Source organism: Enterococcus sp. DIV1411a, from assembly GCF_050531945.1.
Lineage (GTDB): Bacteria > Bacillota > Bacilli > Lactobacillales > Enterococcaceae > Enterococcus_B > Enterococcus_B faecium.
This window is the reverse complement of record NZ_CP172892.1, coordinates 346,029-403,699: the sequence shown is the minus strand read 5'-3', so window position 1 is coordinate 403,699 and position 57,671 is coordinate 346,029. Positions and strand designations below refer to the sequence as shown.

At 38.9% G+C, this 57,671-nt stretch carries 49 protein-coding genes, 1 pseudogene and 1 other annotated feature (2 of these 51 cut by a window edge); of the genes and pseudogenes, 18 read left to right on the top strand and 32 right to left on the bottom strand.

Features of this window, described 5'->3' with window-relative positions:
- Nucleotides 1-526: the 3' portion of a LysR family transcriptional regulator gene (locus IGJ87_RS01935; protein ID WP_002297410.1), read on the top strand. Its footprint begins 356 nt before the window's first position; the window shows 526 of its 882 coding nt (coding positions 357-882); its start codon lies off the left edge, out of view; the stop codon is at nucleotides 524-526.
- 230 nt (nucleotides 527-756) lie between these two features.
- On the opposite strand, the gene IGJ87_RS01930 is transcribed toward IGJ87_RS01935, so the two are convergent.
- Nucleotides 757-1,800, bottom strand: coding sequence for a HAMP domain-containing sensor histidine kinase (locus tag IGJ87_RS01930; protein ID WP_002294614.1), 1,044 nt, complete (start codon nucleotides 1,798-1,800; stop codon nucleotides 757-759).
- A gap of 2 nt (nucleotides 1,801-1,802) precedes the next feature.
- Nucleotides 1,803-2,471, bottom strand: coding sequence for a response regulator transcription factor (locus tag IGJ87_RS01925; RefSeq protein WP_002297412.1), 669 nt, complete (start codon nucleotides 2,469-2,471; stop codon nucleotides 1,803-1,805).
- A gap of 141 nt (nucleotides 2,472-2,612) precedes the next feature.
- Between IGJ87_RS01925 and IGJ87_RS01920 the strand changes: the two genes are divergently transcribed.
- Nucleotides 2,613-4,949: an ATP-binding cassette domain-containing protein gene (locus tag IGJ87_RS01920; RefSeq protein ID WP_002297413.1), complete on the top strand. Its 2,337-nt coding sequence runs from the start codon at nucleotides 2,613-2,615 to the stop codon at nucleotides 4,947-4,949.
- Nucleotides 4,950-5,063: 114 nt separating this feature from the next.
- Here IGJ87_RS01920 and IGJ87_RS01915 read toward each other — a convergent pair whose 3' ends face one another.
- A complete protein-coding gene (locus tag IGJ87_RS01915) occupies nucleotides 5,064-5,375 on the bottom strand; it encodes a hypothetical protein (RefSeq protein WP_113787942.1) in 312 nt (103 codons plus the stop codon).
- Between the two features lie 179 nt (nucleotides 5,376-5,554).
- Here IGJ87_RS01915 and IGJ87_RS01910 point away from each other — a divergent pair, with 179 nt between their 5' ends.
- From IGJ87_RS01910 to IGJ87_RS01900, 3 genes are read left to right on the top strand one after another with little or no spacing between them, the layout of a single operon-like run.
- On the top strand, nucleotides 5,555-7,030 hold the full coding sequence (locus tag IGJ87_RS01910) for a UbiD family decarboxylase (RefSeq protein WP_113787941.1): 1,476 nt from the start codon (nucleotides 5,555-5,557) through the stop codon (nucleotides 7,028-7,030).
- Nucleotides 7,031-7,076: 46 nt separating this feature from the next.
- Complete coding sequence (locus tag IGJ87_RS01905) at nucleotides 7,077-7,661, top strand: UbiX family flavin prenyltransferase (RefSeq protein WP_002297414.1); 585 nt, start codon at nucleotides 7,077-7,079, stop codon at nucleotides 7,659-7,661.
- Nucleotide 7,662: 1 nt separating this feature from the next.
- A complete protein-coding gene (locus IGJ87_RS01900; RefSeq protein ID WP_002286333.1) occupies nucleotides 7,663-8,082 on the top strand; it encodes a hypothetical protein in 420 nt (139 codons plus the stop codon).
- Between the two features lie 280 nt (nucleotides 8,083-8,362).
- On the opposite strand, the gene IGJ87_RS01895 is transcribed toward IGJ87_RS01900, so the two are convergent.
- From IGJ87_RS01895 to IGJ87_RS01885, 3 genes are all read right to left on the bottom strand, one after another.
- Nucleotides 8,363-8,647: a DUF1905 domain-containing protein gene (locus tag IGJ87_RS01895; RefSeq protein ID WP_113787940.1), complete on the bottom strand. Its 285-nt coding sequence runs from the start codon at nucleotides 8,645-8,647 to the stop codon at nucleotides 8,363-8,365.
- 351 nt (nucleotides 8,648-8,998) lie between these two features.
- A complete protein-coding gene (locus tag IGJ87_RS01890) occupies nucleotides 8,999-9,709 on the bottom strand; it encodes a DUF4811 domain-containing protein (protein WP_002286342.1) in 711 nt (236 codons plus the stop codon).
- On the bottom strand, nucleotides 9,706-11,178 hold the full coding sequence (locus IGJ87_RS01885; protein ID WP_002293204.1) for an MDR family MFS transporter: 1,473 nt from the start codon (nucleotides 11,176-11,178) through the stop codon (nucleotides 9,706-9,708). Before IGJ87_RS01885 ends, IGJ87_RS01890 begins: the two co-directional genes overlap by 4 nt.
- 137 nt (nucleotides 11,179-11,315) lie before the next feature.
- Between IGJ87_RS01885 and IGJ87_RS01880 the strand changes: the two genes are divergently transcribed.
- Complete coding sequence (locus tag IGJ87_RS01880) at nucleotides 11,316-11,789, top strand: MerR family transcriptional regulator (protein WP_002286344.1); 474 nt, start codon at nucleotides 11,316-11,318, stop codon at nucleotides 11,787-11,789.
- A 152-nt stretch (nucleotides 11,790-11,941) separates the two neighbouring features.
- Here IGJ87_RS01880 and IGJ87_RS01875 read toward each other — a convergent pair whose 3' ends face one another.
- Nucleotides 11,942-12,493: a PadR family transcriptional regulator gene (locus IGJ87_RS01875; protein ID WP_002286354.1), complete on the bottom strand. Its 552-nt coding sequence runs from the start codon at nucleotides 12,491-12,493 to the stop codon at nucleotides 11,942-11,944.
- A gap of 104 nt (nucleotides 12,494-12,597) precedes the next feature.
- Between IGJ87_RS01875 and IGJ87_RS01870 the strand changes: the two genes are divergently transcribed.
- Nucleotides 12,598-13,128, top strand: a complete 531-nt coding sequence (locus IGJ87_RS01870; protein WP_113787939.1) for a phenolic acid decarboxylase — start codon at nucleotides 12,598-12,600, stop codon at nucleotides 13,126-13,128.
- A 607-nt stretch (nucleotides 13,129-13,735) separates the two neighbouring features.
- Here IGJ87_RS01870 and IGJ87_RS01865 read toward each other — a convergent pair.
- Together IGJ87_RS01865 and IGJ87_RS01860 are read right to left on the bottom strand one after the other, a co-directional pair.
- Entirely contained in the window at nucleotides 13,736-14,179 is a 444-nt protein-coding gene (locus IGJ87_RS01865; RefSeq protein ID WP_002286361.1) for a GNAT family N-acetyltransferase, read from the bottom strand.
- A 15-nt stretch (nucleotides 14,180-14,194) separates the two neighbouring features.
- On the bottom strand, nucleotides 14,195-15,355 hold the full coding sequence (locus IGJ87_RS01860; protein WP_002286364.1) for a class C sortase: 1,161 nt from the start codon (nucleotides 15,353-15,355) through the stop codon (nucleotides 14,195-14,197).
- A gap of 506 nt (nucleotides 15,356-15,861) precedes the next feature.
- Between IGJ87_RS01860 and IGJ87_RS01855 the strand changes: the two genes are divergently transcribed.
- Complete coding sequence (locus IGJ87_RS01855) at nucleotides 15,862-17,562, top strand: hypothetical protein (protein WP_139424967.1); 1,701 nt, start codon at nucleotides 15,862-15,864, stop codon at nucleotides 17,560-17,562.
- A gap of 102 nt (nucleotides 17,563-17,664) precedes the next feature.
- Here the strand turns inward: IGJ87_RS01855 and IGJ87_RS01850 are convergent, their stop codons facing one another.
- The gene (locus tag IGJ87_RS01850; protein ID WP_113787937.1) at nucleotides 17,665-18,498 is read right to left on the bottom strand and encodes an endonuclease/exonuclease/phosphatase family protein; all 834 of its coding nucleotides are present in this window, start codon (nucleotides 18,496-18,498) and stop codon (nucleotides 17,665-17,667) included.
- A 303-nt stretch (nucleotides 18,499-18,801) separates the two neighbouring features.
- Nucleotides 18,802-20,967, bottom strand: a complete 2,166-nt coding sequence (locus IGJ87_RS01845; RefSeq protein ID WP_002286368.1) for a PTS transporter subunit IIBC — start codon at nucleotides 20,965-20,967, stop codon at nucleotides 18,802-18,804.
- 259 nt (nucleotides 20,968-21,226) lie between these two features.
- Here IGJ87_RS01845 and IGJ87_RS01840 point away from each other — a divergent pair, with 259 nt between their 5' ends.
- The 4 genes from IGJ87_RS01840 to IGJ87_RS01825 are packed head-to-tail and all read left to right on the top strand — an operon-like array spanning nucleotide 21,227 to nucleotide 26,220.
- Nucleotides 21,227-23,521 carry a glycoside hydrolase family 65 protein gene (locus tag IGJ87_RS01840; protein ID WP_002286373.1) on the top strand — a complete coding sequence of 765 codons (2,295 nt, stop codon included), beginning with the start codon at nucleotides 21,227-21,229 and terminating at the stop codon, nucleotides 23,519-23,521.
- Nucleotides 23,514-24,179, top strand: coding sequence for a beta-phosphoglucomutase (gene pgmB, locus IGJ87_RS01835; RefSeq protein WP_002286375.1), 666 nt, complete (start codon nucleotides 23,514-23,516; stop codon nucleotides 24,177-24,179). Before IGJ87_RS01840 ends, pgmB begins: the two co-directional genes overlap by 8 nt.
- Nucleotides 24,172-25,179, top strand: coding sequence for an aldose epimerase family protein (locus IGJ87_RS01830; protein ID WP_002294627.1), 1,008 nt, complete (start codon nucleotides 24,172-24,174; stop codon nucleotides 25,177-25,179). Before pgmB ends, IGJ87_RS01830 begins: the two co-directional genes overlap by 8 nt.
- 21 nt (nucleotides 25,180-25,200) lie before the next feature.
- On the top strand, nucleotides 25,201-26,220 hold the full coding sequence (locus IGJ87_RS01825; protein WP_002294628.1) for a LacI family DNA-binding transcriptional regulator: 1,020 nt from the start codon (nucleotides 25,201-25,203) through the stop codon (nucleotides 26,218-26,220).
- A 280-nt stretch (nucleotides 26,221-26,500) separates the two neighbouring features.
- Here IGJ87_RS01825 and nhaC read toward each other — a convergent pair whose 3' ends face one another.
- From nhaC to tyrS, 4 genes are all read right to left on the bottom strand, one after another.
- Nucleotides 26,501-27,868, bottom strand: coding sequence for a Na+/H+ antiporter NhaC (gene nhaC / locus IGJ87_RS01820; RefSeq protein ID WP_002286385.1), 1,368 nt, complete (start codon nucleotides 27,866-27,868; stop codon nucleotides 26,501-26,503).
- 108 nt (nucleotides 27,869-27,976) lie between these two features.
- Nucleotides 27,977-29,374: a tyrosine-tyramine antiporter gene (gene tyrP, locus IGJ87_RS01815; protein ID WP_430610070.1), complete on the bottom strand. Its 1,398-nt coding sequence runs from the start codon at nucleotides 29,372-29,374 to the stop codon at nucleotides 27,977-27,979.
- Nucleotides 29,375-29,640: 266 nt separating this feature from the next.
- The gene (gene tdc / locus IGJ87_RS01810) at nucleotides 29,641-31,518 is read right to left on the bottom strand and encodes a tyrosine decarboxylase (protein WP_002286400.1); all 1,878 of its coding nucleotides are present in this window, start codon (nucleotides 31,516-31,518) and stop codon (nucleotides 29,641-29,643) included.
- A gap of 291 nt (nucleotides 31,519-31,809) precedes the next feature.
- Nucleotides 31,810-33,066 (bottom strand): tyrosine--tRNA ligase, encoded by a 1,257-nt coding sequence (gene tyrS, locus IGJ87_RS01805; RefSeq protein WP_002297419.1) that lies wholly within the window; start codon nucleotides 33,064-33,066, stop codon nucleotides 31,810-31,812.
- A 111-nt stretch (nucleotides 33,067-33,177) separates the two neighbouring features.
- Nucleotides 33,178-33,383, bottom strand: a binding site (T-box leader).
- A gap of 262 nt (nucleotides 33,384-33,645) precedes the next feature.
- Between tyrS and IGJ87_RS01800 the strand changes: the two genes are divergently transcribed.
- Nucleotides 33,646-34,947, top strand: a complete 1,302-nt coding sequence (locus tag IGJ87_RS01800) for a polysaccharide deacetylase family protein (RefSeq protein WP_002296829.1) — start codon at nucleotides 33,646-33,648, stop codon at nucleotides 34,945-34,947.
- A 68-nt stretch (nucleotides 34,948-35,015) separates the two neighbouring features.
- Here IGJ87_RS01800 and IGJ87_RS01795 read toward each other — a convergent pair whose 3' ends face one another.
- A complete protein-coding gene (locus tag IGJ87_RS01795; RefSeq protein ID WP_002294634.1) occupies nucleotides 35,016-35,615 on the bottom strand; it encodes a TetR/AcrR family transcriptional regulator in 600 nt (199 codons plus the stop codon).
- A gap of 253 nt (nucleotides 35,616-35,868) precedes the next feature.
- On the opposite strand from IGJ87_RS01795, the gene IGJ87_RS01790 reads away from it, so the two are divergent.
- Nucleotides 35,869-36,750 (top strand): ABC transporter ATP-binding protein, encoded by an 882-nt coding sequence (locus IGJ87_RS01790; protein ID WP_002294635.1) that lies wholly within the window; start codon nucleotides 35,869-35,871, stop codon nucleotides 36,748-36,750.
- A 12-nt stretch (nucleotides 36,751-36,762) separates the two neighbouring features.
- A complete protein-coding gene (locus tag IGJ87_RS01785) occupies nucleotides 36,763-38,373 on the top strand; it encodes an ABC transporter permease (protein ID WP_002331316.1) in 1,611 nt (536 codons plus the stop codon).
- A gap of 76 nt (nucleotides 38,374-38,449) precedes the next feature.
- Here IGJ87_RS01785 and IGJ87_RS01780 read toward each other — a convergent pair whose 3' ends face one another.
- The 5 genes from IGJ87_RS01780 to dhaM form a co-directional block, all read right to left on the bottom strand.
- Nucleotides 38,450-39,109 (bottom strand): Crp/Fnr family transcriptional regulator, encoded by a 660-nt coding sequence (locus IGJ87_RS01780; protein ID WP_002289290.1) that lies wholly within the window; start codon nucleotides 39,107-39,109, stop codon nucleotides 38,450-38,452.
- Between the two features lie 282 nt (nucleotides 39,110-39,391).
- Nucleotides 39,392-40,057 carry a glucose-6-phosphate 1-dehydrogenase family protein gene (locus IGJ87_RS01775; protein ID WP_002289292.1) on the bottom strand — a complete coding sequence of 222 codons (666 nt, stop codon included), beginning with the start codon at nucleotides 40,055-40,057 and terminating at the stop codon, nucleotides 39,392-39,394.
- A gap of 146 nt (nucleotides 40,058-40,203) precedes the next feature.
- Nucleotides 40,204-40,809, bottom strand: coding sequence for a dihydroxyacetone kinase subunit DhaL (gene dhaL / locus IGJ87_RS01770; protein ID WP_002317529.1), 606 nt, complete (start codon nucleotides 40,807-40,809; stop codon nucleotides 40,204-40,206).
- Nucleotides 40,810-40,836: 27 nt separating this feature from the next.
- Nucleotides 40,837-41,847: a dihydroxyacetone kinase subunit DhaK gene (gene dhaK, locus IGJ87_RS01765; protein WP_002328292.1), complete on the bottom strand. Its 1,011-nt coding sequence runs from the start codon at nucleotides 41,845-41,847 to the stop codon at nucleotides 40,837-40,839.
- Nucleotides 41,822-42,217, bottom strand: a complete 396-nt coding sequence (dhaM, locus tag IGJ87_RS01760) for a dihydroxyacetone kinase phosphoryl donor subunit DhaM (RefSeq protein WP_002317527.1) — start codon at nucleotides 42,215-42,217, stop codon at nucleotides 41,822-41,824. Before dhaM ends, dhaK begins: the two co-directional genes overlap by 26 nt.
- A gap of 153 nt (nucleotides 42,218-42,370) precedes the next feature.
- Here dhaM and IGJ87_RS01755 point away from each other — a divergent pair, with 153 nt between their 5' ends.
- On the top strand, nucleotides 42,371-42,691 hold the full coding sequence (locus IGJ87_RS01755) for a heavy metal-binding domain-containing protein (RefSeq protein ID WP_002289297.1): 321 nt from the start codon (nucleotides 42,371-42,373) through the stop codon (nucleotides 42,689-42,691).
- A gap of 111 nt (nucleotides 42,692-42,802) precedes the next feature.
- On the opposite strand, the gene IGJ87_RS01750 is transcribed toward IGJ87_RS01755, so the two are convergent.
- The 5 genes and pseudogenes from IGJ87_RS01750 to IGJ87_RS01730 all read right to left on the bottom strand — a co-directional run bounded on the left by IGJ87_RS01750 (nucleotide 42,803) and on the right by IGJ87_RS01730 (nucleotide 48,382).
- Nucleotides 42,803-43,660, bottom strand: coding sequence for an LPXTG cell wall anchor domain-containing protein (locus IGJ87_RS01750; RefSeq protein WP_317911163.1), 858 nt, complete (start codon nucleotides 43,658-43,660; stop codon nucleotides 42,803-42,805).
- 107 nt (nucleotides 43,661-43,767) lie between these two features.
- Nucleotides 43,768-44,232, bottom strand: a pseudogene (locus IGJ87_RS01745) (glycosyl transferase); the annotation flags it as partial.
- Complete coding sequence (locus IGJ87_RS01740) at nucleotides 44,187-46,328, bottom strand: HelD family protein (RefSeq protein WP_002391084.1); 2,142 nt, start codon at nucleotides 46,326-46,328, stop codon at nucleotides 44,187-44,189. The pseudogene IGJ87_RS01745 and the gene IGJ87_RS01740, both read right to left, overlap by 46 nt.
- An 82-nt stretch (nucleotides 46,329-46,410) precedes the next feature.
- Complete coding sequence (locus IGJ87_RS01735) at nucleotides 46,411-48,066, bottom strand: FAD-dependent oxidoreductase (protein ID WP_104775319.1); 1,656 nt, start codon at nucleotides 48,064-48,066, stop codon at nucleotides 46,411-46,413.
- A 1-nt stretch (nucleotide 48,067) separates the two neighbouring features.
- Complete coding sequence (locus IGJ87_RS01730) at nucleotides 48,068-48,382, bottom strand: rhodanese-like domain-containing protein (protein WP_002328738.1); 315 nt, start codon at nucleotides 48,380-48,382, stop codon at nucleotides 48,068-48,070.
- A gap of 169 nt (nucleotides 48,383-48,551) precedes the next feature.
- Between IGJ87_RS01730 and IGJ87_RS01725 the strand changes: the two genes are divergently transcribed.
- Together IGJ87_RS01725 and IGJ87_RS01720 are read left to right on the top strand one after the other, a co-directional pair.
- Nucleotides 48,552-48,812 (top strand): metal-sensitive transcriptional regulator, encoded by a 261-nt coding sequence (locus IGJ87_RS01725; RefSeq protein ID WP_002294653.1) that lies wholly within the window; start codon nucleotides 48,552-48,554, stop codon nucleotides 48,810-48,812.
- 13 nt (nucleotides 48,813-48,825) lie between these two features.
- On the top strand, nucleotides 48,826-49,140 hold the full coding sequence (locus IGJ87_RS01720) for a DsrE family protein (protein ID WP_002321527.1): 315 nt from the start codon (nucleotides 48,826-48,828) through the stop codon (nucleotides 49,138-49,140).
- Between the two features lie 650 nt (nucleotides 49,141-49,790).
- On the opposite strand, the gene IGJ87_RS01715 is transcribed toward IGJ87_RS01720, so the two are convergent.
- The 6 genes from IGJ87_RS01715 to IGJ87_RS01690 form a co-directional block, all read right to left on the bottom strand.
- Nucleotides 49,791-50,345 carry a CDP-alcohol phosphatidyltransferase family protein gene (locus tag IGJ87_RS01715; RefSeq protein ID WP_038811352.1) on the bottom strand — a complete coding sequence of 185 codons (555 nt, stop codon included), beginning with the start codon at nucleotides 50,343-50,345 and terminating at the stop codon, nucleotides 49,791-49,793.
- A gap of 125 nt (nucleotides 50,346-50,470) precedes the next feature.
- A complete protein-coding gene (locus IGJ87_RS01710; RefSeq protein WP_002328736.1) occupies nucleotides 50,471-52,399 on the bottom strand; it encodes an endonuclease MutS2 in 1,929 nt (642 codons plus the stop codon).
- Nucleotides 52,400-52,704: 305 nt separating this feature from the next.
- Nucleotides 52,705-53,421, bottom strand: a complete 717-nt coding sequence (locus tag IGJ87_RS01705) for an MIP/aquaporin family protein (protein WP_002292560.1) — start codon at nucleotides 53,419-53,421, stop codon at nucleotides 52,705-52,707.
- A complete protein-coding gene (gene glpO / locus IGJ87_RS01700; RefSeq protein ID WP_002317521.1) occupies nucleotides 53,422-55,245 on the bottom strand; it encodes a type 1 glycerol-3-phosphate oxidase in 1,824 nt (607 codons plus the stop codon).
- 13 nt (nucleotides 55,246-55,258) lie between these two features.
- Nucleotides 55,259-56,755 carry a glycerol kinase GlpK gene (glpK, locus tag IGJ87_RS01695; protein ID WP_002294668.1) on the bottom strand — a complete coding sequence of 499 codons (1,497 nt, stop codon included), beginning with the start codon at nucleotides 56,753-56,755 and terminating at the stop codon, nucleotides 55,259-55,261.
- Between the two features lie 135 nt (nucleotides 56,756-56,890).
- A protein-coding gene (locus IGJ87_RS01690; RefSeq protein ID WP_002327498.1) for a helix-turn-helix domain-containing protein crosses the window boundary here: on the bottom strand, nucleotides 56,891-57,671 show its 3' portion. 680 nt of this gene lie beyond the right edge of the window; the window shows 781 of its 1,461 coding nt (coding positions 681-1,461); the start codon falls outside the window, past its right edge; its stop codon occupies nucleotides 56,891-56,893.

The window sequence follows — 57,671 nt, the reverse complement described above, 5'->3', positions numbered from 1 at the left end:
ATTTACGGTCCAGTTGAAAGAAGTGGAAAGTATCGAACTGACTTATGACGATACAAATGAACATAGTGATACGATCCACTTTGCCAGAAGCTTTCAGGCCCCACCAAGTTCGATTGAGTGGTTGCCTACTGAAACAGACGATTTTGTAGCAGTTCTACCTAAAAATCATCCTTTAGCTAGTAAAAAGAAATTGGATCTAAGCGAACTGAAAAAGGAGAATTTTTTGGTTCTTGGCCCTACTACGAACTTGTATCAACCTGTGCTGGACTTGTGTCGCGAAGCTGGATTTGAACCGAGAATCTCTTATAAAGGATCAAGGATCGACTTGATCATCAATATGATTGCAAATGACATGGGGATTGCTATTGTTATGGAAAAAACAGTCAAAAATCTGTTAAAAGAAAATACTGTGATCCTCCCCATCTCTCCAACAAAAGAAAGTTATCTCGCATTTACGCGTAAAATCGGTGAACATTCTTTGGCTTCAGACACATTTTGGGAGTATTTGAGGCAAGAAGAGAACTAAGCCCTTCATTTTCTATCTATCCATCAAAAAAGAGAGCGACTCATGACTTTCGCTCTCTTTCTTGCATCATGTCCTTGTTTCAATAACACCTCTAACATTTCTCGTAGTTCAATAGGAAAGCAGCGATTTTTATGCCAAAAGAACCGTAAGAACATTTCCCTAATCACAAAAAAACGACTAAAAACCCCTAAAAACCTTCAATAGAATTTTTAGGGGTTTTATTCTTTTTTCTATTGTTTACTTAACCGTATCATTGCTGTCGTTCCTACTCCTTCGATACTACTATAATCAATACGTCCATCATGCAGTTCTAGAATTTTTTTAACCAGTGAAAGTCCTAGCCCATTCCCAGAAATTTGACGACTTGTATCTCCTTGATAAAATTTTTCAAACATTCGATCTCTGGTCTCTTCATTCATTCCTACACCTGAATCGGTCACTTCCAGTACAATCTCTGTGGCTGTCTCAAATAGTTTGATATGAATCTGTCCATTGATTTGATTGTACTTTATGGCGTTATCCATGATATTCAACCACACTTGGTACAAAAACTCTTCATTGCCTGTGTAATTTACTGCAGCAAGTTCGATATCCAATTCTAGCTGTTCTTTCTCCCATTTAGGCTGCAAAAAAACGATTACTTCTCGAATTTGTTCATCTAATCGGTACTCTTTCTTTTCCAGTTGGATACGCTGGTTTTCCAGTTTGTTCAATTTTAAGATGTTCTCTGTTAATTGTGAAAGCTGCGTGATACTTTCGATAATCCGATATAAAAATATTTGGCGTTCTTCGTCAGAGAGATTTGGGGCTTGTAACAATTGTACATATCCTTGGATCGTTGCTAATGGTGTTTTGAATTCATGGGATACACTGGACACAAAATCATTCCTCAATGTTTCGATACTATTGAGTTCTTGGACCATAACATTGAAATCTTTATACAGTTGCTGTACTTCTGCTACTTTCTGCTGTTCATCCATTCGAATCGAAAAATCTCCCGTTGCTACCAGACTCATATTTGTCCCTAGCGCACTGATTGGATGCAGGATACGCCGCCCAACAAAAATCGATATTCCTGTACCCACGACCATACTGAACCCCGCAAAGACGAATAACGGGTATAACGTTGGTTTTCCAGCCGATTCAGCAGGCGAGATAGAATGTCGAGACAATAAGAAAATAAAACCAAGAAAACACAGCAGTGTTACTAAGATCGAAATAAATACGATACTAGCAAAATAGATCCATAATTGTGAAAATAGCTTCTTTTTCATCTTTAAATAACCGCCTTATAGCCTAGTCCCCGTACTGTGATGATTTGAAAATCTTCTGTCTTTTCAAAACGGGTCCTTAAACGTTTGATATGTACATCGATCGTTCGTTCTTCTGTATTCGTGTCTAATCCCCAAATATCGTCCATCAACTGCTGGCGAGTGAAAATCTTGTTTGGATAAGACAGTAATTTATACAGAAGCAGAAATTCTTTTTGAGGCAGAATAAAAGAATGCTGATTTTGTACCACAGTATAAGTATCCAGCTCTAATTTTGTTTGCCCAATCGTCAAGATACTGCTGTAATTGATTTTTGAACGTCGAAGCAATGCTTCCACACGCAGGATCATTTCATTGACATCGATGGGTTTTGTCATATAATCATCTGCACCTAATTTGAACCCACGTTTCTTGTCCTCGAAATCAGCCTTTGCTGTAATCATCAGAACTGGCATGTCGAATCTGGCGTTACGTAATGATCCTACCAAGTCATAGCCATCCATTTCAGGCATCATGACATCTGTAATGATCAATTCTATATGTGTCGCTTCTAGTTTTTTCAGCGCATCCTCTCCATTCAGTGCGGTGATGACTGAAAAGCCCGCTCGTTCCAACACAGAACGGTAAAGCAACTGTAATTGCGGATCATCTTCTACTACTAAAATACGATTCATTGATCTCCCTCTGTTTTTTGAAAAATTTCTAGATTTTTTCTTGTAGTTCATCTTCAGTTAACATTTATTTCGTATACTACGATCATTGTTCTGATATACTTATTAGTATACCGAATATTTCAATACGGGAGAAGGGTGATTATGCTTCAATTAAAAGATATAAAAAAATATTATAAAGTCGGCGAAACCACCACCAAAGCATTGGATGGTGTGTCTGTCGCTTTCAGACAAAAAGAATTCGTAGCAATTTTAGGTCCTAGTGGTTCTGGTAAAACGACTATGCTGAATGTGATTGGTGGACTAGATAATTATGATTCCGGTGATATGGTAATCAACGGAAAGTCTACTAAAGACTTTAAGGACAGTGACTGGGATGCCTACCGAAACAACTCTATCGGTTTCATTTTTCAAAGTTACAACTTGATTGGTCATCTAGGCATTATTGAAAACGTTGAACTTGGGATGACATTAAGTGGTGTTTCTAAAGACGAAAAACGAAAACGGGCAGAAGATGCATTGCACCGGGTCGGCTTGACAGATCATATGCATAAAAAGCCAAATCAGTTATCTGGTGGACAAATGCAGCGAGTGGCCATCGCTCGAGCACTAGCCAATGACCCAGATATCCTTTTGTGCGATGAACCAACCGGAGCGTTAGATACAGAAACAAGTATCCAGATCATGGAATTGATCCAAGAGTTATCGAAAGAAAAATTAGTGATCATGGTCACACATAATCCTGAATTGGCCCATCAATACGCAGATCGGATCATTGAATTTTCTGATGGTAAGATCTTAACAGATTCCCATCCTCACATCGAACGACCAAAAGATGATCAATTTAACTTACGCAGAACAAAGATGAGTTTTTGGACAGCGTTGAAGCTTTCCTTCAACAATATCCGAACAAAAAAAGGACGTACTTTCTTGACCTCCTTTGCTTCCAGTATTGGGATCATCGGAATCGCGATCGTTCTGTCCCTTTCTTCTGGATTTCAAAAACAAATCGATAACACGCAAGCTGAAACGATGGCGAAATTTCCGATTACTATTTCTAAGGTAACGACTAACCAGACTCGTGACGATGCCGGATTGGGTGCAAGCAAAGCGGATTATCCAGACAGCAAAACGATTACTGCAAAAGTCAGCGAAGAAGATAAAGCACAGCACACGAATAAGATTGATCAAACATACGTCGATTACGTAACAGACATCGATCCTAACTTAAGTAATAATATCGGATTTACCCGTACTACAGGAATCAATCTTTTACGTGATGTAAATGGCAAAGTACAGCCTGTCAGCTTCTCGAATCAAAATCCTGATACGGAATCTCTTTCTTTATCTAGTACGATGTCAGCAATGACAGGTGTGGGAGTGTCAAGTTTCCCTACACAGCTTGACACTAGCAAAGAAAACTTTTTAAAAGACAATTATTCTTTACTTGCCGGAAGTTATCCAGCCTCAGCAACAGATGTCGTGCTGATCGTAGACGGCAATAATAATACTAATATCAACGCATTGAAGAATCTTGGATTTGATGTGAAAGAAGACGAAAAACTTGATTTTGATGATATCGTTGGTACAACATTCAAATTAGTAAACAACAATACTTACTATACAAAACTTCCAACTGGGAATTTTATCCCTAATACAGATTATGATGCGATGTATCAGAATGCTTCTGATGAATTGAAGATCTCGGGGATCCTACGCGTGAAATCTTCTTCTACAATGAATCTCTTATCTCCAGGAATCGCTTATAGCGATCAATTAACGACTCAAATCGTCAACGAAAACAAAGAATCAGAAATCGTCAAAGCTCAAAGAGACAGTGATGTAAATGTCTTAACTACTGAAAAAGTTGACGAAAATGCCAAACAAACATTGCTTAGTTATTTAGGTGGAGACAGCTTGCCTTCAAGTATCATGATTTATCCGAACAATTTTGAAGACAAAGAAAAGATCTTGGATTATCTAGATGATTACAATAAAGGCAAATCAGATGAAGATAAAATCATTTATACTGATTTAGCTGGAACGATGACTGAACTGACTGGCGGATTGATGGATGCTATCACTTATGTCCTTATTGCTTTTGCAGGGATCTCTTTAGTAACAAGTATGATCATGATCAGTATCATTACTTATACATCTGTGATTGAACGGACAAAAGAAATCGGTGTACTAAAAGCTTTAGGTGCACGTAAAAAAGACATCACTCGCGTATTTGACGCAGAAACGTGTATTTTAGGTATTTCTTCTGGGATATTAGGTGTGTTTATTGCATGGCTAGCTACGTTCCCTATCAATAGCATCTTATACAACATGACGGATCTAAAAAATGTTGCTCAACTAAATCCTGTCCATGCGATTATTCTAGTGATCGTCTCTACTATATTGACGATGCTTGGCGGTCATCTTCCTGCACGAATGGCAGCGAAAAAAGACGCCGCTATCGCTTTGCGTGCAGAATAAGGTTGTGACAACCACATTTAGATTTGAGTCATAAGAGCGCTGAAATAGTAGAAAACAGCAAGAAACGAGGAAGTAATATGTTCCTTGTTTCGCGCTGTTTTTTTTAATTATTTTTTATAATTCTGGTATACTTTTCTTTCCTTTGTACCACAACTCTTCTGGCGTATACCTGTCTTTTCCATTTATGAATACTGTTCCATCTGCTTCAATCGTTACTTCAGTCCCAATCCACATATTACGAGAAAGTGCGAGAAGATTTTTTCTTTTTCCTCTTCCTTTTTTTCCAAATTGCAAGGCATCGGTTATCTCTTCTGTCCAATGAGATTTCACGTATTTTACTTCTCCGTTTTCAAATGTAACTTTCAAAATATTCGCTATATTTTCCACTTTTACTGCTTTAGAAAATGACTCCTCCATTTTTTTCACTTTCCTTCCTCCAACACTAAGTATGCGCTTTCTTTTAGTGATAAGTATATCATAGTTTATTCTATTATCAAAAAACGCATCCATTCCGTTGTAGAATACTTTACCGAACAAGTTGAATTGTTTTCCTCTTTTTCACCTTTTACTATAGATAGGTAAAGACAACTAAGGAGGAATCTCTCATGACAGATCAACCGTATGATTTAAGAAAAGTCATCGAAGAACTAAAAACACTTCCAGGTCAATATCACGAAACAGATATTGAAATCGATCCTGAAGCAGAATTATCTGGTGTTTACCGTTATATCGGTGCTGGCGGTACAGTAAAACGTCCGACTCAAGAAGGACCAGCTATGACTTTCAACAATATCAAAGGTTTCCCCGGCACACGTGTGAACATCGGAACAATGGCTAGTCGTAAACGTGTAGGTGAAATTTTGCACCATGATTATCGAACACTTGGTCGTTTCTTGAAAGACGCTGTAGAAAATCCAATCAAACCTGTGAAAGTAGACAAAGCAGACGCTCCAGCACAAGAAGTCGTTCATCTAGCTACCGATGCAGACTTCGATATTCGCAACATTTTGCCTGCACCTACAAATACTCCTGAAGATGCTGGTCCATACATCACAATGGGTGTAGTCTTAGGATCAGATCCAGAAAAAACAATGAGCGATGTAACGATCCATCGTATGGTTCTAGAAGATAAAGATACGATCGGTATGTACATCATGCCTGGCGGACGCCACATTGGTCACTTCCAAAAACAATTCGAAGTCTTGAATAAACCAATGCCTATCACTATCAATATTGGTTTAGATCCAGCAATTGCCATTGGCACGACTTTCGAACCACCTACCACTCCACTTGGCTACAATGAACTATGGTGTGCAGGAGCTTTGCGTAACGAACCTATTCAAATCGTTGATGGTATAGCAGTCGATGAAGTGGGTATTGCTCGTGCTGAATTCATCATTGAAGCAGAAATCATGCCAAATGAAACAATGCAAGAAGATATCAACACGAACTCAGGAAAAGCAATGCCAGAATTTCCTGGCTATACTGGGGATGCTAATCCAGCTGTACAAGTAGTGAAAGTCAAAGCAGTTACTCACCGAAAAGACAATCCAATCATGCAAACAACGATTGGTCCCAGTGAAGAACACGTATCTATGGCCGGTATTCCTACAGAAGCAAGTATTCTTGCCTTGGTCGATAAAGCTATTCCAGGAAAAGTAGTAAATGTCTACAATCCTCCTGCAGGTGGTGGTAAATTGATGACCATCATGCAAATCCGTAAAGAAAACGAAGCGGATGAAGGTATTCAGCGTCAAGCAGCTATTCTTGCTTTATCAGCCTTCAAAGAATTGAAGACAGTCATTTTAGTCGATGAAGATGTTGATATTTTCGACATGAACGATGTAGTTTGGACTTTCAACACTCGTTTCCAAGGAGATAAAGATATCATCGTGATCCCAGGAATGAGGAACCATCCATTGGACCCATCAGAATTACCAGAATATAATCCTGGCTCTATTCGTTTCCGTGGGATGAGTGCAAAAACTATCTTTGACGGTACAGTTCCTTTCGATATGAAAGAACATTTTGTACGTGCAAAATTCCAAGAAGTAGAAGATTGGGAAAAATATTTGAAATAATGAATGATCTGCAACTGTTTTGACATCATAAAAAGGAGTGCGGAAAATGGAACAATTGGCACAACGGAAGAAAAAAATCGTGATTGGTGTAAGTGGCGCTTCAGGCACCATTTATGCCATCAACCTAGTGAAGAAACTAAAAGAATATCCGATGATAGAAACACACGGAATCATCAGTCCATGGGCAAAACAGAACTTAAAGCTGGAATCCGACTTATCACTAACTGAATTCGAAAGCCTGTTTGATTACCATTATTCAAACAAAGATTTAGGTGCTGCTGTCGCCAGCGGATCATTTTTGACCGATGGAATGATCATCGTACCGGCAAGTATGAAAACAGTCGCAGGTATCTCTGTTGGTTTAGGCGACAACCTGATTGCACGTGCTGCTGATGTAACAATGAAGGAGCAACGAAAGTTAGTCATTGTTCCTCGTGAAACGCCATTAAATGCCATTCACTTGGAAAACTTGACTAAATTAGCACGACTAGGTGTGCAAATCATACCACCAATTCCTGCTTTTTATAATCAGCCTCAAACGATCCAAGATCTTGTTAATCACCATACAATGAAACTTTTGGATCAATTTGGAATTGTAAATGAGCATTCAAAACGTTGGCAGGGTGATTAATATGGAAAAAGAAACGATAGTTGAAGTAACCAAACTAGGTTTCACGATCCAAGCTGCTGTTAAAGTAATCGGTAAAGACTTATTGATCACTTTAACAGGCGGAGATACACCACATATCGGAACAGTCACTACATTTTCTCGTGATACAGAGATGCAAACTGTACGTTTCCCTAGCCACGATGGTCGGTTCCATAAAGACGATGTCTTAGCCGAAAAAATAGCTGTGATCATCAAAACTGCCGTTCCGGGAAGTTGTACGATCACTTCCGGTATCCATGTTGACCATATCTCCAATGCACAAATCAACGCCTCTTTTCCGATGTCAGAAGAGTTAGGTTACAAGATTTTAGATTGGTTGGAAAAAATAGATTTCCATATCAAAGAACCAGTTTATTATAAAGATGGTGAAAAACCATTATGAAAGAAGAGGTTGTGAAATCAGCGTTATGACCTGAGTATGAGAGAAAAAAATGGAAAAATAGCTTCTCATATTTTGCCGTTTTTGAGCTAATACCGAGGGACAGCTGATTGAACGCCGTTTATCAAGAGGTTGTGATAAAGCCGCTTCGTTTCGAGTAGTAAGAAAAATTTTGTAAACATGGGTTTCCACATTTTTGCATAAATTTGACTTACTACCGAGAAACTGGCTTTTGAACACCGTTTATCAAGAGGTTGTGACACGTCTTTTGTCACAACCTCTTTTATTTTTGCTTCACTGTAACTGCTACAATATCACCGATTTCTTTTCCGATGTTTTTACGAATATCTTTTCGTAGTCCAAGGATGTAGCAGACTGAACCATCTGGATCTTTCACGCCCATATTCACGATACTGCCTTCATACGGCACATTGTCAAAAGTTGCTTGGACTTTAACTCTTCCAGCACCGAATTCTTTTCTTATATCATACGGAAAAATAATATATGCCCCGCCCTTGCCGACTTCGGAAGCATAGATTTTTGATTCAAAAGAATAAATTTCCCTCATTTTATTTCTCCTATTTTTTACATCTAGTATAGCATAGCAAAAAAAAGAAGGAACTGTGACAAAAGTCTTGTCGCAGTTCCTTTTTTCGAATAAACGGTGTTCTCCTGCCAACTCCTCGGTCACAAGTCACAATAGTCAACAAACATGAGAAGCTGTTTTTTGAAATTGCTCCTTGTGACTCAGAGTTAAACGGCAGGCTCACAACCTCTTCCTTAAACGGTGTTCAAAAGCTTGCATCTACGGCACTAAGCCCAATCAGATGAAAAATATGGAGTGCTATTTTTATCTGATTGTTCTTACTGCTTGATGCAGAGCAGCTTTTTCACAACCTCCTACATGGTGTTCAAAATATTATTCGCCTTTTGCTTCTTTCACTAATTTTGCGAATGCTTGTTGTTGGAATTCAGCAGCTAAGGCTTTCGTACGTTGTTCTTGCTCTGCTTTGCTCATTTTTGGATTTTCAGTCATTGCTTTTACCATACCGTCTTGAACATAAGCTTTTGCTTCACTTTCCATCGTACTTTGCTGTTTCTTCACTAATTCAGCTAACTTGGCTGCTTGGTCCGTACTTAATTCTACCCATGTCTCTGGGATTTTGAATGTATTCACTCGGCTGTCATATTCGTGATTGTTATCAGCAATATTGAACCAGAATTTATACATGTCGTTTTTGTATTCCCAATAAGTAGTTTTCGTCACTTTTTCAGCATCGCCGTCTGTCTTTTCTACTTTATTTGTTTCGTTATCCGTACCAGTTGCTTTTGGTTTTTCTTGTTTTTCATTTGTTCGGTAAAGATACACTTTTTCTTTTCCATTCCCTAAAGCTTTATACAAAAGCATATCTGCTCCTTGGGAATCAGCACTGGAAACAATTTTTTCTGTTTTTGTTTCCGTTACTTTTTCCATTCCAAAGTGATTGGACAAATTAGCGACGATCAAACTTAGTGAAGCGACGAAGATTAGTCCGAAAATCAAAGATAAAAAGGTTTGCCATGTTTTTTTAGCGAACACGTTCGTTAAAGCAAAAGCAAGCAAGCTGACAATCAAAACTCCAATAATCATGCATTATCCCCCGCTTTCGTTAGAACAGGTTCTTTTTTCTTCAATAAAAAGGCAATAATAAAGCCAAGGATCCCAAAGATGATCGCTACGATAAACGCGGCATGGTAACCTGACAGTGTGGCATTGATTGCCTGATCTTTATAAGCTAATGGTGTATTATCCAATACAGATTTGCTTGGGATATTTGCTTTTGTCACATTCGTCAACACACTGATCAAAATAGCTGTACCAATCGAGCTTGCGATTTGACGGAATGTATTATTTACCGCTGTCCCGTGACTGATCAAGTTATTTGGCAATGCATTCATACCAGAAGTCGTTACCGGCATCATGACCATGGAGATCCCAAACATACGGATCGCATAAAGGATCACGATATATAAAACTGGAGTCGTTTTTGTCAAGAAAGCAAATGGTGCAGTTGCCGCTGTCAAAATGAACATCCCTGTGATGGCTAAACGTTTCGCGCCATATTTATCGAAAATCGCACCCGTAACAGGCATCATAGCCCCCATGATCAATGCACCCGGCAACAACATCAAGCCAGAATGGAATGCTGATTCTCCACGAATATTTTGAATATACAATGGTACGACCATTTCTGCCCCTACCATCGCCATATTTGTTACACCAGCTAAAACAGCGGCAATCGTGAATGTAGATGATTTGAATACGCGAAGTTCCAAGAATGGATGTTCCAAATGTAATTGACGCCATGAGAACAAGGCGATGAAAATCACACCAACAACTAAGAAACCAATTACTTTCAAGCTTCCCCAGCCGTCATCTCCTACACTAGAAAATCCGTAAAGTAAACTACCGAATCCAATCGTTGATAAAATAGCGGATAAAATATCAATGCTAGGATTTGACAATGGAATAACACTTTTCATTAGGAAGAATGCTAAAACCAAGACAAGAACAACGATTGGCAGTACCATACCAAACAAGTCACGCCAATGGTAGTTATCAATGATATAACCAGATAATGTAGGGCCTAAAGCAGGAGCAAGTCCAATAACGATCCCTGACATCCCCATTGCTGATCCTCTTTTTTCTGGCGGGAAAATAGATAGCATGATATTTTGCAATAATGGCATCGATACTCCCACACCGCAAGCTTGGATCAAGCGACCGATTAGTAATGTACTAAAATTAGGTGCTGTAAAGCAAGTAATTGTTCCGATCAAAAAGATCGTCATGGCAGAAAGATATAAATTTCTTGAACTGAATTTATTGATCAGCCATGCTGTTATTGGGATCATGATCCCGTTGACTAGCAAGAAACCAGTCGTTAACCATTGCACATCAGACGCTGAAATATCGAAAGCTTTCATCAATGTAGGAAAAGCTGTCGTCAATAAGGTCTGATTCAAAACGGTACAAAATGTACCAATTAATAAGACAACAACTAAAAGTGTCCGATTATATGGTTTTCCGTAAATATCTACGGGTTGGTTGTTACTCATATTTCTCCTTCTTTCTGAATTTTTTCTGAAACTACTAGAATACTTTAGTCCTAAATTCGCTATTTGTCAACCTACTTGACACATAAGTTAATACGGATATAATTAAGGGAAGCAAGAGGACAAAAGGAGTGACAAAAATGGTTGGGGCTTCCCTTAAACGTTTGTTGGAAAATGATCAATTGGTTGTTGGCATCAGTGAATTAAGTGATATCGTAGGTGTGTCTCCACGTCAATTAAGGTATTGGGAACAAAAGGGATTCATTCGTTCGATCGAAGCTGATGCGAATTGTCCTAGAAAATATCGTTTACCTACAGTCATAAAAGTAGAACTGATCAAAAAATATTTAGATGACGGATTTACTTTGTCAAAAGCTGCAGAAAAGGCAGAAATCCGCCAAAAGAAAATGCACCATGTCCGTAAAGTTTTTTCAAAAGCAATCAAAGATATCGAATTGATCGACGAACGCTATACGATTTTACAAATCGGTAACTTCAAAGAAGAGAATGCTAAGATGTACATCATTCATGACAACGAGACAGACGAATTAACTTACAAGCTCCTTCCTGTCGATGAAAAAGCTGACTACGAACAGTTGTTAAAAGAACTCTAAACGCCACTAATCTCCTAAGTACCAAGCTTTTTAATAAGTAGATGCTACATAAATACTTGAAAAAAGGCCTGTTTGAACATAAGAATATCCGAACGGTGATCTGCGTTTCTTTCATATAGAAAGGAATTCTCCATCACTGTTCGGATATTTTTTTATTTTTTTCGGTTACTTTCTTCTAATACATCTGTTAGCCAATTTGCATATTCTGTTTCCCGATTGATCGCATGCGCTAAAATCAGGTAGTGTCCGTAATTTTCATGTTTTTCTTTTTCAGTAGGAAAGATCGTTTTTTTTCGCTCTAATAGATGAAGTCGTTTTTCTTCATGAAGGTCACGCTGCTGCTGAATAATTTCTACTAATGCCGGATCATTCACGTCTTTGACGAAATACAATTTCAGAACAAATTCGTCTCGATTAACCGGTAGTTCATTGGTGGGTGTATGAATCCACTCTGCCAATTGTTCCTTCCCTTCTTCTGTTAATTCATAAACTTTCTTTTCCAATTTTTCACCTGTGATCTCTACTTGATGCTGAATGATTCCTTGCTCTTCCATTTTTGCAAGTTCAGGATAAATCTGACTATGTTTTGCTTGCCAAAATTCTCCTATTTCATTTTTGAACGATTGATTCAATTCATATCCTGTCATCTTCTTCTTACTTAATAACCCTAACAAAATATATCGAAGTGTATTTTTTCTTGCCATCAGTTTTCCCTCCTTGACAAATCTTTAAATCCATTCTATCATAAATGAGTAATCGAAAACATGTAGTTTATTACATGTTTTAATTTACAAGGAGATGCTTAAACATGAAAGAATTTAAAGAATTGGAAGATTTTATTGGAACTCACTTTATCTATACGTATGACAATGGTTGGGAACATGAATGGTATGCCAAAAATGACCATACTGTTGATTACCGTATCCATGGCGGAATGGTCAAAGGCCGTTGGGTAAAAGACCAAGAAGCTGATATCGTTAAATTGACGGAGGGCGTATTCAAAATCACTTGGACAGAGCCAACAGGGACAGACGTGGCATTGGACTTTATGCCAAATGAAAAGAAACTTCACGGAATGATCTTTTTCCCTAAATGGGTTGAAGAACATCCAGAAATCACTGTTACTTTCCAAAACGAACATATCGCAGAAATGGAAGCAGCTCGTGAAAAATATGAAACTTATCCAAAATTACTTGTTCCTGAATTTGCTACGATCACTTATATGGGTGATGCAGGTATAGACAATGAAGATGTTATTAGCGAAGAACCATACGATGGAATGCCAGATGATATCCGTAGCGGAAAATACTTCGATGAAAATTATAAACGAGTAAAATAAGGTTGTGAAAGAGAGGTTGTGAAATCAGCGTTCTGACCTGAGTATTAGAGAAAGAAACGGAAAAATAGTTCCTCATGTTTTGCCGTTTTTTGAGCTAATACCGAGGGTCAGCTGATTGAACACCGTTTATCAAGAGGTTGTGAAATCAGCGTTATGCTTTGAGTAATAAGAACGCTAGTTAGAAAATAGCTTTTCATATTTTCTAGGCTAGTGGGCTTATTACCGAGAAGCAGCCGTTTGAACACCGTTTATCAAGAGGTTGTGAAATCAGCGTTTTGACCTGAGTATTAGAGAAACAAATGGAAAAATAGTTCCTCATGTTTTACCGTTTGTTGAGCTAATACCGAGGGGTCAGCTGATTGAACACCGTTTAGTGGAGAGGTTGTGAAAAAGCTGTTCTGCATCAAGTAATAAGAACAGCCAAATAAAAATAGCTCCTCATATTTTTTGTTTGGTTGGGCTTATTACCGCAGATGCAAGCTTTTGAACACTGTTTATCAAAGATTGTAACAACTGCATATTCACACAGTTAAATTAGTGACTTCAAAATGAAATAATGCTCCCAGCAAAAAATTAGGCTGGGAGCATTATTTCGTTATTCTGTTCATCAAAAATCAGCGTTTTGATTCCATTTCATCACAAGTTCCTCCTCATTTACTGCTTCATCTTTTTGCTGTGTTTGAATTGTAAAACCTTGTGAAAGATAGAAATGAATAGCTGATTGATTTTTTTGATAGACTGTCAAAGTCAGTGTTTTATTGGTTTCTTTTATTTTTTTCATTAGTTGCGTACCGATTCTTTGTTGCCGGTATTCCCTTTTCACAAAGATTCCTGCGATAAACTGATCAATCACCCCAGCAAAACCAATAATTTCTTGATCTATTTCTGCTAAGTAAATCACTGCATCTGGTAAAGCTTTCCTAACAGATTCTACTTGATTCTCCCAATAAGTTGATGGAATGAATTCATGAGAATCCAAGTTAGCATGCAGCCAAATCGATAGAACAGATTCCAGTTCTTTGGCAGACAATTTTGTTGTTGTGCGGATCATTTTTTCTCTCCTTACTTATTCATTGATTTTAAAATAAAAACCATTTTTTTGAAGCTCTTTTACAAGTTTTCGCCCCTCAAAAAAGTATATTTTCTCTTGTTTTACTTTTCTAATACCAAAAGAAACAGCAACTTTAGGATCATCAGCTGAAACGATTCGATAAGTTCCACCAGGCAATTGATCCAGCTTGACTTTCCCATGATGGTCGCTTTGTACTGAAAACGGCACACCATTTCTAGTAAGTGTTTTTTTCTTATGTTTCAAAATGAATGAACTACCATTTACCGGTTTCCCTGACGAATCACTAATAATAAATGAAAAATCAAGCACTTTTTTACTTAATCTATACTGATAGATTAGTCGTCCGATAAACACTAACAGTATGACTACAGCTATTATCGTTCCTGCAAGAATAAACCATTGCCGCATGGTTCTTTCCTGATTTCCTTTTCCTTCTTCTTTTTTTACCGATTCGTTATAAGGAATCCGATGTCCTGTCACTAGCAAACGATGCGTGTTGATCATATACGGCGTACATGTAAGCAAGGTAACTAAGTCTTCTCCTTCTGAAATCGTTAGAACAGACGTGTCATCTGGCAGTACCACTTGTATATTTTTAACTTGATAAGCCAATTTCTCCCCCAAAACAGTCAAAATAAACGTGTCTCCGTTTTCTAAACGATCTAATTCGGTAAATAACCGTCGATTAGGTAAACCGCTGTGAGCAGAGATCACTGAATGCGTCGAATTTCCACCAAGCGGGAAAGAGGTTCCTTGCAAGACGCCTGCTCCATTTTCAAGGATCCTACCATTGAGCCGATCATAAAGTGAAATATTTAATTGGATCTTAGGTATATTGATACTTCCGATCAGCCATTCCTCTAATTGGCTGGATGTTGTACTTTCATTTCTGTTCTTTTCATTGAAAGGATCAGTACCAGGATTGAATCCTTGGTCAGTTAATCGTTGGTTTTTCTCCTCCATTTTCTTTCGCTGCACTTCAATTTCAGCTGCGGTCCGTTTTTGTACTTGTTCGATACGTTTTTGATCAATAAAACTATTTAAAGAATCCACATAAAATGGATATAAAGCGATCAGTAACCCTACGACGATACATATTAATAAAAACAAACGAAACAAAAGTCGACGAGACTGTTTTTGCTTACTCTGCTTCACATGTGTCCTCCCTTGCAAGTTTTTTTGTTCTTTCTTTTATTATATGGGTTCAGGAAAAAAATAGAAAATGAAAGCCGATGAGGTTGTGAAAAAGCTGTCCTGCATCAAGTAATAAGTACAGCCCCAAAAAATAGCTACTCATATTTTTTGTTGGGTTGGGCTTATTACCGCAGATGCAAGCTTTTGAACACCGTTTAAGGAAGAGGTTGTGAAAACTGCGTTATGCTTTGAGTAATAAGAGCGCTAGTCAGAAAATAGCTTCTCATATTTTCTAGGCTAGTGAGCTTATTACCGAGAAGCAGCTGATTGAACACCGTTTACCGAGAGGTCATGAAAAAGCTACTTTGTTTCGAGTATTAAGAAAAATTCTGTTTCAAAACAAGGAGATGCAACAAAACTTATGTCGCATCCTCTCTCCTTAGAACTTTCACTTATGTTTTTCTTGTAAAATTCATAAATATTTTCATGAATTTTCTAATTTCTTGCCTACCTCTCGCATAGGATATATGATGAATTTATCTAAAGTTTGCAAAGGAGTTCGACAATTGAAAAAATATGGCCCATTTTTAGCAATTTTTTTCATTGCTTTGGCATTTCTCATGCCGCATTTATTCACACATAAACTAATTTTGGGTGCTGATGCCCCATTCCATTACAATCGGTTCTATGATGCCGCGCAACAAATTAAATATGGGGATTTCCATTATTTTCCTTCCCTTTATGGATTCCAGCAAAGTGGCAGGATCGTGAATGCCGTTTACGGCCCATTTTTCGCTTATTTACAAGGATTGATCGTGTTGCTTGCAGGTAGCTGGTTTCATTATCAGATTCTTTCAAATTTCATTCTTTATCTTATTTCAGGATTTTCTATGCTGATTTTACTGAGATATGTCAATGTTCGAAATTGGGTAAGTGTACCAGTAGCCGTTTTATTCATGAGTACGTATTCTATTCAATACTGGTCTATCAACCAAGGATTCACTAGCTGGGGGACTTGTTTTTATCCTTTATGTATGATCCCTATTGCTGATTTCGTCCTTCATAAAAAGTTCCCTGTTATCAAAGTCGCTGTCTCAGTGGGACTTATGACACAGATCCATTTACTGTCTTCGATCATGTTAGCTTTGATGTATATCCCTTTTTATCTTTATTACTTTTTTAACCAGACTGAAAAAGGAAAAGCACTGCTTCAACTGATTAAGTCGGTCTTGCTTTATTTTGTTCTGACAGCAAATATTTGGGCAGGATTAGCTATTGTTTACAGTGAGAATAAGATTCTTCCTCCCTTTGTTAACAGAGAAATGAGTCAAAAGGCGATAGATCTGGATGGCAGTTATTGGCTCCATTACCCTAAGGCCTTTCCTATATTGATATTATCAGGTTTTTTGCTTTTTATTTTCTTTCAACAAAAGAACACCTTATTCCAAAAAATCGTGTTGTACACAAGTCTTGTTTTCTTTTTTCTTTCTACTAGCTTGATTCCATGGACGACATTGATCGAAAAAAATGTGCCTTTTATTAGTTTGATCCAGTTTCCATTTCGATTTTTCGTGCCATTTACGCTATTGCTTCTACTTTACCTTGCCCTTTCACTGAACCAGTGGTCTGAACAAAAGTGGTTTCGTCTTTTAAGTATATTTGGCATTCTTATTTTTTCAGCACAGACGATCCAGAACTTATACCAGCATCTGGAAAAGTGGGAAAATGAAACATTTGTCAGTCGACATACTTATCTATTCGATACGCCGGAAGAAGCAAGGAAAACATTCTTCAGCAAAGATATGTCTACCAGCTTGTTCGTTTTCCAAAAAACCACACCTGACTATCTGCCAATCTATAAGGAGACAAAAGACAATAAATACGACCGGTATAACGAAGAAATACTAGAAAACGAAACAACTTTTATAAAAACACATCCAGGCGGTCTTCTGACAATCAAGTGGAAAAACACTGGGGACAAAACTGTTCATATCCCTGTTATCGTCTACGATCGGACTGTGCTACAGCAAAATGGAAAAACATTGACTGATTATGAAGTAACAGATATCGGGACCCCAATCGTGAAGCAGCAAAAAGGAATCAACGAGCTCACGCTTCATTATCAAACGCCAATCTATTTCTATTTCATTCTTTCTCTTACTTTGATTGGTTGGTTTACCTTGCTATGTTTATTTATTTATCATAGATACAAGCATTTACGTGCTTAGGCAAAAGGGATAAATGCATCCGATCAAAAAAACTCTCCAAACGGTATAATCGTTTGGAGAGTTTTATTTTAATCAGTTTTTTTATGTTATATGTTATATTTTTTATTCGTTCACATCTAATTCGATTTCCACCCCGTAGTGATCACTGATGATTGGACTATCGATCCCATCAAAAATCCGTTGATATTTTTTAACCTGCATTCCTTCAGGGACGAAAATAAAATCTATACGCAATTTTTCTGTATTTTGTTCCCAACCATCGATTTTCTTTTCCACAGTAGCTGCTTTTCCTTTTTCATTCGCGACAACATACGAATCTTGAAGAAGAAGGCAACTTTCTCTTACAGTATAATAACCTTGAGAGTCTACTGGATTATTGAAATCACCTAGGAAAAAAAGTGGTACGCGAGTTTCCAAAAAGTAGTTTTCCAAGTTTTTCCACTCAAAATAAAAGCCACTTTTTTTATCTGTCCACCAAGAAAAGTGGCAGCTCGAGACAAAAATGTCCTGATCATCTATCTTTGTTTTCCCAATCAAGATCTTGCGTGTCTGATAATCTTCTTTCTTTTGAGATTGGGAGACGGTAAGGACCTGACTTTCCAATGTTTTTTTCGTAAGCAGTGCATTTCCTTCTTCATATTTATCATAACCGATGTGGCTCATTTCCCAACTCCAAAAATACTCTTTTCCGTGTTCCTTTAAAAGCTGAACTAAACGGTAGGCAAAATTATCTTTACGGATAGGTACTTGATTCTTTACCGGACAGAACTTCATTAGCTTCGCAAGTTCTACTTCTTCAGATTCCAGTAATTGGTTGATTTCTTGTAAAGCAATCACTTCATAATCTTCTAACAGGATCTTATCTGCTAATTCTTGCAATTTTTTCTCTGGTTCTGGCTCAAGCCAGCTATGCGTGTTGAGTGTCATGAATTTCATTGGTTTTCTCCTTGTCTTCATTTCGAAACAAAAGGGTTGTGACAAAATTTTTGTCACAACCTCTCCAGCAAATAGTGTTCTCCTGCTAACTCCTCAGTAATAAGCTCAATGGACCAGGAGCTATTTTTTGTTTGGCTGTTTTTATCACTTGGTGCAGGGCAGCTTTTTCACGACCTCTCCACTAAACAGTATTCAAACTGCTGCTTCTCGGTAATAAGCTCACTAGCCTAGAAAATATGAAAAGCTATTTTCTGACTAGCGCTCTTATTACTCAATGCATAACGCAGTTTTCACAACCTCTCCTTACATTTTAATGGAGCCGATCACTTTACCAGCTGTCACTGTACCTAATTGCTTGATCACTACTTCTTCTACTTTATCGTTTGTAAATACGATCATGATCGTTGGATCTTTTTCTTCGTTTTGGATCACATCAAGATCCATCTCAGCTAATTTCGTTCCTGTTCCTACTTCTTGGCCTTCTTTGACAGCAATCTCAAAAGCTGGCTGATTCATTTGGACTGTATCGATTCCCATATGGATCAAAACTTCGATACCATCTTTCGTTTCCAGCCCAATTGCATGTTTGCTAGGGAAAATACTTGTCACTTTTCCAGCGATCGGCGCAACAACTTCTCTTGATGTTGGAATAACAGCAAAGCCGTCACCCATCATTTTTTGTGAGAATACCGGATCTTTTACTTCAGATAAAGGAATCACTTCTCCAGAAGCTGCGGAAACTAGTTCTTGTTCTATACCTAAGTATTGCTTACTACCTGCTTGTCCATTTCCTGTAGAAACCATTTCTGGCTCTGGAATCTCTGCTCCTGATTGCAGCAGATCTTCGATATCTGATTTCAAGACATCTGCTTTTGGTCCATAAACTGCTTGGACTCCATTGTCTTTGACGATCAATCCCATCGCCCCTGCTCGTTTCCAGGCTTCTTCAGTCCCTACTTTTTCTCGATCATTTACACTTACGCGTAACCGAGTCATACAAGCATCGACATCTTTGATATTTTCTTTTCCTCCCAGCAAATGAATGATCTGGACCACTTGCTGATCTGCTGTTCCTGTTCCGCTGTTAGATACAACGGTTTCTTCACTGTCATTGTCGTAATTTCCGTTACGTCCCGGTGTAGCAAAGTTGAATTTTTTGATCAAGAAATTTGCTAAGAAATACGTAACAACACCAAAAGCGATCACACACAACACGAAGTTGATAAGATCTCCACCTAGACCCGCTTTGATAGCTAACGGTGTCCGAGTCAGCAATTCGATATTCCCAAATGAATGGACCCGCAATGGCAAGATATCTGCCATCGCAAATGCAGCCCCTTGGATCACTGAATAAATGACATATAATGGCACAGCAGCAAACATAAACATGAACTCCAATGGTTCTGTTACACCTGTTAGAAAGACAGCCAACGCTGCTGAAAAATACATTGATTTATATCTTGCTTTCTTATCAGGATCGACATTACGATACATCGCAAAAGCCATTCCCATCAAGATACCTGAAGAACCAATCATTTGTCCTACTTTGAAACGAGCCGGCGTCCAGTTATGCAACACAAACTCATATTGCGACATATCCCCTGCACCTTTAAGATTCACTAAATCAGTGGCCCAAGCCAACCATAACGGATCTTGCCCAAATACTTGTGTTCCCGCCTGTGCGCCTGATAAAATCTCATACGATCCGCCAAGCTGTGTATAGTTGATAGGAATCGTCAGCATATGATGCAATCCAAATGGCAATAGTAAACGTTCTAATGTTCCAAATAAAAACGGTGCTAGAATCGGTGCGCTTTCTTGTGATTCTGCAATCCATAAACCAAAATTATTGATTCCAGCCTGTACGTTTGGCCACACCACAGCAAGAATCAATGCCACGATTGTTGACCATAAGATAACAACAAACGGAACAAAGCGCTTTCCATTGAAAAATGACAAAGCATCCGGCAATTTTCTATAATTATAGTACTTATTATAAGCCATTGCCCCGACAAATCCAGCGATGATCCCTACGAATACTCCCATATTCAAAGCTGGTGCTTCCAATACACTTGTAAAAAATCCTTTAACCATGATCTTCGTACCGAACAGAGTGTGGGTAAATGCATCTTCATTCGCAAGCATGTCACTTGTGACACCAAAGATAGCCCCAGTGATCCGATTGATTAAAATAAATGAGATCCCAGCTGCAAATGCTCCGCCTGCTCTTTCTTTTGCCCAACTTCCTCCTATTGCTAAAGCAAATAAAATATGAAGATTACCAATAATTGCCCAACCAATATTTTCAATTACTCCGCCCGTTGTGACAAGCGGCGTCCAATCAGGATTGATCAAGGGAATTGATTTCCCTATACTGATCATCAACCCAGCTGCCGGCATAACTGCTACCACAACCATTAAAGCCTTTCCAAATTTTTGCCAAAACTCAAAACTAAATATCTTTTTCATTCCGTTTAGCTCCTTTACGCAATCGGTTTCGTTAAACGTATTATAGCGTGCGTTTTCTTTTTTGTAAATGCTTTATTTTTTATTTTTCTGTCTATACCATTCTATAAAACCTATAATACGTGTGTTCCCTTCTATAATTTTCTCCTAAAAATTTATTTTTTTAAGCTTTTTTCTATGAAATATTTTCTTTTGTCTATTGACTTGTGCAATCGGTTGCGTTTATTATGAACGTATAAAACAGCTCATTAGGAGGAGAAAAATGAAACAGATCAAACGACTATTTGCTATTGATCCATGGAAAATCAGCACGACACAATTAGATAAAAAAAATCTTCGACTGCAAGAATCTTTAACAAGTATTGGAAACGGTTATATGGGGATGCGCGGGAACTTTGAAGAAACTTACTCAGGGGACCACCATCAAGGTACTTATTTGGCGGGTGTCTGGTATCCCGATAAGACACGTGTCGGCTGGTGGAAAAATGGTTATCCAGAATACTTTGGAAAAGTGATCAACGCCTTGAACTTTATCGCGATAGATATTTCGATCAACGATCAGCTGATCGACTTGGCTTCTTTGGAACCAGAAGACTTTTACTGGGAATTAGATATGAAAAATGGTGTATTATCTCGTACATTCACAATCACTACTTCTACTAATAAAGTACGCATTTCCTTCGAACGTTTTCTGAGCATTGTCAAAAAAGAATCAGCTTATATCTATTTAACTATAGAAATGCTTGAAGGTAGCGGAACAGTCAAACTCGTATCAAAATTGGATGGAAATGTTCAAAACGAAGACAGCAACTATGATGAACATTTTTGGAATGAGATTGATCGTGGAACTATAGAAGAAATCGGCTATTTGACGACTAAAACTATTCCAAACAACTTTGGGATTGAACAATTTACTGTTACTGCAGCAATGCGCCATTTCGTTAATGGAAAATCAGTCATCCCTGACTATCACGAAGATACTTTAGCATTACATGGTTGCTTGTCTGCAGAATTATCTCAAGGTGAGACATGGTCAGTGGAAAAAGAAATTATCGTTCTTACTAGTAGAGATATTCCAGAAGCGCAGCAAGCAGAAAAAGCTGTCTCAGAATTAACGAACCAGACAAACAATTATATCCAAGCAAAAGAAGAGCAAACAGCGGCTTGGGCAGAACGATGGAAGCTTGCCGATGTGGTCATCGAAGGAGACGAAGAAGCACAACAAGGTATTCGATTCAATTTGTTCCAACTATTCTCTACTTACTACGGCGAAGATGAACGATTGAATATCGGCCCCAAAGGATTCACAGGAGAAAAATACGGCGGAGCCACTTACTGGGATACAGAAGCGTATGCTGTCCCTCTTTATCTTGCTTTAGCCAAACCTGAAGTAACTAAGAATCTGCTGAAATATCGGCATAATCAACTGCCGCAAGCAATCCACAACGCTCAGCAACAAGGATTAAAAGGCGCGCTTTATCCTATGGTCACCTTCACTGGTGTCGAATGCCATAACGAGTGGGAAATCACATTCGAGGAGATTCACCGAAATGGCGCGATTGCCTATGCAATCTACAATTATACGAATTACACCGGCGATACGGAATATTTGAAAAATGAAGGACTGGAAGTTTTAGCAGAAATCGCACGCTTCTGGGCAGACCGTGTCCATTTTTCAAAACGAGCAAATAAATACATGATCCACGGTGTGACCGGCCCAAACGAATATGAGAACAATATCAATAACAATTGGTATACAAATACGATCGCAGCTTGGGTCTTGCGTTACACGCGAGAAAATTATTTAACTTATCAAAAAGAAGCTGCTATCACTATCAGCGAAGAAGAACTAGCCAAATGGAAAGATATCGCAGAGAACATGTACTTCCCAGTTGACGAAGAATTAGGAATCTTTGTCCAGCATGACACATTCTTAGATAAAGATCTCATGCCTGTATCCGATATTCCCACAAGCGATCTTCCTCTGAATCAGCATTGGTCTTGGGACAAAATCCTTAGATCTTGCTTCATCAAGCAGGCAGATGTACTACAGGGGATTTATTTCTTCAATGATACTTTTACAAAAGAAGAAAAGCAAAAAAACTTTGATTTCTATGAACCAATGACTGTCCATGAGTCTTCCCTTTCGCCAAGTATCCATTCGATTTTAGCAGCAGAATTAGGAATGGAAAGCAAAGCTGTAGAAATGTACCAGCGAACAGCTCGCTTGGATTTGGATAATTACAATAACGACACAGAAGACGGCTTGCACATCACTTCCATGACTGGTAGCTGGTTGTCGATTGTCCAAGGATTTGCTCAAATGAAAACTGCCCATGATCAGTTGAGATTCGCACCATTTCTGCCAAAAACTTGGAAAGCTTATTCTTTCCATATCAATTATCGCGGACGTTTATTGTTCATCTCAGTCACAGATGAACAAGTTACTTTCGAGTTATTAGAAGGTTCTCCTCTAGAAATTTACGTCTATGAACAGTCTTATTCTTTAGCGGATCGTCTAGAAATAACGCTAAGAAAGGAGGAAGCAAATGTTTAAAGGGGTATTGTTTGATTTAGACGGTGTCATTACCGATACTGCTGAATTCCATTATCGTGCTTGGCGAAAGCTTGGTCAGGAAATCGGCATTACGATCGACCACACATTCAACGAACAGCTAAAAGGCGTCAGCCGAGAAGACTCACTCTCTTTGCTTTTAGCTTATGGCGGAAAAGAACACTCTTTTTCAAAGGAAGAATTTGCAGAATTAGCGAAAAGAAAAAACGATTATTATTTAGAGATGATCCAGACGATCGAACCAAAAGATGTCTTCCCCGGGGTCGTGCCTTTACTGGATTCTTTAAAAGAAGAAAAAATCAAGATTGCTCTTGCTTCTGCAAGTAAAAACGGGCCATTCCTACTTGAAAAAATGGGTCTTACACCTTACTTTGATGCTATTGCCGACCCGGCAGAAGCAACAAACGGAAAACCTGCGCCAGATATCTTCCTCCTTGCAGCAAAAGCTGTCGGACTAAAAGCAGAAGAATGTATCGGGATCGAAGACGCGCAAGCCGGTATCCAAGCCATCCTCTCAAGTGGCGCTCAACCAATTGGCGTGGGACGTGCTGAAGACCTTGGAGAGGAGATCCCGCTTGTCCCTGATACGACTTTTCTTACGATCGATTACTTGAAAGAAAAGTGGCATGACCATGGATAATCCAGAGATCTCCGTCGTACCAGTTCCAGAGACTGAAATAAAGAAAATCACATTGAAGAACGACTACTTAGAAGTCGTTCTTCTCAATTACGGTGCCCGCCTGCACCAAATCTTCGCACCAGACAAAGAAGGAAAATCAGAAAATGTTTTATTGTCTTACGATCGTTTCGAAGATGTTCTAACAGACAAAAGTTTTTTTGGAGCAACTGTCGGACCTGTAGCCGGAAGGATCCGGGATGCTTCTTGGGGTGAGCATAGATTGGAGAAAAACTGCGGATCACACCATATCCACGGTGGCACGAAAGGCTGGTCTTTCCAATTTTGGGAAGTAGAAGTTTTCAAAACTCCATCATCAATAGGTGTGGTCTTTTACTTAAAAGATGAATTTTCTACCTATCCAGGACCAATCACTGCTACGATCACTTACCGTTTAACAAAAAACGAATTAGAGATGACAACCTCTGCTAGTAGCCTTGTTGAAACCATCTGCAATCCGACCAACCATGCCTACTTCAACCTTTCAGGAAATGGAACAAGAGACATCTATGAACATCAGTTAACGGTCTTTTTAGATGGTGTGCTTGAATTAGATCAAGAAAAACTGCCTACTGGAAATTGGACAAAAAAAGAAAAACTGCCAATCGACTTTAGAAAATCCCCAACACTGCAAGAGATCCTTGCATGTTATCCAGATGGACTAGATGATGTATTTCTTTTGCATCATCCTAGGCTTTCCAAAACTTCCTTACAATTATTCGAGAAGCATTCTGGTCGCCAAATGACTATAGCAACTTCTAATAAAAGTATGGTATTATTTTCTACGACTGGATTCGAAGCTGATTTCTCTGTCAATGGAAAACAGATGCATTCAAACTACGGATTAGCAATCGAACCGCAAGAAATCCCTGATATCGTTCATTTCCCCAAATTTGGATCGATCAACCTCCATCCTGGTCAAGAACGGATCAGTCAGACGATTTATCGGTTCTCTGCACAATAACAAGAGAAAGGTGTTTTTATCATGGCTATTACCGTAAAAGATGTGGCGAAAAAAGCCGGTGTTGCCACCTCGACCGTCTCTCGTGTCATCAACGATCATCCTAGTATTTCCGAGACAACAAAGAAGAAAGTCCGAAAAATTATGGATGAACTAGGTTATGTTCCTAACATGACTGCCCGCAATCTAGGAAAACGCATTTCCAGTGCCATCGGCGTAATCTTACCCCCTCTTGATTCAAAAGAGCGGATCGGTAACCCATTTTATCTTGAGATCATGGAAGCAATCAACGAAGAAGCGCGGAATTATGATATGACTACAGCAATCGCTACTGCTAAAAATTTTGAATTGCTGTTAGAGAACGTCCAGCGTATGCATTTACAAAAACAAGTAGATGGTTTTATTCTAGTGTATTCAGATAGTCAAGATCCTGTCATTGATTATTTATACCAAAACCACATCCCTTTCACTTTGATCGGACAGCCTTATCATCATGAGAACGAAATCGTTTATGTAGATAATGATAACCAGCTTCTAGGTAAACAAGCAACAGAATTTTTGATCCAGAATGGACATAAGAATATCCTGTTTGTGACAAACACGACTCATGAAAGTTTGTATTTCGAACGATATTTCGGTTATCAAAAAGCAATGATGATGGCTGGTCTTCCTGCGTTATCCAGTGTAGTACTAGAGCATCCGGAGGATTATCTGTCCTTTGAGAAAACGTTGAAAGAAAACGAAGCCACAGCATTGGTGGTCATTGACGATATCTTCGCCCTTCGCACGATGCAGTTGGCGCAAATGTACGGCTATGTCATTCCAGAGACACTCTCCGTCATTAGCTTCAACAACTCGATCTTCTCAACATTAACACACCCTTACCTTACAAGTATCGATATCGATATCTCCGAATTAGGACGTGTCGCTATGCAAAAGCTGCGCGAATTGATCCATGAAGAATTGAGCAGTGGCGTACGTTTGGTCATCCCTCATCGCTTGATCAAAAGAGAGACAGTCGTTCCTTTAGAAAACCCATACTAAATAGCTGACTCACTAAATACGCTGACCATTTATCCTATGGTCAGCTTTTTATGTAAAAGAAGATACTACTTCTAACACATTGTTTATCTGTAAAAAAGAGCGTGGGACAAAAGTAAAGAACACTTTTGTCTCACGCTCTAAACACGTATAAACGGCGGAAGCAGAAGCAACTCCTTCGGAAATAAGCTGAAATTCACAAAAATTTAAAAAGCAATTTTCTTGAGTTTCTTCTTATTTCTTGGAGTTAAACGCTTCTGTCCCAGCCTCTTTTTTCCTTCCTTCAATTTTTTACACGTCGACGATTCAATAAAAAACCGCCTAATATTGTAAAGACAGGTGCAAGAATCGAGAAAAAGGCGAATGGCAAGTAATGCAACGCGCTAACTTTCATCGTTCCCATAATGAATGTGCCGCTGACTCCCCACGGTACGAGAGAATTGACGGTCGCACCTGAATCCGCTAGTGTTCGTGTCAAATAGGTTTTTGATAAGCCAACGTCATCAAAAGAACGCTTGAATGTTTCTCCTGGAAGAATGATGGACAGATACTGTTCTCCAACGATCAGATTGATTCCGATACAGCTCAAGGCAGTAAACCCGACTAAACGAGAAGGTCGGTCCATCTTTTCTTTTAATTCTTGAACGATGGTATCAACGATCAGATATTTGATCAGTAACCCACCTAATGCCAATGCAAGTAAAATCAAACTAGCAGAACCTAACATACTCATGATCCCGCCTCGAGAAAGCAGTTCATCTAGCTTTGGATCAGGTGTATTTGCGACATAACCATTCATCAAGATGTCTGCTGCTTTTCCGACCGTCAAACTTTTCTCATGGATAAAAGAAAGAACGAGAGCAGCTGTCGATCCCGCTAGTAATGTAGGGATAGCTGGAATTTTTTTGATTGCCCCCCCAAATAAAATAACTAGTGGAATCAATGTCCAAGGAGAGATCCAAAAGCTCGCTTTCATGTTTTGGATCATTTCATTGATACTAGCTAGATCGGCTGAATGACTGTTATGTCCTAATATCGTATAAAAAATCAACGAAAGGACGAATGCTGGGAAATCCGTATAACGCATACCAGCGATATGTTCGAATAGATTAACTCCTCCAATACCCGCTGCCAAGTTGGTCGTATCTGATAAAGGCGAGCAGTTATTCCCTAAAAAGGCACCGGAAACGACTGCGCCTGTAGTCATTGCATCATTGAATCCAAGTAAATGACCGATCCCCAAAAAAGCAATTCCAATCGTCGAAATCGTTGTAAATGAACTGCCGACAGTCACTCCGACAATTGCACAAACAAGAAATGCTGTCGGTAAAAAGAAACGCACAGAAACAAGTTTAAATCCATAAACCATAATCGTAGGGATGGTTCCAGATAAAATCCATGAAGCAACTAAGACACCAATCAAAAGAAAAATCAGGATTGGAATGATCCCTGGAGTGATTCCTTTGATGATCCCGTCATGGATCTCATCCCATGTGAACTTTTTAAATCTGCCATAAAACAACAAACACATGAAAGCTGCAAGGATCGGGATATGTGGCGAGAGCTGGAATCCGATGATCAGTACTCCTAGGAGTGCCAACAACACGATCAATACAGCGATACTTTCTTTTAAAGAAATATTTTTATTCATCGTCGATCTCCTATTTCAAATGAAAAGGCCCTGCCATGAAAAAACTATTCACTTGGCAGGACCTCCTACTAAATCAGCGACAAAACGTCGGCTGAAAGACTTATTTTTTTATTTTTCTTCTAAACTTTTTTCTACCTCAATCCCCCAAGAATCTTTCTTGAAGTGATTGATGATCAATGGAATAACGAACATGACCACTGTGATAGCTGCTACTAATAATGCATCACTCAATGTCGCTGTACCTAATGTAGCAAATACGACAACGATGATAGAGAAGATCAGCATGCAGCTGACTACCCAAGCTAATCCGTTTCCGTTTTTACCAATTCGGTAAGGACGTTCGAATTCTGGATGTTTCTTACGCATTTTAAGCAATGAAACAGCAATCAAAATGTACACGATACAATAAATAACAGTCGTAGCATTTGTAAGTGTCAAGAATACAGCACTTACGTCATCCATTACACCATAAAGCAAAGCAAATAATGAAATAACGATTGATTGTGTTAGAACGACATTTCTAGATACGCCGTATTTGTTTTCTTTATGGAATCCGAATTTTGGTGGAAGGAATCCTTCACGAGCTACTTGGATGATTGTTTTTGATGGTCCAGTAACCCAAGCTGATAATTGTAAAAGCACACCAATAAATACCATGAAGCTGAAGATATTTCCGATCACTTCTGGTAAGCCTAGGATTTGACAGTCAATCAAGATAGGCTGCGTGATATTTGCTAATTCCATTTTTCCATCTGGTACGACATTTGCTACAAGCATCGCATTGATGACATTCAATAAAACTAATCCGATCAAAGCGATAAATACGCCGTTTGTATAATTTTTTGTTGCGTCTTTCAAACGAGGCATGTAAACAGAACTCATTTCGATCCCAACAAAAATAAATGTGATACCAGCTAAGTATTTCAATGAATCAATATGTTCCAAGTCAGGGAAAGCTTTTGACCATGAAAAGTCACCTAGATAGCCGTTTGAGACTAGTCCGACTTTGAAGGCTGCCAAAACACCTAAAACGAACATGATGACTACTGGGATATATACCCCTAGCCATACACCGATGTTCCCGCCGACTTTTGCCATATCGAATTTCAAGTTCAAGATCGTGATGATCCAGTAGATAACTAAAATACAACCTAAAACGAACCAGTGATTATTGCCAAGTTCTACATTACCAAATGTGTTTCCTAACAATGGTCCTAAAGTAGAAGCGACCATTACCATACCTGGGAACATTTGCACCCATAATAGCCATGCAACGACAAATCCCCATTTGCTGCCCAGTGCTGTTTTTACCCATAACTGAGGACCGCCTTCTTGAGGAAGCATCGTTGAAAGCTCACCGGAAACCATTGATATCGGACCGGCAAAAAACAAAACTGCAAAAATTGAATAAAAAATCAATGTCCAACCGACTGCGGCTAACGTAGGAATACTCCGAACCGTTGCACACAGTGCCATTGTCAGACCGATAAAGGTCCCAAGACCCATTTTACTTACTTCAGATTTACTCACCGTTGACACTCTCCTTGATTTTTTGGATAAAATAACGGTGTCTTTGAAGTAGTTTCAGCAATAAACGAAACAATTCAGCGAATATTTGAGGGGATTCTTTGAGTCTATTGCTTGAAGGGTTTCTTCAAAGACAACCTCAAAACAAAGGGATCGAAGAGCTTAGGTCTCCCCTTGCTCTTCAGATCCAAACATGCGTCAGAAACAGTTAGTATTCAAGCTGTTTTCTAACATGATTACCTTGCTTATTTTGCTTCGCTTGCCAATAATTGGTCTGCGTAGATTTTTTCCAATTTTTCTTGAAGAGCTGCTTTGATTTTTTCAGCATATTCTTCAAAGTGTTCTTCTTTGTTCATGTATGGTGTCATTACGCTGGCACGCAATACAGTTACTTTTCCGGCACGGTTCCATTCTTCATCTGAGAATCCTAGTTGGTTCACAAATTGTAATGGGCTGTTGCCATAGTCTGGGATAGCAAAGTCAGTATGTGAAGTTAAGAACTCATTACCGTAAATGCTTCCTTTCACGTATGAAGAATAATCATATACGTCATGGTTCAATTTATTCATTGCAACTAAGTCATCGTTGCCTTTTTCTTTGAATACATAGTCTACCATATTGAAATCTGGATAAGTTAATGGATGAACTTCGATTTCTTTGTCTCCTACTTTAAATGACAAGTCATTCAAGAAGTTGTAGAAACGATGTGCACCTTCGATTGATGCACCCATTAATTTACCATATCCTGTGACATTCAAAGGTAAGACATGGTGTGCTGCCCAAACGCTGGCTGCTGTTGCCCCTGCTTTTGAACCTTCCAAGATATAAGCCCCAAGTAATGCTGGGATATCTGCGCCTTTTTCAAATACATATGTCGCAAAGTAAGAGATAACGTCTCTCATGCGGATATCTTTGATGACGATACCACCGGCAGAATATGGAACATAGCCCATTTTATGTGGGTCAATCGTTACAGATTCTGCTTCTTCGATTGCTTTATATGCACTGTGTACTTCTTCTAAGATATAATCTTTGTTTTCTGTAAAGACATTGTATTTGTAATGAACATCTTTTAAATCTTCAAATGGAATGAAGTTGTTGTCTTCGTCTAAGAAAATCGCACGGCCGTATCCGCCATAAGCAGCATCTACGTGTAAGTAGAAGTAAATACCGTCTTTTTCTAATACGCGACGCAATGCAACGATTTTATCGATACCGTCGATTGCTCCTTCTTCTGTTGATCCTACAACACCGACTACACCTAGGATTGGTGTTTTTTCAGCTGCTAGACCACGAACGATTTTTTCAAGTTCGTTGATGTCCATGCGATAGTTGTGGTCAACTGGCACTGGAATCACTTGGTCTAAACCGATACCGATGATGTCGGCAGCTTTTAGCCATGAATAGTGTTTAGTTTGTGGAACCAACCATTTTCCTAATTTTTCTAAATGTTTTCCGCTACGTGCTGAGTGAGCTTTGATTTCGTCGATTTTTTCTGGGACGCTGTCTAACAGATTCATGATTTCTTCTGTTGACAAGTTCATTAATTCCCAATCGCTTTTTCCAGCAACTAGTTCAGGTGTCACTTCTTTCATTGCAAGCGGCAATGATTTGATGTTGCGGGCATACCAAAGTCCTTCTAAGTTTGCTAAAGAACCATCAGCAACGATGTGGCCCCAGCCATCTTTATAGCTCATTAATTTTGCAAATTCCATTCCTACTTCTTCTTCCATTTGGCTTGTTGCAGGAGAAGATTCATAGGCAACGTTATTACCATTCCATAGCATAGCAAAATTGTACGCTAGTAAAGATGGCATCAATGTTTCAGAGTTCATATGACCCCAGTAACGTCCGGCATTATGCCAAGGAACGGAATGGGTACGCATCCGCGCTGAAATTTCTGATAGAACATCCTTTGTTTTATTCACAGTGTGTTCAAAACTAGCACTGCTTTTTTCTTCTGGCGTAATAATAGGCATGTCTTGAGGCATGTAGTTTTGACGCCAGCCTAAATGTTCATCCACCAATTCATTCAACAAAGCTTTATAGATTTGGCCGTTCTCAGCTTTGTCCCCAATGAATAGGGCATTTAGGTTTAGATCTTTCGACAATGATTCACTCATAGTGAAACCCTCCTAAAAAAATATTTAAATTTTGTCGAGCCCTACATTACACCTGTTCTTCTATTCTGTAAACTAAGTTTTGGCCTGATTTTTAATCATATTTTAATATGTATCAATTATCCGAATTGTTCACACTTTTAAAATAATTAAAAAAAAACGAGGGAATTTACAAATGTAAACTCCCTCGCAAAGATTGTATTAACGACAACCAGCGTTCTATTTTAGGATGGGTTTCAAAATTGGAATGTTGTAATAGTATTTCCCTTTTTCAAGGTAAAAACTTACTAAATTCTAATCAATTACTTTGGCCAAAAAGTAATTTTTCTTACCTTTTCGAATAACCACAAACTTACCATCGAATTCATCGGATGGATTTATGACAAAATTTAAATCGGTAACGCGGTCACCGTTAATACTTATAGCTCCGTTTGAAACATCTTCACGTGCTTGACGTTTAGATGGTTCAATTTTTGTGGAAACAAGCAGTTCCACGATATTTTCAGGTGTGCTTGAAATTTCAACGTTCGGCATTTTACCGAATCCTTGCGCGATTTCTTCCGCATTTAGTTCTTTAATATTTCCAGAGAACAATGCTTGCGTTATTTTTTGCGCTTCTTTCAAGTCTTCTTCACTATGCACAAATCTTGTAACTTCTTCTGCCAAACGGCGTTGTGCTTCACGTTTCTCAGGTTCTGTCTCTACTTTTTTCGCTAAGTCTTCGATTTCTTCTTGAGACAAGAAAGTAAAGAATTTCAAGTATTTCACTACATCGCGATCATCTTGATTCAACCAGAATTGGTAGAACTCAAATGGTGAAGTTTTCTTCGGATCAAGCCAAACGGCACCGCCTGCAGTTTTTCCGAATTTCGTTCCGTCAGCCTTCAGCATCAATGGGATCGTTAAACCGAACGCTTCTGCTTCTGGTCCTTCTAATTTTCGGATTAGGTCTAATCCAGCTGTGATATTTCCCCATTGGTCTGCTCCACCGATTTGCAATTGCACATCGTATGTTTTATACAGATGCAAAAAGTCGATAGATTGCAGGATTTGGTAAGTAAACTCTGTAAATGAGATTCCTACTTCCAAACGGCTGGCAACGATATCTTTTGCTAACATCGTGTTGATGTTGAAGTTTTTACCGTAGTCTCTCAAAAATTCAAGTAAAGAGATTTTTGACAACCAGTCGTAGTTGTTCACAAATGTGATATTTGCATCTTTACCAAACAATTTTCTCATTTGATTGGAAAGTGCGTCCACGTTATGTTGCACTTGTTCCATCGTTTGCAACACACGTTCTGTTTTGCGGCCACTTGGGTCGCCGATCGTTCCTGTTCCGCCGCCAATCAGAATATATGGATGATGGCCTGCCAATTGGAATCTTTTCATCATCATAAATGGAATCAAATGTCCGATATGCATCGAATCACCAGTTGGATCAACGCCGCAATAAAGTGAAATGCTCTTTTCTTCAACGAGCTCGCGAAGTCTTTCTTCGTTTGTTTGCTGATTAATGGCGTCGCGCCAAGTTAATTCATCAATAATATTCATTTTACTGACCTCCGTGTAGTTTTTTTATGAAAGCAGGAACCTGCTAGCATGTGTAATTAATTATTTCTTCAGGATAGGATAGGAAATAAAAAAAGTCCCTTGGCATATAAGCCAAGGGACGAAATCTCGCGGTACCACCCAATTTGTATGTCTAGATATCCAACATACCTCTCGAACATTTAACGCTGTCGCGTGGCAATCACTGCCAAAGACTCCTGAAATGTAATTCGCTTTAAAGCATGTACTGGTTTGCAGCGACCACCAGCTTTCTGAAACATTGGCTTTAACAACTACTTCGTTTCGATCTTCGTCTTGTTATTATTAATATGTGTCTATCATAGAGCGCAACTTTTTCTTTGTCAACAGAAAAAGGATATTTTTTTTAAATTCCTCATTTTTTCTTTTTTGAATCCGCTCTAATTCCGAACATTTTATTTTCAATTATTGTTAAAAGAAATAACTTTTTCTGTATTTTTTCTGCAATTTATCGAGAAGTCACTTTACTTTGCCTCTTATTCTTTCTTCGTTACAATAAGGAATGGGACAAGTAAAAAAATGAAAAAGCAAGGGACGAGGTATATGGAAAAAAAGCAAAAAATTATTTTAGGAGCCACTTCTGCTTTAACTATCGTTATTTTAATTCTAAGTTTGTTTTTTGTCATCCGATCATCTACAAAAAAAGAACCAATCATTCCTGAAAAAAAAATAACAGAAAAAGCAAAAGAACCGACAGATGATAAGCAACAACTAGTTACTCAAGCAAAAAATCTGGCTCAAAGCTACGATTATGACCAAGCGATTGCGTTATTGGAAAAAGATAGTAAGAACGGATCTACTGAAACACAACAGCTTCTTCAAACACTAAAAAAGGAGAAAGAACAACTGATCGACTGGTCTGATCCTACTCAGATCTCTCATGTCTTTTTCCACAGCTTGATCGTGGACCCGCAAAAAGCCTTCCACTCTCAACAGGCACAAGGATACAAAGATTATATGGTGACTGTTGAAGAATTCAACCGTTCGATCGAACAACTTTATCAAAATGATTTTGTTTTAGTTAATTTGAATGATTTGATCCAAAAAGACGAACAAGGAAATCTTTCCTTTAACGGGCTTGCGCTACCTGAAGGAAAAAAACCATTGGTTCTTTCACAAGATGATGTCAGCTATTATGAATATATGGATAATTCCGGTTTTCCTAGCCGATTGGTCGTATCAAATAACAATGAAATCAAAAATGTCTATAAAGAGAAAGATAAAGAAGAAATCGGTGACTTTGACATGGTTCCTCTGATTGATGCCTTTGTCAAGAAACATCCTGATTTTTCTTATCGAGGCGCAAAAGGTACCTTGGCCCTGACAGGTTACAACGGAGTTTTAGGTTATCGAACATCAAAATCTCAATATGGAGACAATGAAAAAACAAAAAAAGAGATTAAAGAAGCTAAAAAAGTGGCGGAACAGTTGAAGAAAGACGGCTGGAGCTTTGCTTCCCATACATGGGGTCACTTGAATATGACTCAAGCTTCACTAGAAGATGTAAAAAAAGACAATGAATTGTGGCAGCAAGAAGTTGCACCTATCCTAGGAAAAACAAATATTCTGATTTATCCATTTGGTGCAGACATCAGCGACTGGCAGCCTTATTCAGCAGAAAATCAAAAATTTGCTTACTTGAAGAGTCAAGGTTTCGATATTTTCTGTAATGTCGATGCTTCTACACCAGCTTGGGGACAATTAGGTACGGATTTCTATCGAAATGCTCGGATCAATATCGATGGCATTCGTTTTCAATCTGATTTAGACGGAAAAAATCCTATTCTTGATCCATTCATCAATGTCCATGATGTCTATGACAAAGAAGCACGCGAATCTGCTTGATTTTACGTCATTTATGAACCAAAAAAGCCGAACTGACATTTTATCGTCAGTTTCGGCTTTTTTATGCTTTATTTCTTCTTCGGTGCGATTCCCTTGATCAGGACTTCTGTCCATTCTGCTGTATATGGAAGCAGTTTTGCGTATATCTCCGGCTTAGAAATTCCTTCTACCATTGCTTGAAAATAGAGGATCAAGAACTCATCCGAATATTTCAAATCCACTTTTCCTTCTTTCCGCCCTCGATGGAAAAGATCAAGCATGATACTGAAACTTTCTTGCGTATACGCATCCATCGCGTCAGAAAATTCTTTTTTTTCTTTTTTTGTATAGTATGTCATCAAATCGATATAAAATTGTTTGTTCACTCGATTGAGATAACGGATTTTGTTTTCACTCATGGCAATCAGTGTTTCTTCAAATGGAAGATTTTCCGCAATCAACGCTTTCGCTTCTTGCCCTAAATCATTCATAAATGCAAAAAATACTTCATAAATCAGCCCTTCCTTGCTGCCAAAATATTTAAAAATCGTCGCTTTACTTACCTGAGCGTTCTCAGCTACCTTATCCATTGTCACTCCAGCGGTTCCTATGTCTGTGTTCATCAAGTCAAAAGCTGCTTGTAAAATCTCTTTCTTTTTCTCTTGTGCTCTCTTTTCAAAACCGTTCATTTGTAGAGCCTCCCGTAATTTTAAACTTTTATAATATATATAGTTCAAATTTATTCTGAGGTTTATTATAACTATCTATTGAGAAAGTATCAAGCTAGCAATTCCTTGTTTATGAATTCATTGACAGAAATTTATAAAAAGAATATTATGTACTAAAATAATAAAAAAAGTTTAATAAAAAGGTATAAAACCTTTTTATTAAACTATTTAATCTTGTTTAGTATATATTTTTAGAAAAAGGAGTGGGGTTTTTATGGCAGAAATCGTCAAAGTCACACATTTGAAAAAGAGCTTTGGTCGTTTCGAAGCTTTAAAAGATGTCTCTTTCACCGTACATTCAGGTGAAGTCGTTGGATTTATCGGACCAAATGGTTCTGGAAAATCCACGACGATTCGGACACTTTTAGGGATTATAAAAAAAGACGGCGGAACGGCAACGATTTTTGGGCAAGATGTATGGGAAGATAGTTTATCTATCCATGAACGTCTTTCTTATGTTCCAGGCGATATCTCTTTGTGGGGAAATTTGACTGGAGGAGCGATCATCGATCTCTTCATGAAGCTTCATGGAAAAGGGAGTGCTCAAAAAAAAGATGAACTGATTCAACGTTTCTCTCTTGATCCTAAGAAAAAAGCAAAAAACTATTCAAAAGGAAATCGCCAAAAAGTGGGCTTGATTGCTGCTTTGGCTGTTGATTCGGATCTCTATTTATTTGATGAGCCTACTTCTGGTTTAGATCCTTTGATGGAAACGATTTTCCAAGAAGAAGTTGAAAAATTGAAAGAACAGGGCAAATCCATCCTACTTTCTTCTCATATTCTCAGTGAAGTCGAGCGACTAGCGGATAAAGTCGTGATCATACGCGAAGGAACAGTCGTAGAAGAAGGAACACTCGATGAATTGCGTCATTTGACTCGTTCGACCATCACTATAGAAACAGAAGCAGAGAATAGTCACTTAGCACAATTGAACGGTGTCCATGACTTTGTGCAAAAAGGTCACCTCGCTCAATTTGCTGCTGATAACGAAGCTTTCGATGTGATTTTAGCTGAAGCGTCCAAATTAGGTGTGAAAAAATTTGAATCTATTCCACCGACTCTTGAGGATTTATTCATGAGACATTATGAAGGATGAGGAGGAAGCGAAATGACTGATAAATTTTCACGCTGGTCCACCCTTTTTTCTCAAAACCTTAGCCGTGACTGGAAAAAGATCCTGATATGGCTAGTCGGTGTCACTGCTTTTTCTGGTGGTTTTGTCCCTGCGTTTGAAGAATTGACTTCCGGACAAGGATTAGCTGGATTATACGAAACCTTGCAAAACCCGGCAATGATTGCAATGGTCGGACCAACTCCAGCTTCGAATGCTGCTGAGTATACTTTAGGAGCGATTTATGCAAATGAAATGTTGCTTTTTTGCAGTTTGTTTGCTGCTGTGATCTCTGTTTTACACGTGGTGAGCCAAACGAGAAAAAAAGAAGAACTTGGTCTGATTGAACTTATTCGTTCCTTTCGAGTCGGACGTCAAGCAAACTCTTTAGCTGTCATCGCTGAAAGTATTCTGATCAATTTGCTTTTAGCAATATCGATCAGCTGTACGATGATTTTTTTCCAAGCAGATTCGATCACTGCAGAAGGTGCTTGGCTTTTTGGGCTATCTGTAGGTAGTATGGGGATTTTGGGGAGTGCCGTTGCACTGTTTGCTGCACAACTGATGCCAAGTTCAGCCAGTTCGAATGGTCTGTCTTTAGCGTTTTTAGGTGGACTTTACCTTCTACGAGCAATAACAGATGTAGCTGATTCCTCCCTTTCGATGTGGAATCCTTTAGGCTGGTCTTATTTGACCTATCCATTTACAACTAACAACTGGATTCCTTTGCTTTATTTGTTTTTGTTCAGTCTAATCTTGATAATCAGTTCATTTGTTTTAGAGGAACATCGAGATTTGAACACCGGCTATATCCCCGAACGTGAAGGAAAACCGTATGCTAAACGTTCTCTTTTATCCTTGCGTGGTTTATTATTCTATCTAAATAAAGGGATGACAATCAGTTGGCTTATCACTTTTGGTTTGATGGGGGCGGCATACGGCTCTATCTACGGGAATATGCAACAGTTTTTAGAAAGTAACGACTTAATGAAACAGATGTTTATCCAATCTGGCGTCTCAATTGAAAAAAACTTTACAAGCACGATCATGGTCGTCTTGATTTGTCTAGCTGCTATTTTACCAATTGCTAGCATCAATCGTTTATTTACAGAAGAAACCCACGGACGTATGAATCAGCTGTTCGCAACAAAAATTTCTAGGAACCAACTTTATTGGACCAATATGTTACTAGCTATTCTATTTGCTATATTGGCAATCCTGATTAGTTCTGGTGCACTAGGGCTTTCTGCTTTGGCTTCGATGAAGGATGCGAAAGACATGGATCTATTGATGTTTCTTAAAGCCGGGTTCAATTTCCTGCCTGCCGTTTTAGTGTTTATCGGAATTAGTGGCTTTCTATTCGGATGGCTTCCTCGAATGGGTAAACTTGCTTATATCTACTTAGCTTACTCCTTTGCACTCAATTACTTTGGCGGAATTTTGGATTTACCAGAATGGTTTTCCAAAACAGCTGTCCCTAGCTGGGTTCCACGGATGCCAAACGATTCTTTTGATCTTTCCGTGTTCCTTATGTTATCATGTATCAGCCTTGCACTGTTCGTTCTTGGTTCTATTGGTTATAGGCGAAGAGACTTACTAGAAGGATAATAAAAAAGCATGTACAATTTCATGCTAGCCTCCAAATCTGGGTCAAAAATCCAACATTTGGAGGTCATTTTTTTATTTACAAGTCTTCTAACTGCTCTTTATCAATGATCCAGACTTCTCGATTCTTTCTTTTTACATAACCATTCTCCTCTAATAATTTAAATTTTCTAGATAAAGTTTCGGGGGTCGTACCGATAAATGCAGCAAGTTCTTTCATTTTCATTGGCAGGAAAAAGTGATCCTTCCCTGTCGCTTTAGCTAAGTCAAGCAGATAGACAGCGACTCGTTCTTCTACTTTTTCCATCATCAAAAAAGTTGTCTGCTGCTGTACTTTTGTTAACTTCTCAACGTTGATTGCTAAAAGTTTCAGACTAAGGGCGGGATAATGCAGTAAGAGTTCCGAGAAATCTTTTTGTCTCAATATGCAAATTTCCGTTTTTTCTAGTGCTTCGCCAAATAAAGACTCATTTGGAACGCCTAGCAACTGGCTCTCTCCCTCATATCCGCCCGGCTCTATTACTCGTAAAAGCTGTTCCTTTCCGCTAGCAGATAATTGATACACTTTCATACTGCCGGAGGCCACGATCACTAATTGAGGTTCTCCATTCGGCGCAAGAATCTGTTCTCCTTTTTCCACATAGTGATGTTTGACAAGTGCGTGTACTTTTTCTTGATCTTGCTGTACTAAGTGATTGAACAAAGGAACAAATGAAACACATAAATGATCATGACTCATAATCTCTCCTCCTTCTAAACAGCTATTTCTAATAAAGGAACATGGCTTGCCTTATTCCGACTGATAATTTTCTTTTATCATAGCATAAACGTCAAGCGAACCAGATACCAGCAAATAGAGTGGATTTCTTTTTGTCACTTGCTTTATTTTCCTTCTTTTGAGACCTTAAGTAATTGATTCCTATCAATTTTTTAAATATTTACTTTTTGAATAATCAAAAACAAACCTTCACTCGCAAGCCGAGAGTAAGGTTTGTTTTTCGAATTGCTTATTTCGTGTTGTCTATTGAAATTTTTCCGCACCTAGCTTTTGATATAGTGGTGCTAGTTCTTGTAAGGTTTCAGCGGTTATTTGCTCAACGTGTTCGATTTCTTGCGGATAGAAGAATAGTTTACCCATTTGAAAGGTTCGGTCTCTCATCGCTTTTTTCAACTCTTCTTGTTTCTTTGTATCGGACAAATAGTCAGACAAAGCTAAGTGGTCGTCAAGTTCATGTTCTGGTTGCGGCCATATGTAATAATCCTTGATATCGACTGTTTTGCTCCACTCTTTCAGTATCGCAAGCAACTGGTTATACGCTGCAATGCTACCATATCGTTCTTCGCTTTTATAATGTTGGTACATCAAATAGATTTGGTATTGTTTTTGATTCAACAAAACTGCTAGACAGGCATTCTCGTCTTGACGAGATTCGCTTCGGTACGCGCTCCAAAAATGACTGCGTAAATTCCAGCCATTCGTCCAGCTTTCGATTTTAGGTTTGCTCATGCCGTACATATCAGGCAAAAGTGCAGCTGTCTGGAGCTGAATCTCTTTCCATTTTTGCCAGTGTTCTTTATATTCTTTCTTGATTTGTTCGATCTTATCTGTTGGATGGCTCTCTTTGAGCTGTTTGAATGCGTAGATTGGTCGATCAAACAACTGATAATCTGATTTTCCAAGTTCCATTGTTTCGCCTCTTTCCGTTATCTTTTGTATTCTACCTGAATTTTGCGATATGGACAAATAGAGGTTGTGAAAAAGCTGTTCTGCATCAAGTCATAAGAACAGCCAAACAAAAAACTGCGATGAGCATCACCGCAGTTTTATTGAACTTAAGGTTGATTGATCACATCTAAAAGCGTTGAAAATAAAATGGCACTAGAAGCAGCTCCTGGGTCGATATGTCCGATTGCACGCTCTCCTAGATAGGAAGCTCGTCCTTTTTTAGCTACCAAGTCTTTGGTGTGTTCTTTTGCCTGGTCAATGATTTCTTTTGTTAAATTCCCTGCCTTCAATGCCTCTGTGACTGGCAGCCAAACATCTAACATCGTTTTATCGTCAGCTTCTGCCTTTCCTCGGCTTTGAATACCCGCTGTTCCCTGCTCGATCACTTCTCCTAATTTTTCTTGAGAATCAATAGAATCGACCTCTTTTGTCGCTTTCATCATGTTCATGAATGCAGATCCGTATAACGGACCAGAAGCACCACCGACTTTCGATATCATCGCCATAGAGAATACTTTGAATGTATCACTAATTGTTTCAGGATGATCGGTTTGAAAAGCTTCTTCATAAGCTGAAACCCCTCTTCCCATGTTATTTCCATGGTCTCCATCGCCAATCGGGGTATCTAGATCACTGAGATATTGTTTGTTCTGATTGATTGCCTCTGCAAATTGCGTGAGCCATTCTTGGATTTCTTGAACGGTTAGTTTCATATTATCACCCTTTTATCTTGAGATTTTTTACCATGAAATCGTCTGTACATTGCTTTCTAAAGAATCTTTCCATTGTGTCCCTGTCAAGTCGATCAGTGTCAGAGAAAGACCTTGCATGTCTAGTGAAGTCATGAAATTACCGACTTTTCGGAAAACTACATTGACTCCTCTTTCTTCCAACAAAGCTAAAACATCATTCATGAACACGAACTGTTCCATCAAAGGCGTCCCGCCCATTCCGTTGACTAGTACACCTGCTTCTTTTGGTAAATTCGAGTAATCATCTAAAATCTTAGTAACAAGTTCCTTTGCCAGTACTTTAGAAGGCTGCATCTTTTCTCGACGATAGCCTGGCTCACCATGGATACCAACACCGTACTCAATCTCATCTTCTCCCAGTTCGAATCCTGGTTTCCCTACTTCTGGTACAGTTGCTGCTCGAAGCGCTACACCGATCGTCTTAGTTGCCTGTACCACCTTTTCTCCCAGTTCTTTCAACTCTGCTAGGGAAGCACCGTTTCTTGCTGCATCGCCCACGATTTTGTGTACAAGGACAGTACCTGCGACTCCGCGTTTTCCGGCAGTATACGTACTATTTTCAACGGCGATATCATCATCTACGATCACACTTTCTACTTCAATATCGTCCATAGCAGCTAATTCCTTTGCCATATCGAAGTTCAATGCATCCCCTGTATAATTCTTAACGATCAGTAAAACTCCTTTTCCACTATCCGCTTCCTTAATAGCCGTCTGAATCTGATCTGGAGTTGGAGAAGTAAACACATCACCAAGCACCGCTGCACTTAACATCCCTTCCCCTACAAACCCGGCATGGGATGGTTCATGTCCGCTTCCTCCACCAGAAACCAAACCAACTTGTTCCGCTTTCTGATTCTTGGCTACAACACGGGAAGATTCTACACGATGAACAAGTTCTGGATAGCTTTTTACTAATCCTTCCAGCATTTCTTCGACAATATTGCTTGGATCATTCATGATTTTTTTCAATTTATTCCCATCCTTTCTTTCCGGCATTTTGTGCTTCTGTTAAGATTTGCTGAGTATCATCCGTTATACCGGCAGTGATGGCTGCTGCAAAAGCTCCTTCCACTAAAGGCGCATCCACCAGATGATAACGTTGCTGCTGTTCTTCTTCCAACATGTCTTTTGCCAGTTCCGAATTCAATACCGCGCTGCCAATATCCGCAAAAACAAAATAACTAGCTGCATCACTTGATTCATTGACTGCTTCTACGATTTTCATCGGGTCTGATCCGATCTCGCCACTTATTCCGCCGAGAGAAAAAATTTGCACCTCTTCGGATTTTTGCATCTGCTCAATCATTTCTTTAATACCATCTGTTACTTTTTGACTATGAGAAATAAGCAAAATACTTTTTTTCACAAGAATCTTCCTTTCTTTTACATAGTTGCTAACGATTGGTTTCGCTTTCATTAATGAACAATTCAAGTATATAATAAATTTCTAATTTTGGGAAAATATGTGTAGTGCTTCTTGAAGTTTGTTATACTTTAATTAAAAGAGAGGAGTGATCGAATGATTACAACAACAACGAACAGTGTAGAGGGAAAAGCCGTAGTAGCTTATAAAGGGATCGTTTTTGGTGAGGTCATTACTGGGATCCATGCATTTAAAGACTTGGAGGCGGGATTGCGAAATATCTTTGGCGGCCGCTCAAAAAGCTATGAAAACGAACTAATGGGTGCAAGAGAAGAAGCACTTGCCGAAATGGCTGAACGTGCAAAAGCATTAGGAGCTGATGCGATCATTGGCGTAAAAATGGACTATGAAGTATTAGGCAGCGACAATGGCATGCTGATGGTCACATGTAGTGGAACAGCTGTCTCCACGAGATAAGTAGGGGACATCTGTTTTAATAACTAAAGAGAGATGGGACATGTAGTGGCACTCAAGAATTAGATTTTTCAGTCTAACTTCGAGGTACTCTACCTTCCCATCCTCTCTTTTTTATTTCTTTTTGCGGATGATTCCGTAAGCTGCTGCAACTAATACACCCGCCCCTGCTAAGGAATAACTGACAGAAGCTGTTTTTTCATTTGTTTTTGGCAAAGTCTGACTTGTTGATTTGGATGGCTCTGTCGTTTGCTGAACGGTTTCTGTCGGGCTTCCAGAGGCCACTGATTTTTCTCCTGCCGAATGCAAAATATCTTTTATGCGTTGGAAACTAGCTGCTAAGTCAGCTTTTTTTGCTTCAAAATCATTAGCAACTGTTTGTGCTTCGCTGATCTTTCCGTGGATTGCTTGACTGGCCGCTGTGATATCCGCTTGAGTTTGACTTAGCTTTCCAGAAGCTGTTTGAGCAACCTGATTTAATTGCTGATTGAATTCTTTTGCTTGTTGGATCTTCCCGTCAAGATCTGTTTGGACAGCTTCCGCTTTTGCTTTCGCTTCGGCAAGCTTTTTCTCAAGTTGTGCACGGTCATTTCCCACTTTATTTTTAAGATTAGCTAAATCTTGATCGATTGCTGCTTGGTCTTCTTTCAATTTGTTTTTTGCAGCTTCTAATGCTTCTTCGAGTTCTTTTCTTTTATTTTCCAAGTCTTGCAAATGATCGATTTGGTCAGAAGAGGTAGAACTATTTATTGATGTATCTTCTGAAGATGAAATCGTTTCTCCTGAATTATCTATCGGTACATTGGAAGTCGTTTCTGTTTCCGAGGCACCGTTTTCAGCATCAGAAGAGCTTATAGTTGTTGAAGGTTCTGTTTGAGCAGGTTCAGAAGTTTCCGCAAAAGCTGTCTGTCCCAATAAGAAAATACTGGAAACAGCAATTGGCCAGATTAACGGCTTCATTCTTTTTTTCATCACTTTTCCCATCCTTACTACTTTTTAACTAATTTCTTATTATAAGCAAAAATGTTTGGAAGAACCATAAACACAACAGGCTGTTTGTCTAAAAAACGGTGCATCTTTTATTTTTTTGTACGTTCCGGGCTTTTCCATGTCCCGCTTCCATAACCTAAAATCGTTTTGACTGCTGGAATGAAAGTCGTCACGATCGTTATCGCGTTCACTATCCAGAACAAAAGCATATATAGTGGTGCGAAAAGAAGGTATTTCAATTTTCTTCGTCGATCATCTACAATCAGCGAAGCTAGCAACTGGAAAAATCCTGCGACCATTTCAAAGCAGATGAACACAAAACTGAATGTAAAAGTAATATAAATCTGTTCGTAGTTTCCTTGATATACATAATGCCCGATTAATCCAGCAAAAAGAACTACGGAAATACAAAAGAATATTGACCAGACAATACTCAATGTTTGATCAATGAAGATGATCGTTCTTCCAATATGTTTAAAAGGATGGAGCATCACTTTTTTGAAATTCGTCAGCCAGACTTCTGTTCCACCTTTTGCCCAATGCTTTTCATTCCTCTAGATATCGCCGTGTACATTTGTCTGCGTCTTCTTTGCTCATCTCCATCGTTTTCAAATGGATATAAGATTACATGATCAAATTCCAGTCCTTTTGCTAGACTCAAAGGAATGATTTGGCAGTTTTCTAATCCATATGAATTTTTTTTAATCGATTCTTGTAGCGTTTGGGTTTCCTCTTCTGTTTGGGTGATAACTGCCGCTTTTTCTCCTTTTAGAGAAACCAAAATCTCAGCTAGTATTTTCAACAATTCTTCAGAGGATCGAAAAGAGCGGTATTCGGGTTCTTTTCCTTGCGGTCGGATCGATACGATGTCGATCTTCTCTTGATCCATAGCATAGGTTTTGAAAAGCTCTGTGATTGCTCCGCTAGAACGGTAACTATTTCTAAGATCATACCGATGGATCGGCAGATGGTAGTCGTCGAAACAACGCATAATATCAGCAAAAGTAGTGGAAGAATTAAAGATTGCCTGATTCTCGTCACCTACTAAAGTAAAGTGAGTTTTTGGAAATAATTCGATCAATAGACCTAATTGTGCCAGGGTATAATCTTGTACTTCATCAATCAATAGATAGCGAAATGCTGGTACATTTACCTTTTCAACAAGTAAATGACGAATAGCTAATATAATGACTGCTTCATCAACAGTACGTGTGGGTTGCCAAGCATAAGCTGAGCCATATCGTTTTTCATAAATTCTTTCAAACAACTGATGCTCATCCACCCATGCCATTTCTTCGATTTGTCTGGTTATTTTTCGATATTTTTTTTGTAAAAGTTTCCTTGCATAAGCTGCAATACTTTGTTCCGAATCATCAGAAATCAATTTACCGAATAATTCCAACTGCCTATCTTCTGTCAACGAGAGTACCTGATTCTGCACAGCAGGACTTTTTGCTTGTTTCAAAAGATGATTCTTCCATTCGCTCATCAGTGCCTTTTTCGTTGCTTGAAGCCTATCGATCAATTTAGGATGAGCAGGAACTTTCTCATATATTTTTTCGATCGTTTTTTTAGAAAGGACTGTTTTTCCATTTTTAGTAAGTCCACGGATAAAATTCGGATGATCTAAAAACAAAGGATCTGATTGTTTTAGATTATCGATAAACTTTTTGCTACGCAAACGTTCTGTCTGCTCCGATACATTTTCTCCCGTGATACGTTTGAAATAAGCCTCTTCACCTTCTATTTCCTCTGCTGAAAGCTGTGAAACCAGCTGTATGATGGTTAGATTCAGTGGATTTCTTTCACCTAATGATGGTAGGACATTCGAAATATAGTCGATAAACCGATGATTAGGTGATAGAATCAGCAAGTCATCAGATGTCATCGTATCTCGATATAAATAGAACAGATACGCAATACGCTGCATGATAGCAGAGGTTTTACCACTTCCTGCTACGCCATTTACCAAGATATTTTGACTTTTCACATCCCGAATGATTGTGTTTTGTTCCGATTGGATCGTAGCTGTGATAGCCTTCATTTCATTGGTCTCATCTTGGCCTAAGACTTCTAATAATACGTCATCTTGAATAGCTACAGACGTATCAAAAAACTTGACCAAACGATCTCTTTCCAAAAGAAATTGTCGTCTTTCTTTGATAACCGTATCGATTTTATTTTGCCGAACCGTATAAGAAGACGGACCAATCATGTTATTGTAAAAAAGTTCGGCAATTGGTGAACGCCAATCATAAACAAGATTTTCATCTGCATCATCTGTGAAATTTGCTGTACCGATATAAAAGGATTCTTTTGGCTCATTATCCAGAAAGTCTACAACGACTTTTCCAAAGTAGGGACTTTTCAATAAACGTTCGATCTTTGCTAGCTGATTTTCTGCGTTTTTCTGTTTGATATTCATCTGATCGATTTCTCTATTTTTCATTTCAATCATCGAAAAAGTATCCAGGTTATCTAAGTAACTGTCAAAATTCAATCGAAGCTCGCCAGCCATTTCTTTCAACGACTGGTTTCCTTCTATTTTTGCCGTATCCATCGATTCACGCAGTTCGTTTTTTTTATCAATTAGCTTTTGATACACGTTCTTCAGATATGCTTCTTCTAACTGCTTTTGTGTGTTGACCATACACATTCTCCTCTTTTTTTAAAGTGGTGGAACCGATTAGTTTACCTCTTTTAAGAGTCGAATGCAAGCTTTTTAACGAGTATCATTTGTTAGGATATATCAGTTCTTCTGGTCGGACAGTTTGATATAAAGAAAATGCACCATCAAGGTTTTTTACGTGGTAGCCAGACTGCTTCAAGATTCTTTCCGCTAGATAGCTACGTAGTCCACTATGACAGCTGACGATATATTCTTGCTGGCTGTCTAATTCATCTAATCGGTCTCGAAGTTCATTCAAAGGGATATGTTTGGCTTCCTTGAATTTGCCTTTTTCCAATTCTTCTGCTGTTCGCACATCTAATAAAATTTTTCCTTTTGCTAATTCTGTCGGCAATTCATGCCATTGTACGGTTTCACTAAGCCCTTCTACAATGTTCATTGCTGCATATCCTAGCATGTTTACTGGATCTTTGGCTGAGCCAAATGGCGGTGCATACGTCAATTCTAATTCCGGTAAATCGAAGATCGTCAAATGCCCTTTGATTGCTGTTGCTAAAATATCGATCCGTTTATCCACACCTTTTGCCCCAACACCTTGTGCACCATAAATCTCGCCAGTCTCTGGATGGAAGATCAACTTCAGTAAAATATCTGTTGCTTCTGGATAATAGCTTGCATGATCTTTTCCTGATACATGAATGACTTCAAAAGACAGTTCGTTTTCTTTGGCTGTTCTTTCACTTAAACCGGTGGATGCGGCAGTCATTCCAAACGTTCGTATAATTGCTGTTCCAATACCGCCTTGATTTCTTCGAGAAATTCCGGAAATCGTGTCCGCAACTTGTCTACCTTGACGATTGGCTGGTGAAGCAAGAGAAATAAGTGCATCTTTTCCAGTGATTTGCTGTTTTACAACGATAGCATCCCCCACCGCATAAATATCAGGAATATTCGTTTGATATCGTTCGTCTACTAGGATACCCCCGCGTGTACCTAATTCGATTCCAGCAGTCACTGCTAGCTGGTTATCAGGACGAACACCAATGGATAAAATAACTAAATCAGCAGGGATGGTACGCCCATCATCCAGTCGCAATCGTTTCCCGTGGTCTTCAAATCCAGCGACAGCATGAGAAGTAATCACTTCTACTCCTTGATGAGACAATTCTTTTTCTATAAAAGCTGCCATTTCTTCATCCAGCGTCGGAAGAATATGTGGTGCTTGTTCGATCACCATGACTTCTAAACCTCTTCTTTTTAGGTTTTCTGCCATTTCCAATCCGATGAATCCTGCACCAACGATCACGGCACGCTTTGGCTGTTTTTCTAATGCATGTATCACTTTATCGATATCTGGTACATTTCTAATAGAAAAAACATTGTCGGCTTCTGTTATCCCTGGAATCGATGGAACAACTGGTTTTGCACCAGGAGATAAAACCAATGCATCGTACTGTTCAATGTGTTTTTGACCCTCATGTACGACTTCTACCGTTTTGTTTTCGGGAAAGATGGCTGTCACTTCATGATTTGGACGCACATCTAAACAAAAACGAGCGGATAATGATTCTGGCGTTTGGACAAGAAGATTTTCCCGTTCACTGATTTCTCCCGAAAGATAATAAGGCAAGCCGCAATTTGCAAAAGAAACATACGGTCCTTTTTCAAAAACAACGATTTCTGCATCTTCCATTAATCGGCGAAGCCGTGTAGCAGCAGACATTCCACCTGCTACACCTCCGACAATAACGATTTTCATCTTATTTCCCTCCTACTGTTCGATCAAACCATTGATTCATGCCACCACGTACATTCACTACAGCATAACCAGATTTCTTTAATTCTTTAGCTGCTTGTTTACTCCTCATCCCTGATTGACAAATCACATAGACGGTCTTTTCTTTGTCTCCATCATATCTGTTTATACTTTGTAATGGAACATTTTTAGCTCCTTTTATATGCCCGCCCCGGTATTCTTCAGGTGTTCTAACATCAAGTAACGCTGGATTTTCCAAAAGCTTTTCCTTTAATTCTGGGACTGTTATCGATTTTATTGATTGAAATAGCAAATTCATTTTCTGCACCTCATTTACATTTTTATAAATACCTCATGGGGTATATTAAACAGGAGCTTTATTAATATGTCAACCAAAATGACTCTTCATTTTTTTCACTACTTTTTATATTTGCATAAAATACCGATAAGGGGTATTATCTAATTATAAAAATAGAGGAGAATGTGTTATGGAGATTGATAATAAAAATATCCTGAACCGTTTGAAACGTACAGAGGGACAAATTCGTGGTATCCAAAAAATGATCGAAGACGAAAAAGAATGTATGGATGTCATCACTCAATTAAGCGCTGTTCGTTCTAGTATTGATCGCGTAATGGGCATGATCGTTGCAGATAATCTGAAAAATTGCTTTGAGAAACCTGATAGTAATCCAGAAGAACAAGCGGCTAAACTAGAACAAGCGATCAAGATGATTATTAAAAAGTAAAGGAATGATTTCAATGAAAGTCGTTTTCCATATTGATGAATTAGAAAAATGGTCAGAAACAGGGAAAAACGTAAAAAACCTGATAAAAGCTTCTCCAGAAACGACGATTGTCGTATCTGTAAATGGCATCGCGATTACCGGTTATCTAGACTCTGCCAATGCAGAATTCTTAGATTTGCAAGGAGTCGTTTTTCACGCTTGCGCCAATGCTATGCGTGCTAATCATATTTCAGAAAGTTCTTTACCTGAACAAGTAATCGTTGTACCAGCAGGTGTCCTTGATTTAGTTGAACTGCAATCCCAAGGTTATGCTTATATCAAGCCTTAGTCAGTAGAGGTTGCGACAGAAGTGATCAGCTTCAAGAAATAAGAAGGAATTTACGAAAATTGCTTCTCATATTTTTGTGAAATTTCGGCTTATTTTTCGAAGAAGCTACTTCTGGAAAACCGTGAATCAGAGGTTGTGAAAAAGCTGTCCTGCATCAAGTAATAAGAACAGCCAAACAAAAATAGCTTCTCATATTTTTCGTTTGGTTGGGCTTATTACCGCAGATGCAAGCTTTTGAACACCGTTTAAGGAAGAGGTTGTGAAATCAGCGGTTTGACCTAAGTATTAGAGAAAAAAACGGGAAAATAGCTCCTCATATTTTGCCGTTTTTTGAGCTAATACCGAAGGTCAGCTGATTGAACACCGTTTAAGGAAGAGATTGTGAAAAAGTCGCTTAGTTTCGAGTATTAAGAAAAATTTTGTGAAAATGGCTTTCTACATTTTTGCATAAATTTGGCTTAATACCGAGAAACTGGCTTTTGAATACCGTTTATCCAGAGGTTGTGAGCCTACCATTTAACTCCGAATCACAAGAAATAATTTCAAAAACAACTTCTCCTGTTTTTGGTTTGGTTGGCTTATTATCGAGAAGTAGCTACTGGGAGTCTATTTATCAAAAAAAGGAGTGCGACATAGGTCACACCCCTTTTTTATTTTCTTTGAAACATCTTTCGGTACTCGACAGCATACAAGACAAAAGATTGTAAAAGACCGTAAGTGATGACGGCAAAAATGACTCTCACCCACAGCGTTGGTAATTCTGGGAAAAGCAGCAAAAGGATCATGCCAACATAGATGACAGCAGTCGCTACTTTGCCATACCACTTCGCTCCACTTAATTTGATATTTTTAGATAGCCCGATTAATCCAGCTACAAACATAAAGCCTTCTTTTATCAAGAATAGACCAAACAACGGCCAAAGCCACGGTCGATACCATGCCATAGACAAAATCAGAAAAAGTTGTGTCAATTTATCTGCAAACGGATCAAGCACCTTCCCTAAGTCTGTTACCTGATTATATCTCCGAGCAATGACCCCGTCTAGATAATCAGACAAACCTGAGACAACAATGACCGCTCCTGCTATATAAAATGACTGTCTCAGCACAAAATAAAGATAAATCGGCAGCAAAAAAATACGGAATATCGATAAAAGATTCGGAATCGTTTGTATTTCTTTACGCCAGTCTGTGCTTAATTTCATTTTATCGCCCCACCTCCTCAGCACTCTTTTCTTTTTATTTTAGCTTACACGGGGAATAAAACCAATGATTTCACTGTTTTTATTTTTCTTTACAGCCACTGATATTATGAGCTAATTTGAGATAATCACTTGCTGTTTTCATCGTTTACTCTTCTTTCTTCCTGTCGTTTGCGCATTTCTTTTACTAGTACTTTATGAGCTTTTTTTGATCCTCGCTCTAGGTCACGCTGCCGTTTACGTGTTTTATAATCGATAAACAGACTGTCTAAATCGTAACCTGTCGGGTACAGATCTTCTGCTGAACGCACCAGACGAACACGCTGACGAGGCACGTGGATTATTTTTTTGTCTAAATATACATCAATCGTATCTTCACCTATATTTTCATAAACTAACGCTTCTTTTTGGTATTCATTGACAAATATCCGATCACCTTTTGCAAAGAGCTGGCGTTCTTTTTTATTGTCCTTCCTATTTGTAACTGCTGTCTTAGGAAGAAATTCTTTTTTCTGTGTCCGATAGGCTTTTTCCGCCAAGTAACGCTCTGCTTGATGGATCAATTTCATCGACATATCCATTTTATGAGCAATCCACAAAGCTTGGCTTTCTCCTGTTTCTCCAACCCGCAACTGATATTTAGGACGAAGTGCTTCCCGATCGAAAGCCATAGCAGCCGGCACAAAATCTTCATGATCTCCGGCGAATTTCTTGATTTCTCCATAATGGGTCGTGGCAATGATCAATGCCCCTTGCTCATATATAGATTCCATGATTGCGATCGCTAGTGCAGCCCCTTCATTTGGCTCTGTTCCACTGCCAATCTCATCTAAAAGTACCAACGTATTCCTTTTTATCTTTTTCAAAATAGCAGCGATGTTTTGCATATGACCAGAAAATGTACTCAACGCATTTTCTAAATTTTGGTGGTCACCGACATCGACGAAAATCTCATCAAAGACAGCAAGCTCTGTCCCTTCTTTTGCCGGAACTTGCATACCGAACATCGCCATCAAAGTCAATAAACCGACCGTCTTCAACACGACTGTTTTGCCTCCGGCATTTGCTCCGGTGATAATCAAGCCTCGATAGTCTTTACCGATTTCAACATCCAATGGTACCGCATGCTCAGGTAAAAATGGATGTCTGCCTTGCTTGATAATGATATGTTCTGATTTATTGATTCTAGGTGTGATTCCATTGATTTCTCGGCTAACTTTTGCCCGAGCAAAGATGATATCTAACACCGTGATCGTTTCGATCAATAAATCGATCACTTCTTCGTTTTCTGCGATAGCACCAGTCAATGCCGCCAGGACTTGATATTCTTCACTGATTTCTTCAGCTTTTAACAACTGATAGCGTTCATTCAATTTAGAAATCACAGTTGGTTCAATAAAAACCGTCGTTCTTTTATTTGATTCATCGATAATCGTTCCATCTATTTTATTTTTATAGCTGGCTTTGATAGGAATCGTATAGTATTCGCCTTTTTGAACAATCATTGCTTCTTGGATCATTTCTTTGTTTTTCGGATGACGCAAGAATTTCAGCAATTTTGACTGGATTTCTTTTTCGATTAGTTGCAATTGTTTGCGTACTTTACGCAAATTACGTGACGCGTCGTCACTGACTTTATTATTTTTTATTTTCTGGTCAATCAACTCTTCTACATTTATCAAATCAGGAAGATGTTTGCTATAAGCAAACAACAAGGGTGTCTGGTATTGATTCTTATCAAAAAACTTTGTGATCATCCGACTGCTTCTAAGAAAATCCGCATATTCGATCAAATCGGTTGGCTGCAGAATCAACCCTTTTTTGACTTGTTCTGTCAGTGCATCGATCCTCGGCAACCCCATAAATGGAACATGCTGACTGCTTTCTAAGATCAAGCGTGCTTCTCTTGTTTCTTCTTGACGATCCAAGACAGTTTGTAGGTTTGTCGAGACCGTCATATCGCTGATTCGTTTTTTGCTATAGTTTCCAATCGCTCTTGCTTGAATTTCCTTTTTGATCCGATCAAATTGTAATTGACTAATCATTTCGTTGTTCATACTCTCTCCTTTTCTTGAAGAGATACCTGTCCCAAAATAAATAAGGGCCTAGAGATAAATAAAAGGATAGAACACAGCTTAAAAAAGTCATGTCCTATCCTTATTAGAATACAAAGATATTGTTTTCCTGACAGGTACCGTTTCATAAGCACACCAAATAAACTTTGTTTATTGGCTATTCGACTTACTGATTAGATACCAGCTACACTCACAAAACATACCCCATTCTTCTAGGTCTTATTTATTTTCCACTTAACTATAGCAAGACATATTTTGGTTGTCAAACTTTAGTATGTTTTATAGATTTACACCATTAATGAATAGACACCTACCGCGATAATTGCTCCGATCATTGGACCTGCGATTGGTACCCATGAATATGCCCAATCTGAAGTACCTTTATTAGCTATTGGCAATACCGCATGAGCTAATCGAGGACCAAAGTCCCGAGCAGGGTTGATTGCATATCCTGTTGGCCCTCCTAATGAAAGACCGATTGCCAAGATTAATCCACCTACAGCGAATACGTTCGTTCCAGGTGCAAATTCGTTTTGTCCAAAAGCTAGCAACCCAAGAACTAATACAAATGTACCAATTAATTCTGTGATCACATTTGCTGGATAATTCCGTATAGCAGGACCTGTTGCAAACGTGCCTAAAATCGCGCTTTCATCTTTCGTTGCATTCCAATGTGGCAAATAAGAAAGCCAAACAAGAATGGCCCCTGCAAAAGCTCCTAAAACTTGCGCAATGATGAAAGGAACGACAAGATTCCAACTAATTGCCCCTGTCATCGCCATAGCTAGAGAGACTGCAGGATTCAAATGAGCTGGGCCCATGAATCCAGAAATATAGACAGCCATTGTTACAGCGAGTCCCCAACCAAATGCGATGACAATCCAGCCAGAAGCCTGTGCTTTACTTTTGTTTAAATTCACAGCCGCACACACACCATCTCCAAGCAAAACTAGGATCAGTGTCCCAATAAACTCCCCCATGATTTGAGTCATATCACTGTTCATTTATTTCTCCCCCTTTAGTTCCCGCAGATCTGATTCTGCAATCAATGCTTCTAAACGTTTAGTCTGTTGCGCCTTCTCCTCTTCTGTCCATTCAAAATATCCAGCAATTGCATCGATCACAGGTTGCTTGATCTCATCCAGCTGATCTCGTTCAAACAACAGATGATTTGTACGACGAATGAGATAATCGCCTGGGGCCAAAACCATTTCTTCTTCTAAACCATAACGTAACCGAGCTGACTCAGCGAGACTCAAACCAGGATAAGGTGCCATTTCTTTTGCTAATTCAAAGATACGTCGAGCATTAGTCCCGTAAAAATCAGCGATATAAGTAGCATCTTCTTCCTCTAAGCCGGCTGCTACTCCTTCTTTTGCCAATTCTGTCACTGTTTCTTCTAATTTAGTTGGATCGAAGTTTCCACCTGAAATCTGATATTTTTTAGAGTCGATTTCTTTCGTCTCTATTCCGTATTCTTCTTTTAACAGCTGACGGATCAATCGCAAAGCTCCTTCTGCCATCTTACGGTAATCGGTGATTTTCCCGCCAGATAAAGTCAGCAAACCATCTGGTTCTCTTTCTAAAGAACTACCTCTGGAAATCGTAGAAGGTGCTTTTTCATCACGGCTGTTTTCCAAATGGTTCAGCACGTCTTCTACTTCAGCACGAGAAACTTTGTTTTCCTTATATTCACTTACTGTATCGACAACTTTATTGAAGCTCTTGTCTGAAATCGATCCATTATCTCCACCATTGTAATCAGAACCAGAATTACCAATCAACAGTGGACGAAGTCCTGCCCAGCTTGCTTCGATATCTTTCAATGTGATATTTGCTTCTGGATAGCGATGATTGATCACATCCAATAGATAATCTACATCTTCTTGTGTGACTTTCGGATCCGTAAAATCTCCTTGGTAATCCGTATCTGTCGTACCAAAGTAAGTCTTGTTTTCTCTTGGAATAGCAAAAACCATCCGCCCATCTTGCTTTCCTGTATCGAAGTATGTGGGTTGCGGTACAGGCAGTTTTTTCGCATCTACAACTAAATGGATCCCTTTAGTTGGACGCATTTTAGGAGAGACTGGACGCGTAAAATTCAAGTTTCGTACTTTATCTACCCAAGGACCACTCGTATTGATCACTAATTTTGCTTTGATTTCGATCACTTCATCTGTCAGCAGGTCACGAGCTTTGACGCCAACGATTTGATCGCCATCATATAAAAAGCCAACCGCTTTCATTTTACTTACTAGATAAGCCCCATCTTCGGCAGCCTTTTTGATGTTATCAATCACTAAACGGGCATCATTGTTGCGGAAATCTAGATAGACACCCGCGCCTTTTAGCCCTTCTTTTTTCAAAAACGGTTCTCTTTCCAATACTTCTTCTGGTGTCAGCGTATAATTCTCATATTTGGTTCCTGTCACATTTGCCAGTTTGTCATAAAGGTCCATTGCTACTTTGACCGAGAACATATTGAAGGTTGTTGCTCCTTCGCCCTCATAGATTGGCAAAAGCATTGGATCTGGTTTTGGGATGTGTGGGGCAATACTTTGTACGACTGCACGTTCACCAACTGTGTCAGCTACTACTTCCACATCAAATGTCTTCAGATAACGAATACCGCCATGAACAAGTTTGGTCGAGCGAGAGGAAGTCCCTTCTGCAAAATCCTGCATTTCGATCAATCCTGTTTTGATTCCTGATGCTGCTGACTGGACTGCCACACCGGCACCAGTGATTCCGCCACCGATGATCAACAGATCCAATTCTTCTTGCTGCATTTTTTGAATGCTATCTTGTCTTGTCTTGTTTGAAAACATATGGATTTCCTCCTTATTCAAATGCTTGGGTAGCTTTTACTGCTTTTTTCCAACCGTTGTAAAGTTTTTCTCGGCGCTCTTCCTCCATTTGAACTTCAAATAGCTTGCCAGCTTCATAAAATTCGCGGATCTCGTCTGTATCTTTCCAATAACCGACAGCTAATCCTGCTAAAAATGCTGCCCCTAGCGCCGTTGTTTCCAAGTTTTCTGCTCGTTGGATCGGTACATTCAAGATATCTGTTTGGAATTGCATCAGATATTCATTGTTTGCTGCACCGCCATCTACTTTCAATACAGGAATCTTGATTCCAGTGTCATCTTGCATCGTATCGATGATATCTCTCACTTGATAAGCAATCGACTGTAAAGTAGCTTTAATGATATCTTCTTTTGTCGTACCACGTGTCAAGCCAAACATAGCCCCTCGTGCTGCCTGATCCCAATAAGGAGCACCTAGCCCAACGAATGCAGGAACAACATAAACCTCATCTTCGCTTGTAGAGCGTTTCGCTGCGTCTTCTGAATCGCTAGCTTTTTGCAACATTTGAAGTCCATCTCTCAGCCATTGAATCGAAGAACCAGCCACAAAAATACTTCCTTCTAAAGCATAGTAAACCTTTCCATTTATGCCGTAACCAATTGTCGTCAATAAATTATTTTTGGATAATTGCGGTTTTTCACCGGTATTCATGACAATAAATGAACCTGTACCATAAGTATTCTTGACCATACCTGGCTCAAATGCCATTTGTCCGAATAATGCGGCTTGCTGGTCTCCTGCCATCCCTGAAATTGGTGCTTCGCTTCCATAAAAATGATAACCTTGCGTATAACCATAAACTTCTGAGTTAGAAGTAACTTTTGGTAACATCACTCGAGGAATATTCAATAAATCCAAAATTTCCTGATCCCAATCTAGCTGATGGATATTGAACAACATCGTCCGGCTGGCATTCGAGTAATCAGTAACATGTGCTTGTCCATCGGTCAGTTTCCATACTAACCAAGAATCGATCGTTCCAAACATCAATTCGCCTTTTTCAGCTCGTTCTTGCGCGCCTTCTACATGATCAAGAATCCAGCGTATCTTCGTTGCTGAGAAATAGGCATCGATCACTAACCCTGTTTTTTCGTGGAAAAATTCTTGATAGCCTTCATTTTTTAAGTTATCTGCAATTCCAGCTGACTGTCTGGATTGCCAAACAACTGCATGATAGATTGGACGTCCTGTATCTTTTTCCCATATTACTGTTGTTTCACGCTGGTTCGTTATGCCAATCCCAGCAATCTGATTTGGTTTGATACCTGATTCGATGAACGCTCCGGCAATAACTGACTGTACAGAATTCCAGATTTCATTTGCATCATGTTCCACCCAACTTTCTTGCGGGAAATATTGCGTGAACTCTTTTTGAGAACTGCCGATGTGTCTTCCTTTCTTGTCAAAGATAATTGCTCGTGAGCTAGTTGTACCTTGGTCAATCGCCATGATATACGTTGATTCTGTCATTGTGATTCCCTCCATTATATGCAAACGCTTTCTTTAACTACTCTTATCATACTACTGTTTTAAAAAAAGAAACTGTCAAAATTTTATTCTTTTTTTCTTTTTTTGACAGTTTTTTATTATGAAGCTATTTTTTAATCAATTCTTTTCTTTTTTCAGCGTCTCTATTCTTCTTTTCAATCGAATAATGTCGTAAGGTGACGCAAATTCTGACAGATAATATTCACACTGTTTTTTGTTTCTCTGGCAAAATGTGATTACCAAATCATATTCTTTACCTTCTTCATAACTTCCAATCTCAATACCGCCGATTCCCCTCAGTTCTCTGATCAGATATTGTTGAAAAGCAATACGATAAATCGGCAGACTTTCTAAATCGATTCCAATCACTACTGGTTTTGCAATATAAAAATCGATCATCAAAAGAACATTGGCATACTGGATCATCAGGTAACTAAGCTCACTGTCTTCAGCTCTTTTCCTCGGCAATTGCTGCACCGCTGTTTCCTGTAATTTCGCCAGTAACTGTGTTAAGGAATGCCCGAGCATTTTCTGCTGCTGTTCCAAAAGCCGATCACGCTCATAGACTTCGATCTTTCCAACAAAGAAAAACCATTCATTGTTGATCTGGGAAATTTGGTAGCCTACTGCCTTTTCTTCTTTGATTTTCAAACGACGAGGACGATAATGCCATAGCATCGTTTCCCGAATGTAAGTATCTAAAACAGCAGTTGGTAACTTTTTGCTCCGTGTCAAATCATACTGATAAAATATTTCTTCGTCTACTATCGAAAAAGAAACAAAAAAGCTGTAAAACATCATTGTTTCGTATACATTCAGTTCTGCTGCTGTTCGACTAAGATGCATCACGATGATTGGATCGATTGCTTGATAAAGCCGGTCCGACTGATAGAGTAAT

Excerpts from the sequence above, each read along its gene's own strand:
- IGJ87_RS01830 (WP_002294627.1), top strand. The coding sequence starts at position 24,172 with ATGGATAATCCAGAGATCTCCGTCGTACCAGTTCCAGAGACTGAAATA.
- IGJ87_RS01720 (WP_002321527.1), top strand. The coding sequence starts at position 48,826 with ATGAAAGTCGTTTTCCATATTGATGAATTAGAAAAATGGTCAGAAACA.
- IGJ87_RS01840 (WP_002286373.1), top strand. The coding sequence starts at position 21,227 with ATGAAACAGATCAAACGACTATTTGCTATTGATCCATGGAAAATCAGC.
- tdc (WP_002286400.1), bottom strand. The coding sequence starts at position 31,518 with ATGAGTGAATCATTGTCGAAAGATCTAAACCTAAATGCCCTATTCATT.
- IGJ87_RS01725 (WP_002294653.1), top strand. The coding sequence starts at position 48,552 with ATGGAGATTGATAATAAAAATATCCTGAACCGTTTGAAACGTACAGAG.
- IGJ87_RS01910 (WP_113787941.1), top strand. The coding sequence starts at position 5,555 with ATGACAGATCAACCGTATGATTTAAGAAAAGTCATCGAAGAACTAAAA.
- IGJ87_RS01715 (WP_038811352.1), bottom strand. The coding sequence starts at position 50,345 with ATGAAATTAAGCACAGACTGGCGTAAAGAAATACAAACGATTCCGAAT.
- IGJ87_RS01775 (WP_002289292.1), bottom strand. The coding sequence starts at position 40,057 with ATGGAACTTGGAAAATCAGATTATCAGTTGTTTGATCGACCAATCTAC.
- IGJ87_RS01900 (WP_002286333.1), top strand. The coding sequence starts at position 7,663 with ATGGAAAAAGAAACGATAGTTGAAGTAACCAAACTAGGTTTCACGATC.
- glpK (WP_002294668.1), bottom strand. The coding sequence starts at position 56,755 with ATGACAGAATCAACGTATATCATGGCGATTGACCAAGGTACAACTAGC.
- IGJ87_RS01920 (WP_002297413.1), top strand. The coding sequence starts at position 2,613 with ATGCTTCAATTAAAAGATATAAAAAAATATTATAAAGTCGGCGAAACC.
- IGJ87_RS01865 (WP_002286361.1), bottom strand. The coding sequence starts at position 14,179 with ATGATCCGCACAACAACAAAATTGTCTGCCAAAGAACTGGAATCTGTT.
- IGJ87_RS01885 (WP_002293204.1), bottom strand. The coding sequence starts at position 11,178 with ATGAGTAACAACCAACCCGTAGATATTTACGGAAAACCATATAATCGG.
- IGJ87_RS01710 (WP_002328736.1), bottom strand. The coding sequence starts at position 52,399 with ATGAACAACGAAATGATTAGTCAATTACAATTTGATCGGATCAAAAAG.
- IGJ87_RS01890 (WP_002286342.1), bottom strand. The coding sequence starts at position 9,709 with ATGATTATTGGAGTTTTGATTGTCAGCTTGCTTGCTTTTGCTTTAACG.
- IGJ87_RS01705 (WP_002292560.1), bottom strand. The coding sequence starts at position 53,421 with ATGAACAGTGATATGACTCAAATCATGGGGGAGTTTATTGGGACACTG.
- pgmB (WP_002286375.1), top strand. The coding sequence starts at position 23,514 with ATGTTTAAAGGGGTATTGTTTGATTTAGACGGTGTCATTACCGATACT.
- IGJ87_RS01870 (WP_113787939.1), top strand. The coding sequence starts at position 12,598 with ATGAAAGAATTTAAAGAATTGGAAGATTTTATTGGAACTCACTTTATC.
- tyrP (WP_430610070.1), bottom strand. The coding sequence starts at position 29,374 with ATGGGTCTTGGGACCTTTATCGGTCTGACAATGGCACTGTGTGCAACG.
- IGJ87_RS01925 (WP_002297412.1), bottom strand. The coding sequence starts at position 2,471 with ATGAATCGTATTTTAGTAGTAGAAGATGATCCGCAATTACAGTTGCTT.
- IGJ87_RS01855 (WP_139424967.1), top strand. The coding sequence starts at position 15,862 with ATGATGAATTTATCTAAAGTTTGCAAAGGAGTTCGACAATTGAAAAAA.
- IGJ87_RS01755 (WP_002289297.1), top strand. The coding sequence starts at position 42,371 with ATGATTACAACAACAACGAACAGTGTAGAGGGAAAAGCCGTAGTAGCT.
- IGJ87_RS01895 (WP_113787940.1), bottom strand. The coding sequence starts at position 8,647 with ATGAGGGAAATTTATTCTTTTGAATCAAAAATCTATGCTTCCGAAGTC.
- IGJ87_RS01790 (WP_002294635.1), top strand. The coding sequence starts at position 35,869 with ATGGCAGAAATCGTCAAAGTCACACATTTGAAAAAGAGCTTTGGTCGT.
- IGJ87_RS01795 (WP_002294634.1), bottom strand. The coding sequence starts at position 35,615 with ATGAACGGTTTTGAAAAGAGAGCACAAGAGAAAAAGAAAGAGATTTTA.
- IGJ87_RS01880 (WP_002286344.1), top strand. The coding sequence starts at position 11,316 with ATGGTTGGGGCTTCCCTTAAACGTTTGTTGGAAAATGATCAATTGGTT.
- IGJ87_RS01780 (WP_002289290.1), bottom strand. The coding sequence starts at position 39,109 with ATGAGTCATGATCATTTATGTGTTTCATTTGTTCCTTTGTTCAATCAC.
- IGJ87_RS01825 (WP_002294628.1), top strand. The coding sequence starts at position 25,201 with ATGGCTATTACCGTAAAAGATGTGGCGAAAAAAGCCGGTGTTGCCACC.
- IGJ87_RS01875 (WP_002286354.1), bottom strand. The coding sequence starts at position 12,493 with ATGGCAAGAAAAAATACACTTCGATATATTTTGTTAGGGTTATTAAGT.
- glpO (WP_002317521.1), bottom strand. The coding sequence starts at position 55,245 with ATGTTTTCAAACAAGACAAGACAAGATAGCATTCAAAAAATGCAGCAA.
- IGJ87_RS01845 (WP_002286368.1), bottom strand. The coding sequence starts at position 20,967 with ATGAAAAAGATATTTAGTTTTGAGTTTTGGCAAAAATTTGGAAAGGCT.
- tyrS (WP_002297419.1), bottom strand. The coding sequence starts at position 33,066 with ATGAATATTATTGATGAATTAACTTGGCGCGACGCCATTAATCAGCAA.
- IGJ87_RS01750 (WP_317911163.1), bottom strand. The coding sequence starts at position 43,660 with ATGAAAAAAAGAATGAAGCCGTTAATCTGGCCAATTGCTGTTTCCAGT.
- IGJ87_RS01800 (WP_002296829.1), top strand. The coding sequence starts at position 33,646 with ATGGAAAAAAAGCAAAAAATTATTTTAGGAGCCACTTCTGCTTTAACT.
- nhaC (WP_002286385.1), bottom strand. The coding sequence starts at position 27,868 with ATGAATAAAAATATTTCTTTAAAAGAAAGTATCGCTGTATTGATCGTG.
- IGJ87_RS01850 (WP_113787937.1), bottom strand. The coding sequence starts at position 18,498 with ATGAAATTCATGACACTCAACACGCATAGCTGGCTTGAGCCAGAACCA.
- IGJ87_RS01930 (WP_002294614.1), bottom strand. The coding sequence starts at position 1,800 with ATGAAAAAGAAGCTATTTTCACAATTATGGATCTATTTTGCTAGTATC.
- IGJ87_RS01735 (WP_104775319.1), bottom strand. The coding sequence starts at position 48,066 with ATGAAAATCGTTATTGTCGGAGGTGTAGCAGGTGGAATGTCTGCTGCT.
- dhaK (WP_002328292.1), bottom strand. The coding sequence starts at position 41,847 with ATGCCGGAAAGAAAGGATGGGAATAAATTGAAAAAAATCATGAATGAT.
- IGJ87_RS01785 (WP_002331316.1), top strand. The coding sequence starts at position 36,763 with ATGACTGATAAATTTTCACGCTGGTCCACCCTTTTTTCTCAAAACCTT.
- IGJ87_RS01740 (WP_002391084.1), bottom strand. The coding sequence starts at position 46,328 with ATGGTCAACACACAAAAGCAGTTAGAAGAAGCATATCTGAAGAACGTG.
- IGJ87_RS01905 (WP_002297414.1), top strand. The coding sequence starts at position 7,077 with ATGGAACAATTGGCACAACGGAAGAAAAAAATCGTGATTGGTGTAAGT.
- IGJ87_RS01730 (WP_002328738.1), bottom strand. The coding sequence starts at position 48,382 with ATGAATTTGCTATTTCAATCAATAAAATCGATAACAGTCCCAGAATTA.
- dhaL (WP_002317529.1), bottom strand. The coding sequence starts at position 40,809 with ATGAAACTAACCGTTCAAGAAATCCAAGAATGGCTCACGCAATTTGCA.